The following is a 54,196-nucleotide window of genomic DNA, read 5'->3' as shown; positions in this document are numbered from 1 at the left end:
CTTGGCGACCATAGCGATTTGGACCCACCTGATTCCATGCCGAACTCAGAAGTGAAACGAATTAGCGCCGATGGTAGTGTGGGGCTTCCCCATGTGAGAGTAGGACATCGCCAGGCTTTGAACATTATCTGTTTAAAGCACTCTAGAGATAAGACTTTAAATAGACCACTGCGGAGTGGTAGTTCAGTTGGTTAGAATACCGGCCTGTCACGCCGGGGGTCGCGGGTTCGAGTCCCGTCCACTCCGCCACATATTTGAAACCTCAGCAGAAATGCTGAGGTTTTTTCGTTTATACGCGAGAATATTTTGGTCTTCGACCAATGAGCCCCGGTTGTCCGCAACCCCGGCCACTCCGCCACTTATATTAAGCCCAAGTCGAAAGACTTGGGCTTTTTTGCGTTTAAGAGGCGAGATCGCGCTGCTGCGAGAGGCGAGAATCGAGGGAGCGGGGACGTTGCACTTCGGGGACGCTAACGCTTCGAGGAACGAGTGGTTCCTCGCTCGTTGTGCTACATGTGATTTCCTCTCGTGACTAGCCTAGTGGAGCGTCTAATGTCGAGTCAATTGGCTATCCTATCCTTGTTTACCTTTCTTCTCTGACGTCATGTTCTTCAACGTGATGCTCTTCAACATGACTGTGGCATTGAGTTATTAAGATACCTGATAAGAGCCGCTGATGGTGATGCTGAGTCAGAGCCAAGAATGCTTACCTTCATAATTTACAGCGCCTACTGTTCGACAAAGTTGCTGCAAGAGCTCTAGATTAGAGATTCGCGGGTCTTCATATCAACTTAAAACTTCCGGTCATTTACCTTTTCGATATCACCGTATGTTCTTCTGTCTGTGTCCTTAAATCAGGTTAAGTAAATGATTAGCAAGACCGACACAGAGCGAAACTGATAATCTAACCACAGATAATCTGCTTATTTGTCGGTACTCAATTTATATTTACAGAGTGTTGGCTGTGATTATTTAGGTTGGTGTAAACATTATATGCTAGATATAGAAAGCGTTTAGTTGCAGAGATAGTGATAGGAAGAGGAGAGTCGCTAAGGGGAAGGAGGGAGTTAAGATATGGAGAAGAGGGAGTTAGCAGCGCCTGACAGGCGCTGCGGGTAAGAGAGGCTAGGCTTGCTTCTCTCCGGGTAAGTAGATATAGCGATAACTGAGCCAGGCGCTGAGGTAGGCAAAGTATCCTGCCCAGGCGACATCGCTAAAGTGGTGCCCGCCTGCAACAATGCGTGCGACGCTGGTAGCTAGATACCATGCAACGATCCCGATGGCTAGGCGTTTAGCGAGCTTTAGTTTGCCCCGCTTGTGTGCAGCAAACGCCAGAACCAAGAAGGCAAGTGGTACGGCTGCGTGGCCGGATGGGAAGGACTTACCATAGTTACCCCAATTGTATTCAAGCACAGCACGATGTGGGTGTTTGCCACCAAACTCCTCGCTTTGAACTGGGCGTGGTCGTCCCCAGTTATCTTTGAATACTGAGTTAACGATAAGCCCTGGGCCAACTACCAAGGCGATAAATAGAGCCAAGACCAAGCGGTTATGCTGACGTCCTTTCTTGAACAGCAGGCTCGCAATAGCAAAGCCAATGAAAAACAAGATGCTAGCAGTGACAGCCCAAGGGATGCTGTTATAAAACAGTTGTTCAAGCAGTGCACCACGCAAGAAGAACCCTTCTTCGACTGAATAGAACCATCCACTTACCATCAGATCAAGATTAAGAAGGCGAGTAGCCACAGTGATTAAGGCAATCAACCCTGTTGCTATTAGAGGGCCTTTTAGCGTAGTTGAGTAATCCTCAAAGGTCATATCCATTAAATCCTTCTACATAATAAACTTGGTAATGTGATTGACGATCCGAGGCACTTTGTCGAGTGATTTCCCCTAACAGTTCAACGGAATCAAAATGTTGTTCTAGGCGCTCTTGAGGCATACGTGTGAGGAACAGCATAGGCTGTCGGTGCTCTTCAGTCAGAGGACGAGTTAACTCAAAGTGACTCTTGATCACCGGACCTGGCGCCCAAGCTCGGATTTTGTCACTAGGCTCGCCAAAGCCGTAAAACATGGCTTCGGTTATTTCACTGCGGCCATTGGTGACAAAGTCGGCCTCTGGATAGGCTTTAATATAGGTCTGAAGCTGCTCTCCCCAGTCTTGCCAGCCGCGAACACGACGGAAAGGGTCTTGCTTAGCGTTGAGCTCAGCATTGGTCGCTTGTAGGATCGGGTCGACCAGTTGCACTAGCAGGCCGAGAGCAAGGTTACTGATCAACATCGCCAGCAGCCATTTGCGTTTATTTTGCAAGAAATGAGCAATACCAATGATAAACGCCACATAGGCAGGTGCGGCCCAGTTCGCATTGTATTTACCCTGCAGGGCAACCAGAGAGATGATCGCTAGCATAGGGAGACCAAAGTTAATCAGAAGATTGCGCGGTTGCTGGCCTTTAACTATCCACCACCAAAATACGACATAACCGACTGGCCCCAAGATACCGGCTTGCTCGAGCAAAAAGCTAAACATTTTACCCGGGTAAAGCCCTTGCTTGTCGACATACTCAGCGGTGTGGGAGAAGGTCGGGAAATCATGGTGGTAGTTCCAAACCATATTTGGTGCCAAAATCAGCAGGGCAATGGCAGCCATGATCCACAGGCGTGGATTTTTAAGTGTCTTAATATGGCCAAAGAACAACATATAGCCAAGTGCGGAGAGGGCAAAGATGGCCATGTTGTATTTAGTCAGCAGGCCGAGCCCGCACACCACTGCACATAGCAGCCAGTCTCGCCATTGGTTAGTCTCAATACTACGGATGAAAAACAACATAGCGCTGCTCCAGAAAAGGAACAGCAGTACGTCCGTTGAGGTGATGGTCGAAGACAGAGCGATACCTGGTAGGGTGATAAACAAGACCCCAGACCAAAACCCTACGCTCTCAGAGACAAGTTTGCGGCCAAGAAGGTATATCACATAGCTTGAGAGTGGGTAGACTAAGATAGCCCCAAGCTTGATGGTGTAGACCGAGCTACCAAATATCGATGTCACGGCATAGATAAGCGCCGCAACCCCTGGCGGTTTGGAGTAGTAGCCCCAATCGAGCTCTTGTGACCACCACCAATACTGGATCTCATCGACATACAAATCGAGTGAGCTTAACGACAGTAATCCAGCACGAATAATGGAGATCACTATCAGTATCGCCCAAAGGGGCTTGATAAGATCACCCGGCTTGGCATCCGGAAAGAATAGATCCTGTTTCATTATTAATTACCCATGGGAAGGCTTTGCAGGCACGGAATACGCAACCAGTGCACCAAAGACCGAGTTGAAAAGAATAAATAAATGAGCGTTAACGGCAGCAGCCACCATATCACTGGTACTTGCTCCATCCATATATGGCATAAGGCCAACCGAGACTGCTGCTTCATAGTTACCAAAGCCTGCTGGTAAGCCTGGTAGCATTCCTGATACCTCACCAATTAAAGAGGCTAACAGGGTTTGATCGATGGATAAGAAGGTCATGCTGGCAAGAATACCGGCAAACAGCACCACCTTAACCGCCCAGTTAGCCCAAGACAGCAGATTCATTTGCACGAGTGTCATCGGTGACTGAGGGATGTTTCTCAATAACTTCCAACCCAAACGCGCGTACTTATGACTGCGGTAGCGGTATAAAATTCCCACCATAAATCGATAGAGCTTTATCGAGATAAAAGGCAGTATAAACGCCACCGGTAGCCAGAGCATGACCAGCCATGGAGACCATAGCCACAGCGCAAGGCTCGCCGCAATAGAGCCAAGTACATACGCATCAAACAACCGTAGCACAATCAGCGCAGGTACTGAGTCGGTATAAGCGACAGAAAACTTTCTTTTCATTAATAGTGGGAAAGACACTTCTCCGGTTTTTGCCGGTAGCAGGTTAGCCCAGAAGGTCTGTTTCACCACAAGGGAACATAGACCACTTAGAGAGAGAGTTAGGTTTGATTTCGCGAAGTAGATGCGGATGCGATAGGCTCGAAGAAGGTAGGTAAACCAGTAGAGGGAGATAAAAGCAGCAAGGTGACCAATTGGTATGGCTTGCCACGACGATAACAAAGTATCCCATCCCCAAACCAGCTGTACCACGATAGCAACCGAAACAAAGGTCGCTACTGATAGTAAAGTCGATCGTTTTATCATAGGTATGCTCACACGCCTATTTGGGTTATAGTAGCCAAAACTTTTCGGATGATACCAGATTTTCGTATTGAGAGCAGACTATTATGCACGAGACTAATTCGCTGACCCAGAGCCGTTATAAGGTGAGTGTGGTTGTACCTATCTACAATGAAGAAGAGAGTGTTGGCCCACTGGTTGAAGCAATGAATGAGGCACTGGCTGAGGTTCCGTTCGACTGGGAGTTACTCTTAGTCAATGACGGCAGTTCAGACCGCACTCTGCAAGTTGCGATCGAAGAGCAGAAAAACAACCCAGATCACTTGCGTATTATCGCGCTTCAGCGCAACTTTGGTCAGACGGCTGCAATGCAAGCGGGTATTGAGCAATCAACGGGCGATTACATTGTGACCCTTGACGGTGACCTGCAAAACGACCCTGCGGATATTCCACGCATGGTTGAGCGTTTGATTGAGCGAGATCTCGACCTTTTGGTCGGCTGGCGTAAGGATCGCAAAGATAAGCTATTGATGCGTAAGTTCCCATCAAAAGTAGCGAACTGGCTGATTGGTAAAGTAACTGGCGTTAAGCTGAACGACTATGGTTGTAGCCTAAAGGTTTATCGTGGCAGCGTGATCCGTCAGGTGAAATTGTATGGTGAGATGCACCGATTCATTCCTGCTTGGGTTGCGTGTCACGTGCCTGTTGACCGTATCGAAGAGGTGGAAGTTAACCACCATGAGCGTCAATTTGGTGAGTCGAAGTACACTATCTCGCGCGTTTACCGCGTGATCCTAGATTTGTTGTCAGTGGTTTTCTTTATGCGCTTTCGCGCGCGCCCGGCGCACTTCTTTGGTCCTATCGGTTTGGGCTTCGGTACCATTGGTAGCCTGATGATGATGGTGCTGGCGTGGGATAAGTTTATCCTAGGTGAAGCGATCGGCGACCGTCCAATGCTGACTGTCGCAGTACTACTGATTATGATGGCGATTCAATTTGTGACCACCGGTGTGCTTGCTGAGATCTTGAGCCGCACCTACTACGAGTCTTCAGATAAATCGACGTATGAGTTTACTGAGATTCAAGTTGAGCGAGAGAAGCCAACGCAAGAATAGTTGCCTCTGTTGTGGCGTTATTGTTTGAACCTGTAGACTCTACGCTAACGCGAAACAGAATAAGTAAAGAAGCCGATATCTGAAACGATATCGGCTTTTTTCTTAATATGGGACTGAGTTTGTTATGCTTTGACCAAAGTTAGAGCCTTACGAGAGACATCACGCGCCGCTTGATTGAGATCCTGCTGTTCGAGTGCCTCAGCGAGAAACGCGTAGTCTGAGACACTTGAACGCTTGGCAAGTGCCAACTCGAAGTGTTTCTGTGCTTCAGGCCACTGTTGGTCATGCAGGTAGAGTTGGCCAAGGGCACTGTGAGCGTCGGCATTTTCTGGCTGCTTTTTGACAATGCCACTTAGGAATTGGCGAGCCGGGTGGCGATCGCTCAGGTTCATATCAGCAATAAGCTGGTACAGCTCTGGGCTCGATTGCTTTTTCAGCGTGTCTTTAACCAGTCCAAACGCTTCATAGTCGGCCTTGCGCTCAATGAGTTGCTTGACCATTGCGACAACCAATTCAACCTCGGTTTTGGTCTTCTTCGTCAGCCCTTGCCAGTGCGCCAATAAGCCTTCACTGCCCTGCTGCTGAGCTACATCCTCAATCAGGCCTGATTGCGCCATGATGGTGTAATGGTGAGCATCTTGGCTAGAGATGGAGTTGACCTTGATTAGGCTTGGGATGATGTCGATCAGTGGCTGCCATAACTTCAGCTCCACGTAGACCGACTTGAGTAGATCCAACACCATGGCATTGTTACGATACTGCGCTTTTAGCGAACTCAGGGTATCGAAGGCCTGCTCAAAGTGTTTGCTGCGAATATTCTGCTTGGCACGGGTGAGACCGACCGCTAAATCAGACTCTTCTTGCTCAGCGGCTTTGGCTAGGTACTGCTGGCTTTTTTCAGTCAGACCTTGATTGAACGCGGCCTCTGCCGCGACGAGGTAGCAGAGCATCGGCATATCGTGGTGATTGGCCCAGCGCAGGACCTTCTTCTCGGCGAGTTTAAAATCCCCTTCAAGCAGCTTGATGATGCCCTCATTGGTGTAGCGACGTGAGCGCTTGAGTTTACGCAAGCTAAACCAGTTCCAGGTATTTGATGTCGCGCGCAAGGCACGTTTTAATACATACTCGGTAAAAAACAGCGCCGCAAGCGCAATCACCATAAACACCACTAGGGTGGTGACGCTCATCTCGATGGTTTTATTCGCAAATGAGATCAATACGTAGCCTTGATGCCCCGCGTACTGAGTACCCACAAATAGGCCGGCGCCAAGGACAAGAAATAGAAATACCATTCTAAACATTACTTCTCCTCCTCAGCGATACCGCTGACCTCACGACGCAGGCGATCGCGGATGATGTCTTCCAAAGGCTGCTGTGAGGCAAGCTTGCTGGGGTAGTCGACACTCACCTCTTGCTCTGCTAGCTCTGCCAGGGACTGACGGAACTGCTTGACCTGGTGGTTTTCTTGGTCGAAGAAGGTCGCGCTCCACTCGCGGGCGTTCTCAAGTGAGATCTGATAGACCTCGCCTTGCTCTAGGTACACGGCACGAATCGCGGTTTCGAGCTTGCCTTTGATGTTCTCACTTAGGTAAAAGTGCTGCTGTGGTGAGAGCAGTGGGATCACGCTACCATCTCGACTGCGGAAGGTGATAAAGTTTTCGCTGAATGATTTAAGCGAGTTTTTCAGGTTCTCTTGCCAGTCATTGATATCGGTTGAAACAGTGAGAGGCTCCTCAACGGGCTCTTCTGGCAAGATGGCATTGGCGAGTGGCAATCCGTCGACTTGTTGCTGCAGTGCAGTAAGGCGCAAGACGAGACCATCTCGGTCGATCAGTGGGATCCCCTTGAGCTCAGTGATATCCGTCGCAAGCTGCTGGCGAAGAGGGACCAGGCTTGGATCGTTAAGTGCGGCAATGCGTTGATCGGCGGTTTCCATCAAGCGAGTGGCGGTGTTGACGTCTTTTTCTAGAAACAGCTTACGTCCAGCTAGCTTGACTAGGTGGTCAGCCTCGGCGAGCAGCCAGTCATTGGGCCGACGGCCTTTGACATCGGCAAGCGCTACTTGAAGGCTCTCAATGCTATTTTGTTGCTGCTCAATGGCTACGTCGGCACGGTTACTCAGCTCAGCGGCTTGCTCAAGTGTGCTGGCTTTGGTTGCCTCCAAGGTACGAGACAGCTCGCCTTGTTTGGCGTCCAGCTGCGCTCGTAATGCGGCGATCTCAGCCTGGTAGTTTTCACCTTGCTGCTGCAATTTATAGAAACCAGCGGCGCCCACACCCAAGGCAATAATGATCGCAAGGACCGCTAGAGTATTGCCAGATTTCTTCGGTTTGTCCGATGGTGGTGTTGATGGTTGTGCTTGCTCTGCGCTTGCTTCAGGCTCGGGTTGTGGGGTTGCCTTGCTTGAGCTGTCGCTGCTCTGTGCCACACTGTCTTGCGTGGTTTCAGTGTCTCTTGGGGAGTCAGTCGAAGCGGAGTCTAATGAGGATGACTTCTTTCCTGCTTCTGATGGCTCATTGTTTTTCTTGGTCATTGTAATTTTCCTTAATCTGAGCTTGAAGAGCACGGCTGATGACACTATTAGATGCACCATGGGTACAGGTTACCGAGCGAAAGCCCAGCTGTGATGCCTGCGTTGCAATGCGCTCACTGGGTACATAAAGGTGACGCTGCTGCAACCAAGCTTTGTGTCCCTTGCACATAGATAATAGATGGTTTAGCTGTTCGGTGCTTGTGATAACTACATGTTGTATTTGATTATCTTTCCACTCTGTGATGGTTAATTCTGCATCAAAATCGAGAAGTTTACGCTGATAAACTTCTCGATATTCTACAACAGCCCCTCGACTTGCTAGCTGTTGAAATAATAGTTCTCGTCCGCCGTTGCCACGTAAAATAACAATATTCTTACCGCTGACTTGTGTTTGAGACAGATTTGGTAGCGCTAGTAAGTGCTCGCTGTCATGAATGTCTGGAGTGGTCACAGAGCAGTGACAAACACGAGTAAGTTGCTTCGCCGTGCTTTTTCCTACAGCAAGATAGTCACAGCTTGTTGGCCATTGCTGGATGTGGGGCTTACTAAATAGAACGGCGTACTGGCTAACGGCAATAATGATGTCTGCACGATGAAGCACAGGCTCAAGAGGCTCAGTGAGGTCTCGGGCTTGAATTGCGATCAGAGGGAAGTGTTGGGCACAAATGCCCAACTGATTGAGGTGTGCTGTTAATGCTCGCCCAGGTTCATCGGGGCGGGTAATGAGCACAGATTCCATTAACTCTCCTGATACAACCGCTCTAAGATTGCTTTCGCGCCATCATCCAGCAATTGTTTGGCGAGGGTCGTGCCCAGTTGGGTAGCCTCATCGCGATGACCGCGAATCTCGCCACGCACAATCTTAGAGCCATCCGGCTCACCGACTAGGGCCCTAAGCCACAACTGATCGCCTTCCAACAGGGCATAACTGCCAATTGGGACTTGGCAGCCACCCTCGAGCGTGAGATTCATCGCGCGCTCAGCAGCCACTCGTGTGTGCGTATCGACATGGTTGAGTGGTTCCAGTAGGCGCAGAAGGCGCTCATCATCTAGGCGGCACTCGATGCCAACAGCGCCTTGCCCCACGGCTGGAAGCGATTGCTCCGGCTCGATGTAGGTGCGAATTCTCGATTCAAGCTCGAGTCTTTTGAGGCCTGCAGCGGCAAGAATGATCGCATCATAGTCACCGGCGTCCAGTTTGCCTAAACGAGTGCCGACATTGCCGCGCAGTTCCTTGATGATTAAATCAGGACGCGCTTCTTGGAGCTGACATTGACGACGTAGGCTACAGGTGCCAACAGTGGCACCGGCAGGCAGTTGTTCTATGGATTCATAGTGGTTGGAGACAAAGGCATCACGTGGGTCTTCACGTTCACAGATCGTCACCAAGCCCAGGCCAGGTGGGAAATCAACCGGGACGTCTTTCATTGAGTGAACGGCGAGGTCGGCACGACCTTCAAGCATTGCGACCTCGAGCTCTTTGACAAATAGGCCTTTGCCACCCACTTTGGCCAATGGGGTATCGAGAATCACGTCACCTTTGGTCACCATAGTGACCAGCTCCACTACCAGACCTGGGTGTGCAGCCTCTAACGCCTCTTTCACATAATGCGCTTGCCATAGCGCGAGCGGACTCTTACGCGTTGCAATTCGAATCGGGGTGTTGGTATTCATCTGTGTTCTCATTAGCTTAGATGTGGTTTATCCTATCATTAATCGCTACAATGTGACCGCCTTGAATGTCATCAAAAAAGATGAAATGTTGCCCATAGGTTGGATCAATTAAATTACGTGACCAAGATCACGTGCTGGAAACGAAAAATAATTGGCAACAGAGGCGTGAGATGCCAGAGTGGGCGACGGCTTAATTTCATATGAAACGCTGCATTAGGTAGCGATATTCTTTACCTAAACGGAAAAAAGTGTTAGATTGATCACGTTTTGAAGGTTCTTTTGTTCAAAAGTCCGACAAAGTGAGAAATCAAATTACTAACCAAGGACAGTCCCTTGCAGGCATACACCACCAAGCTGATTAACAGACTGGATCTCCTCAACCAGCAACGCATCGAGCGTGCGCTGTCGTTAATGAATGTGCCTTGTCAGCAAGTTTTCAACCTCATTCCGACTCTCCTGCATTTCAACCACCCTATTCTCCCAGGCTTCTATTCAGACCACACACCATCCGGTATTTTCGGGCTTACTCTCGATGAGAATCAACAGAAGTACGTAGAGCGTACTGAGCTTGAACTGGGTCATTCGTTGGCCAACTCAACTGAGCCCGCGATTGAGGCTTTGTACACGATGGGCAGTACCTCATCGATTGGTCAAAGTACCTCGAGTGATCTTGATATATGGGTGTGTATTTCGTCTTTGATGTCGGCAACAGAGCGTGAGTCTCTGACCAACAAGTGTTTGCTGATCACTGAGTGGGCAAAGGGCCAAGGGGTTGAGGCGAACTTCTTCTTGATGGACGAAGAGCGCTTTCTTCACAATCATTCTGAGGAGATGACTGGGGACAACTGTGGTTCGTCGCAACATATGCTGTTGCTTGATGAGTTTTATCGCTCGGCAGTTAGGCTCGCGGGTAAACGTCTGTTGTGGCAAATCGTGCCTCCGGAGATGGAAGACTGTTATGACGAGTATGTCAAACAGCTCTGCGTTCAAAAGTACATCGATTGCCGAGAGTGGATTGATTTTGGCCAGCTTAATGGCATTCCTGCCGAAGAGTACTTTGGCGCCAATCTGTGGCAGCTGTATAAAAGTATTGATTCCCCATACAAATCGGTTCTTAAGTCGATCTTGCTTGAGGCGTACTCATGGGAGTACCCACATACTCAGCTTTTGAGTTTGGACAGCAAGCGTCGTTTCTTTGCCCAAGATCCCGATCTCTATGGGATGGATTCGTATTATCTGATGCTCGAGAAGGTAACGCGCTATCTTGAGCGGATTGGCGATCACGATCGCTTGGATCTCGTGCGTCGTTGTTTCTACCTAAAAACCCACGAAAAGCTCTCTCGTGAGCCTGGCGTTGGTGCGGTATCGGTGCCATGGCGTCGTGAGGCGCTGGCCGAGATGGTCAACGCTTGGGAATGGCCTCAGGATAAAATCCAAGAGCTGGACGATCGCCGTAACTGGAAGGTTGAGCAGGTTAAGGTCGTGCACCACTCACTGCTTGATGCCTTGATGCAAAGCTACCGCAATCTTATCCAGTTTGCCCGCCGTAACAACATCACGTCGGCAATCAGTCCACAAGACATCAGTATCTTGGCGCGTAAGCTTTACGCCGCATTTGAGGTATTGCCGGGTAAGGTCACCCTGTTGAACCCACAGATCTCTCCGGACTTGCACGAGTCTGATCTCACTTTTATTGAGGTCTGTCCGGGGCAGAGTAATCCTGAGGGCTGGTATCTGTACAAACAGCCACTGGTGGCGCACCGCTTGATAGGTCAGCCGAAGCTTGAGCACAACCAATACCTCAGTAAGCTGGTGGCTTGGTCGTTCTTTAACGGCTTGATCACCGAGTCTACTCGCCTCAATGCCGTGGTGCGCGAAGCCGACATTGATATCGATAAGTTTTATCAAATGGTGGGCGATCTGCGTAACACCTTCTCACTCAATGCCACCAGACCATCGATGGATGCGCTGGCGAGCCCGTGTGAGATCAATCAGCTCGCGATGTTCATTAACTTTGAACAAGACCCTACGGCGACGTTAGGTAACCGCACCTTCCGTAATGACTTCAAGAACATGAATGTGTTCAGCTTTGGTCAGCAGCATGAGTGCTTGGTCGGCAGTGTGGATTTGGTGTACCGCAACTCTTGGCACGAGGTTCGTACCTTGCATTTCAAGGGTAAGATGGCGATGCTCGAAGCCCTTAAGACCATGCTCGGCAAGATGCACCATGATGCCATTCGACCTAAGTCAATTGATGTGTTCTGTTACAGCAAGCATCTGCGTGGCGTGATCCGTAATTCTGTGTATCAATTGTTGGCAGAGTGTATCGATATGCGCCTCAAGCCAACCGAGCAGCAAAAGCGTCGCAGCTTCAAAGGTTTGCGCATTGCTGATCAGATGTACGGCCTGTTTTTTGAACGGCGTGGTGTGTCGGTAGAGAAGCTCGAAAACTCGATCGATTTTTACCGTACTATCTCGAGCAACAAGCTCAAGGGCTCGCCTCTGCTCAAGCTGGATAAAGAACGTGATTATCAGATGCCTAACATCATCGACAGTTACGCGAGTGAAGGCTTGGTGCAGTTCTTCTTTGAGGATACTGCGTCTAGTGGCTTTAATATCTATGTCTTAGATGAGTCGAATCAGGTCGAGGTTTATCAAAAACTGGTCGGTGAAAAAGATGAATTGATCGCCAGTGTGAACAGCTTCTACACCTCGGTCAAAGATGAGCGTTCGATCTCTTCTAAGCTGATCAACTTCAATCTGCCACAGTACTATGAAGTGGTGCACCCAAGCGAGGGTGAAAGCTACGTCGTGCCTTATCGTAACAGCGATTCTAAGCGCTCGCGCAAAGTGGCCAGCGCTTAGAAGCTTGTATGGGTTTAATCCCAGTCGATATCTTCGCCAGCGTGTTTTTCGCACTCGGCTTTGACCATCGCAATCAACTCTTGGCCTGTCTTCGAACATATCCAAGCCTCACCTGACCACTGGAAGTGAAACCCTCCAGACTTTGAGGCCAACCAGATCTCGCGCATCGGCTCTTGGCGATTAATAATGATCTGGCTGCGGTCTTCAAACTCCAATGTCATCACATTACCTGACGTCTCGTAGTCGATGTCAGCACCAGAGTCGTCAATCATCTCTTCAATGGTTTCCATTTGAATATCGGCGAGTTGATGAAATTCAGTCTCGTTCATCGGTCCATCCTATTGCTTTTCTTAATTGTGGTGCGATTATAGGGGGCATCGAAAAAATAATCACGACAAGCATTATGAAAAACTTCTTGGCAGTTATTTTTATGCTCTCGTCTTTGGCCCTTGTTGGGTGCGGCCAATCTGGTGCACTAACATTGCCACAAGACGATATGCAAAACGAACAAGCGCAATAATCACTAGATAATTGCACAACACGCACTCAGATGCTCTGGATGTGAAAACACCAGGATAAAACCATCGGTCAGATTAAGGGAAACAAACTTGGATTACTTCAACTATCAGGGAGATGGCCAGCTTTGGGCTGAAGATGTCGCATTGACTTCTCTCGCAGAGCAACACGGAACCCCTCTATACGTTTACTCACGCGCCACTCTAGAACGCCATTGGAATGCGTTTGATAAATCGGTGGGCGATCACCCACACCTGGTTTGTTATGCGGTTAAAGCCAACTCTAACTTAGGTGTTTTGAACGTGCTAGCACGCCTTGGCTCAGGCTTTGACATCGTCTCTGGTGGTGAGCTAGAGCGTGTAGTCGCAGCAGGCGGTGATCCGAAAAAGGTCGTGTTCTCCGGTGTCGGTAAGACGGAAGCTGAGATGAAGCGTGCGCTAGAGCTTGGGATCAAGTGTTTCAATGTTGAATCTGAGCCAGAGCTTGAGCGCCTGAACAAGGTGGCGGGTGAGCTGTCTCTGATTGCGCCGATCTCGCTGCGGATCAACCCTGATGTCGATGCCAATACTCACCCCTATATCTCAACGGGTCTGCGCGAAAACAAATTTGGTATTGCTTTTGACCGCGCGCCCGCGGTGTACAAGTTTGCCCAAGGACTAGAAAACCTTGCCATTCACGGTATCGACTGCCACATTGGCTCACAGCTCACTGATATCGAGCCATTTATTGATGCGACTGACCGTTTGCTTGCCCTGATTGATGAGCTTAAGCAGCAAGGGATCACCATCAAGCACCTCGATGTTGGTGGTGGCCTTGGTGTGGTTTATCGTGACGAAATGCCTCCTCAGCCATCGGACTATGCGCGTGCCCTAATGGAGCGCCTTGTGAACCACGCCGACCTTGAGCTTATCTTTGAGCCGGGTCGTGCCATCGCGGCTAACGCTGGGGTACTGGTGACTAAGGTTGAGTTCCTCAAGCACACCGAGCATAAGAATTTCGCGATTGTTGATGCAGCAATGAACGATCTGATGCGCCCAGCGCTGTATCAGGCGTGGCAAGACATCGTGCCGGTTGTCCCGCGCCAAGGCGAGAAAACTTCCTATGACCTCGTTGGGCCAATCTGTGAAACGGGTGACTTTATCGGTAAAGACCGTGACTTATCCCTTGAGCAGGGCGATCTGCTGGCGGTGCGCTCGGCAGGGGCTTATGGCTTTGTTATGTCATCCAACTACAACACACGTGCACGCGTTGCCGAGGTGATGGTTGATGGCAATCAGGCACACCTAGTGCGCAAACGCGAAGAGCTTTCGAGTCTGTGGGCGCTAGAGCAAGTATTACCGGAGTAATGAGTCACTAATGCACTTTCACTTTTCTAAAATGCATGGCCTGGGTAATGACTTTATGGTCGTTGACTGCATTACCCAAAATATCTTCTTCTCACCTGAACTGATCCGCCGTTTGGCGGATCGTCACACCGGTGTCGGCTTCGACCAGCTTTTGGTGGTTGAGGCGCCTTATGATCCAGAAACTGACTTCCACTACCGGATTTTTAATGCCGATGGGAGTGAGGTTGAGCAGTGTGGTAATGGTGCGCGATGCTTCGCGCGTTTTGTGCGTATGAAGGGGCTGACCAATAAGTTCAGCATCAGTGTCAGTACCAAAAAAGGCAAGATGATCCTCAATATTGAAGAGGATGACCAGGTCACTGTGAATATGGGTGTGCCGGAGTTTGAACCGAATAAGATCCCTTTTAAGGCCAAACAGCAAGAGAAGACCTATATCTTGCGAGCTGACGACAAAACCCTGTTTTGTGGCGCGGTTAGCATGGGTAATCCGCATGTTGTGACTGTGGTCGATGATGTTGATACTGCCGATGTTGAGCGTTTAGGACCATTACTTGAATCCCATGAGCGTTTCCCTGAGCGCGTGAACGCGGGCTTTATGCAGGTCATTAACCGCAATACGGTGAAACTGCGTGTGTATGAGCGTGGCGCTGGAGAAACCCAGGCGTGTGGCAGTGGTGCTTGTGGCGCGGTTGCTGTGGGTATTTTGCAAGGCCTGCTCGATGACAGCGTGCGTGTGATCTTACCTGGCGGTGAGCTGCGGATTCAATGGCAGGGTGGTAATAAGCCGTTGTATATGACAGGTCCTGCAACGCATGTCTTCGATGGGCAGCTTTCTTGCTAAATTGCTCTTTCTAAATCAATTGCTAAAGTGTCTTAGGCACCATAGTGCGCTACAATAGCCTCAGTTTCATATTTAGTGCAGGGATTGATTTTGTCTCAAGTGGAAGCCAATGCTTTAACCGCTGAGGTGGTCGCCGAATATCTTCGTGATCACCCAGATTTCTTTTTATCACGTCCAGATTTGGTTGAGCGCCTTGCGCTTCCTCATCAAGACCAAGGTGCGGTTTCCTTAGTGCACGTTCAGTTGCAGCGTCAGCGTCAACGAATTGAAGAGCTTGAGGAAGAGATCACGGCACTGATGTCACTGGCTCGCCAGAACGATCAAACCTTTCATGACTTTATGAGCCTGCAAGAGCAGGTACTTAAAAGTCGCTCTATCGATGAGGCGATTAAGGCCATCGAGAGCTTAGCTCGCGATCTTGGGTTAAAGGCCTACATCAAGCTGGTGGAAGGCGAGAATCCTTCGGTGCAATTGGCCGCGGATGTTTTCCAACGTTTTGTGACCAACCATATCAATGGCAAGCCCGCCTATCTAGGTCGATTACGCCAGAGTGACCGCCACGCGCTGTTTAGTCAGGATGAGTGTGCCCCCGAGCTAGGCTCTTACGTGGTGCTGCCTCTTGGGTTTGGCAAGCCATACGGGCTACTGGCTTTTTCAAGTGACGATGGTGGCCATTTTCAGCCACAGATGGATACCTTATTCCTGCGTCATTTGGCATTGGTGTTTACCCACGTGATCAATACCCAACCTTGGCAAGCGGTGGTTTCGGATGAGCGAATCTGTCACACCACCGCCTAGCGAACTGCCCGCAGAGCTGCCAAGAGCCCTTGAGAAGTCGTTGCTGCGTTTCTATGAGTATTTACGCAGTGAAAAATCCCTCAGCCTTCATACTCAGCGCAATTACAAACAGCAGCTAGAAACAATGGCGCATCATCTCGTGCAGATGGGACTCAAAGATTGGTCCCAAGTCGATGCGGGGTGGGTGCGTCAACTGGCCAGTAAAGGGATGCGTGAGGGGATGAAACCAAGCAGTCTTGCGACCCGGCTTTCATCATTACGCAGCTTTTTTGATTTCTTAGTTTTGCGTGGCGAGCTTACTGCTAACCCTGCGAAGGGCGTCTCTGCCCCACGTAAACAGCGTCCCCTGCCAAAGAACCTTGATGTTGATGAGGTGGGCCAGCTTCTTGAGGTGGATGAGGATGATCCCTTGTCAATCCGCGACCGAGCCATGATGGAGTTGATGTACGGCGCTGGCTTGCGCTTGGCAGAGCTCGTCAGCATTGATGTGCGCGATATCTCCATGCGCGCCGGTGAGATCCGAGTGGTGGGTAAAGGAGATAAGGAGCGCAAAGTTCCTTTCTCTGGGCAAGCTCAAGAGTGGGTAGCACGCTGGCTTAAGGTGCGCTCTAGCCTACTGAAGGGCAATGAAAAGGCGCTGTTTATCTCAAAGCTTGGCCAGCGGATCTCCCATCGTAATGTGCAAAAGCGCATGGCGGAGTGGGGGCAAAAGCAGGCTGTCGCTAGCCATATTAGCCCGCACAAACTGCGCCATTCGTTTGCCACTCACGTACTAGAGTCGAGCAACAACCTGCGCGCGGTGCAAGAGCTTTTGGGACACGAGAATATCTCAACCACCCAAATCTACACCCACTTGGACTTCCAACACCTCGCTCAAGCGTACGACCAGGCTCATCCTCGAGCCAAGAAAAAGGATACCGATTGATGCTGTTTTACCGCTCTTTTGCCCCTATCAAGGCAATGACGTTTGACCTAGATGATACCTTGTATGACAACCGCCCAATCATCATGCGGGTGGAGCAGCAGGCAACGGCTTGGTTATTGCAGCAGCATCCGATTGCTCAGAGCCGTCCACTGGCGTGGTGGCAACAGCGCAAACGTCAGGTACTCAAACAAGCCCCGGAGCTTATCCACGATGTTACTCGCTGGCGTCATCGCCAGATTGAATCAGGCTTGTCTGAGCTTGGTTATGACGCGGAGCAAGCAAGGCTAGCGGCGGATGCCGCTATTGCCGAGGTATTGCGTTTGCGCAGTGACTTTACTGTGCCTGAGCAAAGCCATCGTGTGATGCGTGAGCTTGCTCGTCGCTACCCGTTGATTGCTATCACCAATGGCAACGTTGACGTTGAGCGGATTGGATTAGGGGAGTACTTTCAGCAGGTTTATCAAGCTGGGCCTGACGGTTTGAGCAAGCCCTATCCAGAGATGTTTAACAAAGCGATCGCGCACCTAGGCCTACCGGCTGGTGAGGTGTTGCACGTGGGTGATCATCTGCGTTCTGATGTGCTTGGTGCTCAGCATGCGGGCATGAGAACGTGCTGGATTAACGACCAAGGCGCGAACCTGCGCTCAGCCAAGTACGCTCGTGTGCTGCCCGATGTTGAGATCCACCACCTCGAGTCGCTACTCAGCCTTTAGCGCGTGACCGCTCTTGTCGGCTTGGTAGCTCGCCATATAAAAACCAAGAAACGGCGCAATCTGTTTGGCGCTGTCTCCATCACCTTCCACGCTTAACAGCTCAGCGACCACCTCCAAAGTACACAGATTGCCAGCGGATTGGTTGCGTCTTAATCGGTAGCCAGAGGCTTGATTGGTCGCGAGTTCCACCTTGGGTAGTGCTTGTAGCCAAGCGCTCTTATTGAGCATCTTTTTGGCTTCTTGCCAGGTGGCATCGATAACAATATACAGCGGCGGTACAGCCTTTAGAGTATTTAGATCATGATGATCCTTTTGCTCTAAAAGCTGACTATTCTCATCCGGAAAGACCACCAAGGGCCGATAATCACCACTCTTTATTTGTTCGATTAGCCGCTCGGGCGGGACCTTACGTTGCCAAACGTGAACCTCGCAGTGTGGCAGCATTTTGTGCGCCCAGCGCCCGGTATTGGTCTCTCGACTCAGCTCATTCTCATGCGTAAGCAGCGCAATATGAACATGGTTATCGAGCTTGGGCACCCTAGGACAGATACATTGGTGGATCAAGCCGCAGTTGCTGCACCTACTCACTACAGAAGTCATTGTTGAGGACTCGAGGTCGTTTGCTCAACGGCTTTGAACAGGGTCAGGCCCCCGTTGGCTATCGGATAGACTATATCGCTGACTTGCTCCTTATCCGCCTTAAGCATTTCACCCTCACGGGTAAAGATACGCTGTGAGACTAAGTGCTGTCGCTGGTGGCGCGTCATGGTCACCATCACTTGTTGATCGTTGAGCTGTTGCCAATAGCCCTGCTCGATGGTTGAGGGCTGGCCATCGAGGTACTCATAGGTGGTGCGAGCACTGTGATCGGCATTGAGCTCAAGGTGGATATTGAACTGTGGATTGTCGGTGGCAGCGGCTTGATATGCGCCGACCCACTCCAAGCTGTGATCTTGATTCGACAAGGTGGCACAGCCTTGGTAGTCCCTGTCCGCTAGAGACAGACTAGACTGCCAGCCATAGAGTGAATCACTCATACCATCACTACAAGCTTTTTGGGTTAGAGTTAGAGACTGACCCTTATCAAGGGTATACGAGCGCTGCTGTTGCGAGCTTTGCTGTGCTTTGATTGTGATTACGCTTGGCTCTTGTCCTATTTGGGCGAAGCTTAGCCCCTGAGGCTCAAAGCTTGCCGACCAAAAAGGTTCAGTGCCGAATGCGCGTGTGGGTCTAAGGTCTTGATTGCAGCGATTCGGATTCTCCGCACTAAGAATATTGACGGCGGTGACATTAAGCACGGCATCATAATCTGAATCAAAACCGTGATGACTTGGGGGAGTTAGGTAGCCAATAAGCTCGCCATATAAAGGCTGATATGGGCGAGCAGTCAGAGAGATGGCTTGCTCTCGCTGCTCAACTGGCAGATTGACCCAGTACTGCTGCTGACTGCCACAGGGCTTGATGGCGCGAGTTTCATGGCCAAGAACAACCTCACCACGAATGATAAAGGGCTGCGGTGCGATGGTTTCAGGGGCATCGAGACTGGCCATGATAGGAGCGACGCTGACCTCTTGGGTGTCGCTTGATGGCGCAGTGGAGCAGGCCTGAATAAGGACTAGAGTTGACAATGCCAGTGGGCTTCTTAGCGCCTTCATGATATATCTTCCCGACGAAATAATTAGATGGATAAGATTATGGCATATTGGTTATTCAAAACCGAACCAGATAGTTTCTCTATTGACAGCCTAAAGCAGCAAAAGGTTTCATGCTGGGAGGGCGTACGTAACTACCAAGCGCGTAATATGCTGCGCGATGAGGTAAAGCTCGGCGATGAGGTGCTTATCTATCACTCGTCCTGCAAACAGGTGGGGGTTGCTGGGATTGCCCAAGTCGTAAAGGAGTCTTATCCGGATCATTTTGCTTTTGATCCAACCAGTGAGGTTTATGACCCTAAGTCTCATCCAGACAATCCACGCTGGATGATGGTGGATATTGAATTTGTGCGCAAAACCCAGCGCTTGATCCCTCTTTCTGAGCTTAAGGCTCTCCCGGAACTGATCGAGTTACCTCTGGTTCGACGTGGTAATCGCCTGTCTGTGATGCCCGTTACCGAGCATGAATGGCAAGCTATCTTGGCGCAAGAGCATGGTTAGTTTCTAGCAAAAGAAAAGGCGATCGATGATCGCCTTTGGCGCAGAGCAGGCTAAGCGCATCATAGCTTGGGGGGGACTTAGCTCAGGAGCTGCTCTTGCAAGTACACGGCAACTGCATCATCCGCATTACTGCCGATCACGGTATTATTTGGCAGGGCGGTTTTGACCTTGTGGTGAGCATCGCCCATCACCAGTCCTTTACCTGCCATAGTCAACATCTCAACGTCGTTCATGCCATCACCAAAGGCAAGACAGTTCTCTAATTTTTTACCCAGTGAGGTTGCGATGACGTCTAGCGCCTCACCTTTCGATACATCCGCTGCCATGACCTCAAGACACCACGGGGTTGAGAAGGCGATATTAATTTGATTGCCAAAGTTGGCGATCAACTTATCTTCCAGTTTTACCAAGTAGTCATGGTCTTTATCAGGATGAGTGAAAAAGATCTTAGCAATGCCCTCATCTGGGGCTTGGTTGGCATCAAATAGCTGGTAGGTAAAGCCAGTCTCCTCGTGGAAGTTCTTTAGCAAACTATCCTCTTTATTCAGCATCCACTCCTCATTTTGATAAAGGTGGATGTAAAGGTTGGGGTCATCCTTAGCTAAATCCACCACGGACTGAACCAGAGACTGAGGGACATTCTTGCTGTACATCAATGTGTCGTTTTGGTCGTGAACACGGGCGCCGTTAGCGGTGATCATATACGCAGGTATACCGGCAATAGCGCGAATTCCGGCGACATCGACATGGTGACGACCGGTAGCAAAGATAAAGGTATAACCTTTTTGTGCCAGTTGCTTAAGTGTCTGTTTGGTAAAGTCACTCAGTTGGTGGTCAGGGGCAAGTAGGGTGCCATCTAAGTCTGAGGCAACAATCGAAAAAGGTGCGTTTGTCTTCATGGTTCTCTCATCATCACAGTGGATGAGTTGCCCCATCCAGATAGACGGGTAAGCCTTCACTTACCCGAGCCGTTGATGATTATCATAAGGGATAATTCACCTCAGAAAGAGGGTAAATATTTATTCAATCAGTTCCTCTTTTCCTGTACCACGAGCACTGGAAAAAAAAGCCAGTATGCTATTTAAAGTTGGCTGACGATACTGGTCCTGCTCGAACAGCAGTTCGTGACGCGCCCCGTTAATAACTTCAAATGCACAGTCTTTACGGGTTGTGGCGAGCTTGTGCATAAACTCATCTTGCGCTGTATTGGCGACGATTTGCTCCTCACCGGCCTGGAGCACAAGCAGTGGAACAGCAATCTTGTCGGTTTGCGCATGAATGGCTTTGATGGCCTTGAGGCTTTGCCAAACCCAGTGTGTGCTCGGTCCCCCTAGTCTGAGCTGGGGCATGGTGTCATACAGCTGACGAAACCAGTGATAGCGCACTTTACTTTGGGTCAAGCGATTGTCAGCAAAGGGCTTGGGGTAGTAAGGTTTGTGCCCAGGTGCATAGTGCGGGGTCTTAACCAGCCAGCTCATCAAACGCGTCAGCGGCAGTGCGATGGGAGCGAGATACTTGGGCATTTCTATTCCCATCATTGGCGCAGTTAAGGCGGCTGCGCAGAACGAGGAGGTTGGATGGGTTTGCAGATAGCGGGTGACAATCGCGCCGCCCATCGAATGACCGAGCAGGTAGCGATACTGGTAGCCTTTAAGGTCAAACAGCTCAATCAGTGCTGCTAGGTCATCAATATAGTCATCAAACTTCTCAACAAAGCCGATATCAAAATTTTGGGTCAGGCGTTGTGAGCTACCCTGACCGCGATGATCGTAAGAGTAAACGTCATAGCCTTGGTTCACGAGATCATAAATCAGCTCCTGATACTTCCAAAAGCTCTCTACGCGACCATTAACCAGCACGATCGCTTTATCGTGCTCAGGGCGAGTCATACTGCACCAAGCTAACTTCACACCATCTTTGGTGATGAACTGTCCCTGATTGCGCTGTTGCCACAGCTCGTTGATGGCGCCCTCAATATTGGTGTCAAAATGAGATTCTTGGCTGAGGGGCAGGGGATGGGATACGCACATATACTTGAGTTTATTCGCTTTGATTCTACAGACTGTAGTATATCGCTTGAGGCCTTGGCATGTTCAAGTCAATTTTTGTGCCGAAGAACGACAAACAGAAGAGATTGATATTCTGCTGAGCAGTTTGATGAAAGTTTTATGACGAAATCGACAATGGTCTTGTACAAGCCAAATAAAAGTGCTTATATATGCCCATCCGTATATGTGAATTTGAATTATGCTACCACATCAGTTTTTCAAACTACTCTCAGATGAAACCCGCGTGCGCTGCTTACTGCTGATTGCGCGCGAGGAAAACGGCATCTGTGTTGGTGAACTCACTGAAGCAATTCAAGAGAGCCAGCCGAAAGTGTCACGACACCTAGCGCAGCTACGCGCTCAGGGACTGGTTCGTGATGAGCGCCGTGGTCAATGGGTGTATTACCACTTGGCAGAGAATCTGCCGGGTTGGGCGAAAAAAGTAATTAACGATATTGCGGCTTCAAACTGCTTGAAGGCGGAGTATCAACAAGATTTAACTCGCTTGCAGGGCATGAATCGTGCCTCTTGCTGTGATTGATTTTTAACTCGAAAGAGAGAATGAGTGATGACAATTAAAGTCGGAATTAATGGTTTTGGTCGTATCGGTCGTCTGGCACTGCGTGCTGCTTTTGATTGGGAAGAGCTTGAGTTTGTTCTGATCAATGATGTTGCAGGTGACACCAATACACTGGCGCACTTACTGGAGTTCGATTCAGTACAGGGCCGCTGGCACCATGAAGTGACCACTGACGGTGATGAGATGATCATCGATGGTCAGCGCGTGAAAACCACTCGTGAGCGTGACATCGATGCAATTGACTGGTCTGGCTGTGATGTTGTGATTGAGTCAACGGGCGTTCATCGCAAAACAGAATTCTTGAATAAATACCTAGAGCAGGGCGTGAAGCGTGTTGTGGTATCGGCACCAGTAAAAGAAGACGGTATTGCTAATATCGTTGTCGGTGTTAACGATGACATCTTTGACCCAGCAGTACACAAAATTGTCACCGCTGCGTCTTGTACAACCAACTGCATCGCACCCGTTGTGAAGGTTATCCATGAGAAATTGGGTATCGAGCAGTCGTCTTTCACCACAATTCACGATCTGACTAACACGCAAACCATCCTAGATGCACCGCATAAGGATCTACGTCGTGCTCGTGCTTGTGGTATGAGCCTGATCCCGACTACGACTGGTTCAGCGAAAGCGATTGTTGAGATCTTCCCTGAGCTTGAAGGCAAGATCAATGGTCACGCGGTGCGTGTACCGCTAGCCAATGCATCGCTAACGGACATCATCTTTGATGTGAGCCGTGATACGACAGCAGAAGAGGTTAACGCACTGCTTAAAGAGGCTTCTGAGGGTGAGCTTAAAGGCATTCTTGGCTTTGAAGAGCGTCCGCTGGTTTCTATCGATTACAAGGGTGACCAACGCTCAACGATCGTTGATGCACTTTCAACCATGGTCGTTGGCGGCCGCATGGTGAAAGTCTACGCTTGGTACGACAACGAAATGGGTTACGCGACACGTACAGCAGAGCTGGTACGTAAAGTTGGTCTTGCATAAGGAATACAATAATGACACATCCAACATGGCAACTTGACCTCGACAAGGGCGCACTAATCCTAACGCCTTGTCCAGGTACTAAAGACGCAGATCTAGATACCTCACTAGCACAGCTGAAAGAGCAAGGTGTTGAGGCGATTGTGACTGCTCTTGATGATGCCGAGCTGGCAAGCAAAGATGTTGCCGCTCTTGGTGAAAAAGCACAAGCGCTAGGCATGCAGTGGTTCCAAATCGAGATTGAAGATGACTGCGCGCCAGGCGCGGACTTCGCTGCAAAATGGCAAGCGGCAAGCCCTGCTCTGCATGCGGTTGTAGATAACGGCGGCAAAGTAGCGATGCACTGCATGGGCGGCTCGGGCCGTACTGGGCTTCTGGCTGCGCACCTACTGCTAGAGAAAAACTGGCCACTAGACACTATCGTCGAACAGGTTAAGGCTCTGCGTCCAGGCGCATTTTCTAAGCCAGTTCAAGTTGACTACATTCAATCTGTAGCTAACTAAACTTACCTTTAAGAGCTTTTGGGTTGCTATGATCCAAAAGCTCTGTTCGCTCCTATTCGGTCGTTGATTATGATTGCTCAACTCGATAAAAGTATTCGCCAATACATCCTCGTTACCTTTAATTATTGGAACTTCACCCTTACCGACGGCGCGCTGCGTATGCTGGTGGTGTTGTACTTCCATGATCTTGGCTACAGCTCATTGGCGATTGCCTCGCTGTTCCTTTTCTACGAATTTTTTGGTGTCGTCACTAACCTGATTGGTGGTTGGCTAGGCGCGCGTCTGGGTCTGAATAAGACCATGAATATTGGTCTTGGCATGCAGATATTCGCCCTCGCAATGCTTGCCGTGCCGAGTGCGTGGTTGACTATTCCTTGGGTAATGGCGGCGCAAGCACTGTCTGGTATTGCCAAAGACCTCAACAAAATGAGCGCTAAGAGCTCGATTAAATCCCTGGTACCCGATGAGCAGCAAGGTTCATTGTATAAGTGGATTGCGATCTTAACGGGGTCAAAAAATGCACTTAAAGGTGCGGGTTTCTTCTTGGGCGGCGTGCTTTTGATGGCGTTTGGTTTCCAAACTGCTGTTGCAATAATGGCTGCGGTACTGGCTGCGGTACTGGTGTGTAGCTTGATCTTCCTCGAGAGTGACCTTGGAAAGGCAAAAAACAAGCCGAAGTTTAGCCAAATTTTTTCTAAGTCAGAGTCAATTAACATCCTGTCAGCGGCGCGTATGTTCTTGTTTGGCGCGCGTGATGTATGGTTTGTGGTCGCTCTGCCTATCTACCTTGGCAGTGTATTTGGCTGGGATCACCTCTGGGTCGGTGGCTTCTTAGCTTTGTGGGCCATCGCTTACGGGTTTGTCCAAGGGATTGCACCGCGCATCACTGGTAAGGCTGATGGCCGAGTGCCTAATGGTGGCGCAGCGCTGTTTTGGGCGGTGCTGCTTGCGGTGGTCACCGGTTTGATTGCGCTAGGGGTTCAATACGAGTGGCATCCTCAGTTTGTTATCGTTGTTGGCCTGTTGATCTTTGGTGCTATCTTCGCCGTCAACTCATCTCTGCACTCTTACTTGATCGTAAGTTATGCCAAGGGGGATGGTGTATCACTGGATGTCGGCTTCTATTACATGGCGAATGCCATGGGACGCTTGATTGGTACCGTACTGTCTGGATGGGTATTCCAGATGGCGGGTTTGGCGGCTTGTTTGTGGGTTTCTTTCGCCTTCTTAGTCTTAACCGCGTTGATCTCGATTAAGTTGCCACGAGTACGACCTGTCGCGACCGCATAGCCTCGATCTATTGACGATGAGTAAAGCTGACACAAGCCTGGCTTGGTCAGCTTTTTTTTTGTTGCTATAGTCGCTGCAGATTAATAATTCAAAGGCTTAGGTTTACCCATGCGACAACGAGTTCTGTGTTTTGATTTAATGCGCTGCGTCGCCGCTATTGCGGTGATTGCGATCCACGTTCTCGCCCCCTATCGCCACGAGTTGCACGCGATCCCTTTTGACCAATGGCTCACCGCGATTACCATTAATGGTCTAAGCCGCTGGGCTGTCCCCGTGTTTATCTTGATCTCCGGTGCGTTAATGCTCAGTGACACGCGCCCATTTGATCTGGGTTATTACGTCAAGCGGCGCCTCGGTAAGGTATTCATCCCTTTTGTCGTATGGTCGCTGTTTTATGCCATGCTGGCTGGGTGGAGTGCCCAGGGGTACGACTCACAAGTCACTGCTGAGGTGCTTGGTAGCAGTTTGACTCACGCTACTTATTATCATCTGGGTTTTTTCTACTACTTCATTCCACTCTACTTTGTGATCCCATTGTTTCAGTGGGGGCTGCGCCACTATGGTGAGTCCTTTCTAGTCTCCTATGTTGGCCTGTGGGGACTGACCAGTTTACTGTTTTTACTGCGTATAGATGGTCCATGGAGTAATCAGTTGTGGCTATTTAGTGGCTACCTGCCTCTGGGGTATCTGTTATTAAACCGATTTAATCTCAGTGCGAGAAATACCGCGGTGGTGGGGACTTTAGGCGTAGCGTCCTTGCTGTTGACCGTCACCATGGTCGTTTATCTGAGCCTGACACACGGTGAGTACACCTTTGAGCGATGGCTATCCTACAAAACCCTCAATGTGGTCTTGGCGGCAAGCATGGTGTTTGTTGTCTGTCGATATGCTGGTGAGAGTTTGTCCCCGAATCTCCAAAGAATGGTCAGCCTTATCAGTCGTTACAGCTTAGGTATCTATATTCTTCACCCTATCTTTCTTTGGCCAATGAATGAGTATGGCTGGTATCAAGGTCATCCACTGTGGGTGATACCGGTATGGGTGGTGCTCAGTAGCGCCGGGGCTCTGGGTGTCAGTTGGTGCATGGCGCGCTCTAGATGGACACGCTGGCTCCTGCCTTAGCGTGTCAGAGCGAAATGGACAAATTTATCACCCTGGTAGGTTAGGCTTCCTTTATCACCTGGATTGAGGGCATGGTAGTAGTGAACGCCAACTTGAAATTCGCGTTTAGGGCCTAAATGGCCCTTTTGTACGTAAATCCAATACTCTTGAGCCTCTTGCCCTACCTGCAGAGACTCAAGTGCCACATCGAATGCTTGCTTATCTAGGACAGTGACCTCGATAGTCTTTTTCTCGGCCTTGGTGCCTTGAAGGTGCTGATTGGTCAAGCGCCAGCACAGCCAAGCCGCAATGGTGGCGAGTAAACCCATGATCATAAATAGCGATATTGGCATAGCGTCCCTCTCCCTGTTGGCGTCTACCCAAGCAAATCACCGCAACGGAATTTTGAGGTTACTTGGATACAGAGAATATTACTCACCATGTTAATCAATAGAAGCACACAGGGGACATTTCGTGATATATATCTATCTGACAATAAAGAAATATTGCTGAAATGTTACCCATGGATACTGGGTGAAGCACACAGTTATCGACAAAAATACTCGAATTCTTCTTATAGCTGGTGAAAAATTAGGGAATGGACAACATGAGTGAGGGAGGTTGCTATGTCTGATATTGAGAATGTGGTTATCCGCACTCGACGATTGGAAAAACTGCTACGTGCGCAATATCACGCCGAGGGTCGAGGTTTGCATCAACTGATCACGAGTTGTGAGGAGCGCCTGCCACATGATGTGATTGGCAAGTTGCGTTTTATCGCGACGATTCGCAACAAGGTTGTTCATGAGGAGGATTTCGCCTTTGATGAGATTGATGACTTTTTCAAAACTTGCGACAGCTGCGAGCAAGAGTTGACCCCACGCAGTGAGCGCTTTATTTGGCGCGCTGCTTTTTGGTTGATGGCGCTCTTCACCTTGTTGGCGTTGGTGTTTAACTATCTGCACTGGGATGTGTTTGAGCGCTTGTTATAACTCAGTCCTCACCCAATCAATCTGCCAATTTGTCGCTGTTCACGGCATCCAAACTGCTCAATTATCCGTCAAGATTAAGTCAATTCGAACTACAAAGATCGAAGTTTTCAATACCACGGCTGGACTTAAGGTCTACGCTTTTTACACTGGCGGTCTGATTGAAGATTAGGTGGTGGCTATGTGGTTCTGGTTTACATTTGCGTTATCGGGTTTGGTTGGCAGTGATGCAGCGCTGGAACGCAAGGTCACCCGAGCGATTACCTTCAAGGTATTTGCTTATACTTGCCTAGTCTACGCTTTGTTGCAAGCCAGCGTTGGAGAGAGCTTTATTGGGCTGGTGGCGATGGTCGGTGTCTTAACCAGTCTGGTTGCTGATATATTGTTGTTTGTCCAGCAGCGTTTTCGCCTTAGTTTTGTCTTGATCGCCGGAGCCCTATTACTCTACGGCTGGGCGCTTTGGCTGCGAGTGGGGACGCCGACTTTTTCATGGCTACCTGCTTTGCTGTTTGCGCTGGCGATCGTATTGTTCTTACTCTTCCTACCTCGTTTGGGCCGAGCCTGGATACCTGCCGCCGCGATTACTCTGACATCGATACAGCTTGCATGGGCTGCTATTGAGTGGTGGATGATAAGCGCTCAAATTGCAACAGTGTTGGGGGTTATCGGGGGCTTTCTCATCCCTATTGTCGCGATTTTGCTTGGCTTAAAACATACGCAAAATAGCCTTTGGCGTGAGCCCCGTGTGAGCGCGGCAATCTATTTACTCGCCAATGGTTTGATTATCGCCTCTCTCTTGGTGTAACTGCATCACACATGAATTTCTGAGCGGTTACTCGCTTCACGGTAGGTTCATTATTACCTTTAGGGTAAGATGTGCGCGAAATTAGTGGAGGAAACTATGTCTCAACAAACCATGTCTCAAGAAACTATGCCGCAGGAAAACATGTCTAAAGAAATTCATGCTCATAAAATCCTAAATCAGTTACGCGAACAGCCGATGTCACGCGAGGCCCTGCAGCAGTGGGTTGAACACAGTTTTGGCACTCAAGTTCAATTCCGTACCTGTAAGCTCAATGGCTTTAGTTTGGATGAGCTATTAGCGTTTTTCGATCAGCGCAGCAAAGTGATTGAGATTGATGGGCAATTGCACATTAATGAAGCTAATGTGTGTCGCCACCATTAATCCCTTTTCTTTAATTTAGACCCGAGTACAACCATGGATCTTATCGCCGCCACCACCATGTTATTTTTAATCATCGACCCATTTGGCAATCTGCCAGTATGGACCTCGGTGCTTCGTCACCTGCCAAAATCAAGGCGGGTGGTCGTACTATGGCGAGAGCTTGTTATCGCCCTGATCATTATGATGACCTTCCTTTGGTCGGGCGAATCGATCCTGAACTTCTTAAGCCTGAGCCCACAAGCGGTGTCGATCAGTGGTGCACTTATCCTGCTGATTGTGAGTCTTAAGATGATTTTTCCTTCTCCGAGTTCACCGATCGTGGCCGCGGGTGAAGAGCCGTTTATTGTACCTCTTGCCACGCCTATGTTGGCAGGCTCAAGCCTACTGGCTACCTTGATCCTGCTCGCTCAACAAGACACGGAAAGAATGTTTGAGTGGTCACTGTCGGTATTTATCGCTTGGTTTATCTCCGCCCTGATCTTAGCTGGGGGAGAGTACATCGAAAAATTGGTCGGTGAGAAGTTCCTCAAGGCCATTGAGCGCTTGATGGGGATGCTACTGCTGATGATCGCAGTGCAGATGTTTATGAACGGGATTGAGATCTTCTTACAGAATATCTAACGGCTGCAGTTTTTACTACACGCAGCGGAGTTAAGTGAGCGAGCCTTCGGGGCTCGCTCATTGGTAAAGTCGCTACTTTGAGGCTGAGGGCATACTCAGCTCGGCGGCATATTTGTACTTAATGCCAAGAAGGCCAAACACGCCAAAGATAAAGATCGCTAACTTGTCGGCCAGAGTTAGGCTGACGCGCTTTGATAGCGCGGTGATGAAAATTGCCGATTGCATCGCATGCATCAACACCATAAACCCTAATATCACATACAGCATCAGCGCCAGTTTTTCTGGGTAGGGATAAACAAAGTTACTCAGTAAAACCCCCCATACGGCCAGAAACAGCCCCTTCGCTGCTAAGATTAACCATTTCATGACACGACTTCCCGCTGATAAAGTTTGAATGCCACTTGGCCTGCTTGCTTCTCTCGATGCAGTGACCATGAGGCTGGCGTATTGGCGACGTTGAGTGACTTCTCCGTCTCGAGGTAGATCATGGCATCGTTGCTCAGCCAGCCATTACTCTCGAGCAGGGATAAGCACTCATCAACCAGGCCTTGGTGGAACGGCGGGTCAATAAAAACCACATCGTGCGGCGTGCCAGGTCGCTTGAGGTATGCAAGTGCATCACCTTGGATAACTTCAATGTTATCAGCTTTTAGAGTCGCCACGTTGGTTTTGAGTTGCTGAAAGGCTTTGCTGTTCAGCTCGAGCATCGTCACGCGCTCAGCCTGCCTTGATGCTGCCTCGAACCCAAGCCCGCCTGAGCCAGCAAAAACATCGAGACATTTTGCGTGTGGGATATCTTGTGCCAGCCAGTTAAATACGGTCTCTTTGACTCGGTCTGTGGTGGGACGTAATCCCTCGGCATCATGCACCGGAAGCTTTCGCCCGCGCCACAGGCCGCTGATAATGCGAATAGAGCCCAAAGAAGCTTGTTTTTGTGATGAATTTTGCTGGCGTCGTCTTACCATAGATTTTTTGACCGCTAATTAAGTGTTACTATAACCAGTCGCTCAAGCTTTGTTCATCTTGAGCGCTAAAGTGGTGTTATCGGGTAAAGTGTACCTGTAAATCCTAGTAAAGAGTATGACTGAGCAAGGATTTCCGGCAGGGTCACTGGCTATTAAAGGCCCGTAGGCACTCAACATTCAAACAGATTTAACCGTGATGGTCTAAAATCGCAGGCAAGTTGCGTTAGACCGCATCACGAGAGACAGACCACGAGTAGCAAACCATCGTGTGACGAACCACGTGTGACGAACCATTAATTACACAACATTTAGAGATAGATCTAGGATATTCCCCAAAATGGCAGAGAAGAAAAAGCGCGGATTACTTTCTTGGTTAGGCTTTGGCGATGAAGAGCAGACAAAGCCTGAGTCAGCAGTTGAAGAGACCACTACGCAGAGTGATGAGCCCGTAGAAGAGAGTGTTGCTGAATCAAGCCAAGACCTAGACACTGAAGAAGCAGAAGCAGAAGCAGAAGCAGAAGCAGAAGCAGAAGCAGAAGCAGAAGCAGAAATCGAACCTCAACCGGTTGCGATCCAAGAAGAGGTGCAAGAGAAGCCGACCGAGAGCTTTTTTGCCCGTCTAAAACGCAGCCTAGCGCGCACGAAAGCCAATATTGGTGCGGGCTTCTTCGGCCTATTCAAAGGCAAAGAGATCGATGATGACCTGTTCGAAGAGCTAGAAGAGCAGCTACTGATGGCTGACGTGGGGATGGATACCACCCTTAAGATCATCGATAGCCTGACGGAAAAGGCATCTCGCCAAGACTTAAAAGATGGTGAAGCGCTGTATGGCCTGCTTAAGCAGGAGATGGCCGATATCTTAACCACAGTTGAACAGCCGCTTGAAGTGGATACTAGCAAGAGTCCATACGTGATTTTGATGGTCGGTGTGAATGGCGTGGGCAAAACTACCACCATCGGTAAGCTAGCTAAGCAGTTCCAAGCGCAAGGCAAAAAAGTCATGCTAGCGGCGGGTGATACCTTCCGCGCGGCGGCCGTTGAGCAGCTTCAGGTTTGGGGACAACGAAATGATGTCCCTGTGATTGCCCAGCACACGGGAGCAGATAGTGCCTCTGTGATTTACGATGCAATTGAAGCGGCGAAAGCGCGAGGCGTTGATGTCGTGATTGCCGATACTGCCGGTCGCCTACAAAACAAGAGCAATCTGATGGAAGAGCTGCGTAAGATTGTGCGCGTGATGCAGAAAGTCGATGGCAGCGCGCCACATGAGATCATGTTGACGCTGGATGCGGGCACCGGACAAAACGCGATTAGCCAAGCTAAGCTGTTTTCGGACGTTGCGCCATTGACAGGCATTACGCTAACCAAGCTAGATGGAACGGCCAAGGGTGGGGTTATCTTTGCGCTGGCTGACCAGTTCCAGATCCCGATTCGTTATATCGGTGTGGGTGAGGGTATCGATGACCTGCGCCCATTTGAGACGCAAGAGTTTATTGATGCTCTGTTTAGTCGCGACGAGTAGCAGCCGTTTTCGTGCGATAACGGCTTTGCGCAATAAATAAGGATAGCCAGTGATTAAATTCCAGCAGGTCAGCAAGGCATATCGTGGCGGGCGTCAGGCGCTGCAAAAGGTCGACTTTCACCTGCAGCCAGGTGAAATGGCCTTTCTTGGTGGACACTCAGGAGCAGGTAAAAGCACACTGCTCAAGCTCATTTGTGCGCTTGAGCGTCCATCGGATGGCAAGGTGTGGTTTAACGGCCACGATATCTCGCGAATTTCCAATCGCGATATACCATTTTTGCGCCGCCATATAGGTATTGTTTTTCAAGACCATCGCTTGTTGATGGATCGCAGTGTTTATGACAATGTCGCGCTGCCGATGCGTATCGAATCCTATAATGAGGAAGAGATCAAACGTAGAGTGAGTGCTGCGCTAGATAAAGTGGGTTTGCTGGATAAAGCCCGCTGCTTACCGACACAGCTCTCTGGTGGCGAGCAGCAGCGAGTGGGAATTGCCCGTGCTGTGGTAAACAGACCAACCGTCTTACTGGCGGATGAGCCTACAGGTAACCTTGACTCTGAGTTATCACAGCGCATTCTTGCTCTATTTGAGGAGTTTAACCGTGCGGGGGTGACTATCTTGGTTGCCACGCATGACGTAAACATTGTCAGCTCTCGACCGCAGTATCGGCGCTTAGAGTTAAACCAAGGCTTTTTGAGTGAGGTACATGATCATGGCGGCTAATCTGCGCAATAAGAGCTCGGTCAACAGTCGCTCAAAGCGTACCCCAAGTGCACGTACTCAGACGGATGGCTTTTTTAAAACCCACTACAAGCAGGCAAAGCAGGCGTGGCTGGATCTCTGGCGCCGACCGCTTGGAAACCTGCTCACCTTAGCCGTGATCTCTTTGGCTTTAGCGCTACCAGCGTGCCTCTATCTACTCGGCAAGAACATTGCGCTGGCATCCAATCAGGTTGTGACCAGCTCGCAAGTCAGTGCGTTTTTGCAAGAACAATTGCCTGACGCTCGCGCGATGGTAATTAAAGATGAGATCGAAAGTTGGTCGATGGTTGAGGGGGTCGAGTACATCTCCTCTCAGCAAGGGCTGGCTGACTTGAGTAATTATAGTGGCTTTGACCATGCGATTGAGCTGCTTGATGGCTTTTCTCTACCTGGGGTGTTTGTTGTTTCGCCTACGCTAGAGGATAGCGTCACCGTCGATGCCATTGTCGCGCGACTTCGTCAGCAGCAAGAAATTGCTGAAATCCGGGTCGATGAAGATTGGTTAAGTCGGCTTGAGGCGATTCGTCACCTTGCGAATGGCGTGATCACGGTGCTATCGGTATTGATGCTCAGTTCAGTCTTCTTGATTATTGGTAACACCTTGCGTTTTAACGTGCTGGCGAACAAAGAAGAGATCCAGACCATGAAACTGATTGGTGCGACTGACAGCTTTATTTTGCGTCCCTACCTATATTCAGGTCTGTGGTATGGTTTTTTGGGGGCGATGGCAGCATGGCTGGTTACTTTAATCATCAGCTTATCACTGGATACTGCGGTTGAGAGTCTTGCGAGTCTGTATGACAGCCAATATCGCATTTTGGGGCTGAGTTGGGATGAATCTTTGCTGCTCTTGATGTTAGGTACGTTTATTGGTTGTATCGCGGCAAAATTATCTGCTCAGCGTCATCTAAAAGACATTGAACCTGTGTAATCTTTTTCGGTCTTAGTTAACAGATCATTTTGCTCGGCTTGTTTTCGCCGATATATTGTGCATAATGATCAATCGCTCCTCAATCGCACTGGTCGAAACGTGTGCAAGTCAGGAGTTATTCATAGTCAACCTTGGTGAGGAAGTGAATGGCAACAACAGCATATCCAATGGCGGCAGTAACGCAAGATAGCCTAGACAGCTATATCCAGTCAGTGAACAGCTATCCAATGCTGACCGCAGACGAGGAGCGTGAGCTCGCTGAGCGATTGCACTACAAGGGCGAAATCGACGCGGCAAAAGGTTTGATCCTGTCGCATCTGCGATTCGTCGTTCACGTAGCTCGTGGTTATTCTGGCTATGGCCTGCCAATGGCAGACTTAGTTCAAGAGGGCAACATCGGTCTGATGAAGGCGGTGAAACGCTTTAACCCAGAAGTGGGTGTAAGACTGGTGTCATTTGCAGTGCACTGGATCAAAGCAGAGATCCATGAGTATGTGTTGCGCAACTGGCGCATCGTCAAGATCGCGACCACCAAGGCGCAACGTAAGCTGTTCTTCAACTTGCGCAAGTCTAAAAAGCGCTTGGGGTGGTTTAATAATGGCGAGGTTGAGACGGTTGCTAAAGAGCTTGGTGTAGAGCCTTCTGAAGTCCGTGAAATGGAATCTCGTCTTGCTGCGCAAGATGCTGCCTTTGAGCTCACTGTGGATGATGATGACTCGTCATCGGTTTCTACTGCACCGGTACTTTATCTTGAGGATAAGTCCTCTGATCTGGCCGATAACGTGGAAGCTGAGAACTGGGAATCGCACACCAACAATCGCCTTTCTATGGCACTGGCGAGCCTAGATGAGCGCAGTCAGCACATTGTTCGCTCACGTTGGTTAGATGATCAGAAAGCGACTCTTCAGGATCTCGCCGATGCCTACGGTGTTTCGGCTGAGCGTATTCGACAGCTGGAGAAGAATGCGATGAAGAAGCTGAAGTTGGCTGTTGGTGAGTTCTAGTCCCAGCCCAAATCAAATTTGAGAAGAGCGGCAAGGTTGAAAGACCTTGCCGTTTTTTTATGCCCGCCTTGTTCTACAGCACGTCGCTACCGGGTTCTAAATCCTGCCAACACACCGAAATCCTTGCCTACTGCGGGACTTCTTTAGCTTGCACTCCATGAGCGTGTTTTCTCGCCGTTATGATCACACGATAAGAGATGATCGAAAAGTTGTTGTGGTGAGTATATTTAGCTGTGAATAACTTTGTGAGTTAATTATTTGATCATTGTAAAAAACTCGGTCATATCTAGCCTCAAAGGGGATTTTTGCACTGGGGATAAATTCCAGCTTAAGCACAGTTTTGTCATGATCATCACTACATATTGTGGATCATTTTTATTGATCATACCTTATCAACGCAATCCACAGCTTTATCCACAAGAGGTGGATTTTTCATCACTGGTGGATAAGATTAGTTGCGCAAACGCTGTCCTTGCCTTTGGATAGTGTTAAACTGATGAGCGTTAACTGTTTGACGTGAAAGAGTACAAATGGACCAATTTTTACATATTGATGTCGCCTCGGCGCAGCGTTTGATAGAAGAGCGAAAGGCGTTTCTTGTGGATATCCGTGACCCACAATCATTTTCTGTATCACATCCGGTAAATGCGTTTCATCTTACCAATGACAGCATGACCACGTTTATGGATCAGGTAGAGTTTGATACCCCAATTTTGGTCATGTGTTACCACGGTATCAGTAGTCAGGGCGCCTCACAGTACTTGGTTAACCAAGGATTCGATGAGGTTTATAGCATTGATGGTGGGTTTGAGGCTTGGCATCGAGCTAACCTGCCGACAGAGAGTATGTGTTGATATGCGCCGATTGATTGTTCTGTCCAACCCGAGGCAAGCCCAAGCCTTCATCGACTACATGGCAACGCGCAAGGTAGAAGTTAACATGATGCCAGAGGGCGAGGGCATGTTCGCTCTATGGCTTAGTGATGAATCTCAATTAATGTGGGTGGAAGAAGAGCTGCAGCAGTTTATGTCAGATCCCTATCATCAGCGCTACCAGGCGGCTTCGTGGGAGGTTGCGGAAACTCGCCGCTCGTCATTTCGCTACGCCACTCCGAGCATGATGAACATGCTCAAGGCCAAAGCAGGGCCAGTCACTCTAATCATTATGCTGATCTGTGGGGTGGTGTTTTTCGCCCAGCAGATGGGGCTTGGTCGCACTGTTTTTGGCTTGCTTCATTTTCCGGCGTTTGAGGGGCAACAGCTTCAGCTATGGCGCTGGTTTACTCACGCTTTGTTGCATTTCTCAGTCATGCATGTGGCGTTTAATGCCCTGTGGTGGTGGCAGTTAGGCGGGGACGTCGAGTTGCAACTTGGCTCTCGGCCGCTACTCAAGCTCTTTTTCGTTAGTGCCGCGGTATCCGGAGCGGCTCAGTATTGGGCTGAGGGCGCCAATTTTGGCGGTCTGTCTGGGGTGGTCTATGCCCTGGTTGGCTATGTGTGGGTGCTGTCGAACAAGGCGCCTCAACTTGGCGTCCATATGCCAAAACCCGTGTTTGTCTTTATGATTGTCTGGTTGGTGCTCGGCTTTATTCAGCCTTATATGGCGATTGCCAATGCGGCGCATCTAGCAGGCTTAATCTGCGGATTAGCGATGGGGTTTGTCGAGAAAAGTCGCTATCAAAAAGGGGCCTAGCGGCGCTTTTGAGCAGGGGGGAAGCGAGAACAATGCCTCTCAGTGCGTGCACAAGCTGCCGTGCACGCGCTCACTCCACCCCCGTTGATTGATCCAGCTAACTCACAATGAACCAATCAAGTTGGTGCTGGCGTTATTGATAGAGGTATTTAGTAAACAATAAATCAGCCACGATAGGGCGGCCCACCTCAGGCAATAAGGTGTCGTTGATTTGGGTAGTGAGTGTCTGACGTAACTCTTCCCGACCAGGTAAAGACTTTATTGTGGCGTCGGTCTGTCTGCCGAGTGTTTCGAGAACGGTATCGCGGATCAAGGGTTGGTGCGTCTCGACAATTTTAAGATCCGATTGATTAGCCACCATCACATCAATCCGAATTTGCACATACCCAAGTTGGCGCCCAGAAGTGTGGAAGTTGGTAGTGACATCTGGTGTGAGGGTGAAATAAGCAAAGTCGGTTTGATTTGCTGCCGCCGTCATTGGTGCGCTGAAGAGCAGTGCAGCCAGGCTTGTCAGTATTGGGGTCACGTAACGTTTATACATAATTATCTCGGTTATTTCTGATAGGCCGGGTGACCTCGCAAGGCTAAGCTTGTTACAATGCGTTGTCTATTCGCAACATACGAACCGTGGGCCACAGCTTCAAAGCGGCTGATTGGCAAAGATTTATTGTACGATGTTCGTAGCCTTTGTTAAATATAAGTATGGAACGATCTGTAACCGAATACCTTGCTGCACTTCGAGAGGCTGACTGGCAGTCACCTGAGGTGTTTACTTTTCCAACGCCACTATCGCGTGCTTGGTTGACAGAGCAGGGCTCGCTTTCGGCACGCCTTGAGCGCCATTGTCGAGAACTGAGTCTGGAATTACTCCAAAACGAGCTAACAAGCCTTGAGCAATTGCTACCAAGCGAACAAGAATACTTACCGAGTGAAGATTATTGGTTGCGTAAGGTGATTTTAAAAGGTGATGGTCAGCCGTGGGTGCTGGGACGAACTCTGATCCCCCAATCTTCGCAGAGCAGTGGTTCCTATGACTTGGCTAACCAAGGCAGCACGCCGCTTGGATTTACTGTCTTTCGTCACGATACTGTGCGTCGAGATAAGCTCCAATTGGCTCAAGTCGACCTTGCTGATCAGCGATTGTTTGCTCGTCGCTCCCGATTATGGGTTGCAGATAAACCCATTTTAGTCGCAGAACTGTTTTTGCCATCGGCACCCATTTATGCACAAGGAAGTCGCTATGACACAGGCGAAATTTGAGGATTACTGGCAACTGATGCGCATGGATCGCCCAATTGGTTCATTGCTGCTGCTGTGGCCAACGCTTTGGGCGCTGTTGTTGGCTGCCGACGGTTTTCCGGATTTAAAGGTATTGGTGGTATTTGTACTTGGCGTTATCGTGATGCGCTCAGCCGGATGCGTGATCAATGACTTTGCTGATCGTAAGGTCGATGGGCATGTCAAACGCACCGAGATGCGTCCGATCCCTTCGGGCCGTGTCTCTGCTAAGCAGGCGCTAACATTGTTTGTTGTTCTCAGCGCTATCGCCCTGGCGTTGGTTCTGACCATGAACACGCTAACGATTAAATTGTCATTTGTCGGTATTGCTTTAGCGTTTATTTACCCTTTTATGAAGCGCTATACGCACCTTCCTCAGCTTTTCTTGGCGCTGGCTTTTAGCTGGTCAATCCCAATGGCTTGGGCTGCTCAAGCTGATTCTTTGCCGAGTATGGTTTGGCTGGTATTTGTGATTAATGGATTATGGACCATCGCCTACGATACTCAATATGCCATGGTTGATCGTGATGATGACCTAAAGGTTGGGATTAAATCTACGGCTATCTTGTTCGGCCGTCGCGATAAAATGATCGTTGGTTTGCTTCAGCTCATCACCCTTTTGCTGCTGATGTTGCTTGGTAACGTGAACAAGTTGGGCAGTGGCTACTTCTGGTGCCTGCTGGTGGTTGGTGCGCTATTTGTGTATCAACAATGGCTGATCCGTGGACGCGATAGAGACGCGTGCTTCCAAGCGTTCCTTAATAACAACTATGTAGGAATGGCGGTAACGACGGGACTGCTTTTTGCCCTGATTTAGTCGCTCAAGAGTCGTCATGGCTCTTAGGAATATCTGAATAAAAAGCCTCCCTTGCTCGGGAGGCTTTTTTGTTATTCCGCTTCTTGGTCTGAGCGAGCAATGCTTTCTTCAATGGTGAGCTTCACCTCAGGGTGAACCAAGTCATTAAGTCTCAACATCAGTTGCTCGGTCTTCTCAATATCACAATCCCCATCACTGTTGAGGTACTGCTCTTGCTTAAGAGTGGTGAACAGTGAACTGAAGACGCCTTTATCAAAGAACTCTGGTGCGTTAATACCATTGAGTCGACCCAGACGTTGGGCGATATCTTGGCTGCGCTTTTCAAGATCTGATTTACCGAGCTCAGGGTCATTAACCAGAAGGTTCATTGCAATCGCATAACGTTGCAGTGTTTCTGAGATAGTCGCGCTAAGCAGTAGCAAGATTTGTGTATTAGCTTGATTGATGGTGATATGCTGACCATCAATATTAATCACTTCTTGGCGAGCCAGCTCATCTAGATATTGAGTCACTAGCTCAGGTATTGCGTCAATCTCAGCACTCAAGAACAGCTCTTGCTTAAGGAACGGGTAGATGGCACTGACGGTCTCAATAATCTGTTGCTTGCTGCGAGTTTTGTGACGGATCAGTGTCTGAGCAATCAGCGATGGCAGGGCAAACAGGTGAATGATGTTGTTGCGATAGTAAGTCATCAATATCGACTGCTCACGGTCAAGTGACACGATGCTGCCCATAGAATCTTCTTCAACGACAAACTTATCTAGCGACTCTGCATGTGCAACAAGCTCTTCAGCGCTGTCGGCAGGAACCGTGTAGGTTGAAGAGTAACTCACATTGCGCAGCAATTGCAGGTAGCAGTCGATTTGACGTACGAGGTTATCACGTGACAATGCACGCTGGCGCGATGCAAGTAGCGCCGTTGCACATAGGGTTAAGGCGTTCGTCGCTGCGGCGTCATTGATGTTGGTCATCATCTTATTGGCCAGCTTATTCACCACAGGGGTCATCCATTGTGGCTTGGACGCACCCATAGGGTCGATGTCTTGATGCCACTCTGGCGCATGCTCGTTCAAAAAGCCATTGAGCGGGATAGGCTCACCAAAGTTTACGTAGCCTTTACCAAAGTTACGTAGCTTGCGAATGGTTTTCAACACAAGACCTGCGTTCTCTTTTTCCTTGCGTTTGCCACGCAGCTCTTTGGCGTAAGTACCTACTTCCATAACGTGTTCATAGCCAATGTATACCGGCACCAGAGTGACGGGGCGATTCAGACCTCTGAGCATGGCCTGCACGGTCATGGCGAGCATACCGGTTTTCGCTTGAAGCAGGCGACCGGTGCGTGAGCGCCCACCTTCACTGAAGTACTCTACCGAGTAGCCCTTGGCAAAAAGTTCAGCAAGGTATTCACGGAAGATGGTCGAGTAGAGTTTATTGCCTTTAAAGCTGCGGCGGATAAAGAAAGCTCCGCCACGGCGGAAGATCTGTCCAGCTGGGAAGAAGTTGAGGTTAATCCCTGCCGCGATATGTGGCGGTACCATACCCTCATGAAAGAGAACGTACGACAGCAACAGATAGTCCATATGGCTACGGTGGCAAGGTACATAAACAATCTCGTGACCATCTTGCGCAAGGCGACGAACAGTCGAGGCGTTGTTGATGTTAAGCCCTTGGTAGAGACGGTTCCACAGCCAGCCAAGAACGCGATCACCGTTGCGGATCAGACCATAAGAAAAGTCAGCAGCGATCTCATCAATGATGTTCTCTGCTTCTTTTTGCGCTTTCTCTTTGGTGATCCCTTTGCTGCTCATCTCCTCTTCAATCGCCTTTTGGATAGTTGGAGACTGGACTAGACGATCGACCAGTACTTGACGACTTGGCAGTTTCGGGCCAGAGGCTGCAAGTTTTTGACGCGAGAAGTGGATGCGAGCGACACGAGAGAGTTTTTGCGCAATCGCAGGCTCAGTGCCGTGTTTATCAGCCATATAACGCAGCGATACAACAGGGCTGACACGTACCATGCAATCGCGACCCGATGTCAGTACCGCGAGCGCTTTTTGTGGTCCATTGAGCGCCTCAAGGTGTGGTTTTACTTTCTCTTCTTTGCCCGGCTTACGGCCCCACATCACCGAGACTGGGATCAGTTGAATATCGAGCTCGCTATCGGCCTCATGCAGGTTAAGCAACTGTGAGAAAAGTTGAATCGACTCAGCGGGCGCGTCATAGTCATTTTTCATCACCGTCGGTCGGGTTGAGGTGAAGACATAGCGTGGGAACTGTTGGCCATTGATCTCAAGTGGTGAGAATGGGTCGGGTAGTCCCCATTGAAGTGCTTGGCTGCGAATTGTCAGAAGGTCGACATCAGAGCGAAATGGCAATGCGAACATGACCGGCTTAGACAGGTCAATGTCGAGATCTTCAATGGGATTGGATGGAATAGTGGTTCCTTTGACCAAAACCGAGAGTGGCAGTTTCAGTGCTGCCTGGAATAAGGATTGTCCTGAAGACATATCGTGCAATCGCCTCAAATTAGTGTAATCGACGTACTTCATCGCGATCTCAGTCGCGGCAGTTCTCTCAACCTTGTCTTATCTGCAAGGTACTTGTCACTTGGCATTGGCCACAAGTTCGTCGAGGAGAGAGTCACCTAGGGACACTTTGGACTGACTGCCACTAAGTATGGACAAGTTTTTGAAATACGTTAGCCAGATTAATGGTCAGCAAGAATATCAGAAACTGGTCAAACCTTTTAATGGTAAACGGCCATGTTGACGGTAAATTAACCAAATTGTTGCAATTTGTTGGCAATATTTTGAGGCGAAGCCAATTTATCTGCTGAACAATTTGTAAACACACCTTTCCATTTTATTTTTTACTGGATATACTGACAGTTAACTGTATAAAAAGACAGGTAGCTATCATGAAGCCTTTGACGCCACGCCAACAACAAGTATTCGATCTTATTAAAAGTAAGATCGATGAGACAGGGATGCCACCAACTCGTGCAGAGATTGCTCGTGAGTTAGGCTTCCGCTCTGCCAATGCGGCAGAGGAGCACCTTAAAGCCCTTGCTCGCAAAGAAGCGATTGAGATTATTCCCGGCGCCTCGCGCGGAATTCGTATTCTGCTAGAAACAGAAGAAGAGGGGTTGCCTCTTATTGGTCAAGTCGCCGCCGGTGAGCCTATTTTGGCTCAAGAGCATGTTGAGACTCACTACCAAGTGGACCCAGGTATGTTTAAGCCACAAGCGGACTTCTTGCTGCGAGTGCAAGGTGAAAGTATGAAAGACATTGGCATTATGGACGGTGACCTGCTTGCTGTGCATAAGACTCAAGACGTACGCAATGGTCAGATCGTTGTCGCTCGTGTCGATGAAGACGTGACGGTGAAGCGCTTAGAGCACCAAGGTGATCGCGTTCTTTTACACGCAGAGAACCAAGAGTTTGAGCCCATCGTCGTTGACCCTACCTATCAAAGTCTAGAGATTGAAGGCCTTGCTGTTGGGATTATCCGCAACACGGACTGGATGTAATCCTTGCCTCATTAAACAGTTGGTTTTCTAGACTGACTGGTTACACTCAGTGTTTTCTTTGCTGGGTGTAACCGTGACTCTCTCCTCTTTCTTTTCTGCCCCTCTTCACTCTCGTGTGCTCGCTCTTGCCCTGCCGATGGTGATCTCTAACATCACCGTGCCTCTGCTGGGTCTGATCGATGCTGCCGTCATAGGCCACCTTGAGCATGCTTGGTATCTTGGTGGGGTTGCACTTGGCAGTACCATGATCAGCGTGACATTCTGGTTGCTGGGCTTTTTGCGTATGTCGACAACCGGGCTGACCGCTCAAGCGGCTGGTGCCGGAGACAAAAGGGCATTGGCGCTGACCTTTGTCCAAGGGATTGCGACGGCAATGCTATTTGCGACGCTTTTTCTCATTGTTCATGGCTGGGTCGCTGAGTGGATATTTGCTGTTACAGATGCCAGCGATGCGATTAAGCATTATGGAGCCCAGTACTTTACCATCCGAGCCTGGAGTGCTCCGGCGGCCATGGTCAACTATGTCCTGTTAGGTTGGCTGCTCGGTAGTCAAGATGCCCGCTCACCAATGTGGATGGTGATCATTACGAACCTAGTCAATATTGCATTGGATGTTCTGTTCGTCCTAGGTCTTGGCTGGAAAGTCGAGGGGGCAGCGCTGGCCTCGGTGATGGCAGACTATTCGGGTATGGCTTTTGGTTTATGGTGCGTGACTCGACGCTGGCGAGGACAAGGACTGCCTAGTCCAGTGATGTTGCTGTCGGAAGTGACGAGTAACCTAGGGCGCTTTGTGCGTCTGAATCGTGATATTTTTCTGCGCTCTTTGTGCTTGCAGGTCACGTTGAGCTTTATGACCTTTCAAGCCTCCAGTTATGGCGACAATATCGTGGCAGCCAACGCGGTTTTGATGAGCTTTGTCATGTTGATCTCTTATGGTATGGATGGTTTAGCCTATGCAATGGAAGCCATGGTCGGTAAAGCGGTAGGCGCGCGTGATCGAGCCGATTTAAAGCAAACGATAGGTGTAACCTTCTTCTGGGGCGTGGTGATCTGCTCGCTGCTCAGTCTTGTGTTTGCCTTGTTTGGTACTGAACTGATTGCGTTAATTACCGATATTGAAGCAGTACAGCGACAAGCAGCTCAGTACTTACCGTGGCTTGTGGCTATGCCACTAGTTTCTTTGTGGGCATACCTGTTCGATGGGCTATTTATTGGTGCAACTAAGGGGCGTGAGATGCGTAACGGCATGTTTCTCGCCACGTTGAGCTTCTTTACGGTTTTTGCTGCGCTAAGCCATTTAGAAAACCATGCCCTTTGGCTATCGATGATGGTCTTTATGGCCGTGCGAGGACTGGGGCTAGCCGGGCTATTCGTCTACCAATGGCGTAGAAAGGTCTTTTTAGCTTAGTTTTGCAACAGGGAGGCTAGTTCCTCCCTGTCATTTACCGATAACAACCAGCCTAGAATAACCTTGTTAGAACAAGCGATTTAAGCCGTTGAGCGCAGCGACACGATAAGCTTCTGCCATCGTAGGATAGTTGAAGGTCGTGTTAACAAAGTACTCGATCGTATTGGCTTCGCCTTTTTGCTCCATGATCGCTTGGCCGATATGAATGATCTCTGCCGCACGCTCACCAAAGCAGTGGATCCCCAAGATCTCCTTGGTTTCGCGATGAAATAGGATCTTAAGGCTACCAATGTCCTTTCCGGCAATCTGTGCCCGAGCGAGGTGCTTGAATGAGGAACGACCCACTTCATACGGGACTTTAGCCGCTGTTAGCTCTTGCTCGGTTTTACCGACCGAACTGATCTCAGGGATGGTATAGATGCCGGTTGGGATATCTTCGATCAGATTGCCCTCGGCCTGTCCCTTGGTGATCGCCTGAGCCACAAAGCGCCCTTGATCATAAGCTGCACTGGCAAGACTGGGGTAACCAATCACGTCACCGACGGCGTAAACATGGCCGATTTCGGTTTGGTAATTGCCATTTACCGCCAGTTGTCCTCGAGAGTCTGGAGTCAATCCTACCAAATCAAGGTTAAGCTTATCCGTATTACCCGTTCGACCATTGGCGTAGAGAATACAGTCGGCCTTCATTTTTTTACCCGATTTTAGGTGAACAATGACACCGTCCTCTGTTCCCTCGATTTTATCAAACGTCTCATCATTGCGGATCACCACGCCGCTATTCCAGAAGTGGTAGGAGAGCGCATCAGAGGTTTCATTATCTAAAAATGCTAGCAGCCGGTCGCGGGTATTAATGAGATCCGTTTTTACGCCCAGTCCGCGGAAAATCGAAGCGTACTCACAGCCGATAACGCCGGCCCCATAGATGATGATATGTCGCGGGTCATGCTCTAGGCGTAAGATCGAGTCGCTGTCGTAAATACGTGGGTGGTTAAAGTCAACGCTGTTTGGTTGGTAGGGGCGTGAGCCTGTCGCAATCACGAATCGGTCTGCACTGTACTCCTCAACGCTGCCATCTTGCTTGAGGACTTCAACAGTATGACTGCTATTAAAGCGTGCGCTACCAAAGATCAGCGTGCACTGGTTGCGGTCATAAAAACCTTGGCGCAGGCGGGTCTGTTTGTCGACCACGGTTTTGGCATGATTGAGGATGTTGGAAAAGGTACTGTGCAGGCTAGTATTGTTGTGACAAAACAGAGGGTTGCTGTTGAACTCAATAATTCGGCTAACCGCATGGCGTAGCGCCTTGGAGGGAATCGTGCCCCAGTGAGTGCACCCCCCACCGACACTGCTTTCTTTCTCAATCACCCCAACCTTGAGCCCCGCCTTGGTCAGGCCCATTGCTGCCCCCTCTCCCCCGGGGCCACTACCGATCACAATTACATCAAAATGGTTGCTGTGTGCCATACTCTATCCTTGTTTGTACGGTTAACGTTCTGATAGCGCAATATTAACTCAGATTGCAGTTCGCTGCAGGTATTGGCTTGGACAGGTTGGATAGGATCACGCATAAAGTCCAAGTCGGGTACTTAAGCTCAGCTTGAGATCCATGTATAGTGTTGACGAGAGTGAAAACAAGGTATGTAGAGATATGAAACCTAACGGGATCCGTGCCCAGCAGAAAGAGAAAACCCGCCGCTCATTGATTGATGCTGCGTTCCGCCAGTTGAGTACTGATCGAAGTTTTTCCAACTTGAGCCTACGTGAGGTAGCTCGGGAAGCCAGTATCGCCCCTACCTCGTTTTATCGCCACTTCAAGGATATGGATGAACTGGGTTTGACTATGGTTGATGAGGGAGGCTTACTTCTTCGTCAATTAATGCGCCAAGCACGCCAACGAATCGTAAAAGAGGGCAGTGTGATCCGCACCTCGGTTGAGACCTTTATGGAGTTTATCGAGTCGAGCCCGAACGTTTTTCGCCTGCTTTTGCGCGAGCGCTCCGGCACCTCTTGTGAATTTCGTGCGGCGGTCGCGCGCGAGATCCAGCATTTTGTGGCAGAGTTAACCGAATACTTAATAGGTTCAGGGATGACCCGTGAAGAGGCATTTGCCCAAGCGGAAGCATCGGTGATCCTAGTCTTCAGCTCTGGTGCCGAGGCACTGGACAAGACCAAAGATGAGCGCGATGAGCTAGCAGAGCGCCTGATCATTCAGCTCAGAATGGTCGCTAAGGGTGCACACTGGTACCGCAAAGAGCGTGAACGAAGCAAAAACAGAGGTGATTATAAATAATGGATACTACAACACCATCCCCACAGCCTTGTGAAAAGAAACCACTGATCCTGGCCCTCATTGCAGGTTTGTGTGGTGATGCAATTTTGTCTTGGATGACGATAAGCGCGGTCTCATTCTCAATCTTTCCATGGATTGCGATGGTACTGGCCGTGCAAGCACTGTATCAAGACTATTTAGACAAGCCGATTTCCGAGGATTTACCACTCGTCGGACTGGCGTGTTTCTTGGTGGGGGGCTTTGGTCACTCTGCGTTTATCAAGGCTCAGTACCCAGAGGCTGGCTCAAACTTCTTTTCCATCATTATCCTAATGGCTCTGCTGTTCTGGCTCGGGCGTAAGCTTGGCTATATTGGTACGACAAAGGGTGGTGACGAAGACACTGCCTAGTATCAGCTTATTGGAGCAATACCCAAGCCCTTGAACTCATCAAGGGCTTTTTTTATCTCATTAAGCCAACCTTGATCTTCCTGCTCAATAGCAGCGCGCCTTTGGTGCCTTGAAAGTGAATTAGTTTTGAGCGAGTAAACGATTGCATTTGACTGTTTTGGTCATTAAGTCACCGGTTGGGTTCGGTTCATCAACTTTTACATTTGTTTAACCTAACTTGTCTAATGTAACAAATGACTTTCTGAAAGTTACATAATGAATTTAAAGTAATGTAAAGATCTAGTACAGAAAAGGTGTGCTCAAGGAGGATGAACATCACAACTTGTATTTGAAATGTTTCTGGCTTGAGATTGTCTTGTTTTTGTCATGTTTATAAACAAAAAGCGTCATTGAGCAGAAATATTTATGTCATGTAGCCTCATCAGTATGCGCCGAGAATTACTTAAGAGGTGAATATGTACTCGCGCAATACGAAACTGAAAAAAGTGGCGGCAATGGTAACCCTAGCGTTACTCGCTGGCTGTAACTCTTCTGAAGATAAACCATCATCAGAACTTCCAGAAACTCCGGTTCAGCCTCTTCCAGGCCGATGGATGACCGGCGATCTTCATGTCCACACATCAGTTTCAGCAGATGCGCGTGATTATATGTTGGATGTTTTCTACCATGCTTTTGATGAGTTTGAATTAGATTTTGTTTTTCTTTCAAACCACCTGCGCGATGATAGCCAAGATTGGGCTGATAATAACATTGGCGGTATTCTGTATAGCGAAGCGATGAAACGCTACGAATGGCCAGAAATTAATTACCTAACAAATAACTTGTATGACGACAAAATTGTGTTCACAACCTATGAATGGGATATGCCTGCTCATGAACACTTTAATATCGCTATTTTTAGCCGTGATGGTGCTCAGTCACATGAGGTCTACGAGGCAGCGAAGCTGTTTGAGTACAAGTTCAGTCACAAGAACAACACGGACAAGTTTGACCCTCAGGATCTTGCTAAGTGGGAGCGTATGGGAATTGAGCGCTACAACGGTGAGTCTCATGACGATCGGGAAGGTAAACACCAGGACGCGATTAAAGCGTTTGAGTGGATGCAAGAACATTATGCCGAGCTAAGCTACGGTATGCTCAACCATCCTCTGCGCTACAAGAAGAGTTACACACTGGATGAAATCCGTGATCTTCATAATGCTGCACCCGATGTGTTCTTCCTAGTTGAAGGCATGGTCGGCGGACAATTTAATAATAATCGTGGTGATTACAATATCGGCCATGCCCCTGATCACCCAGATGCAACTGCGGGTCTATACGGCGGTGTCGATCCTGTTGTTGCAGAAGTTGGCGGCTGGTGGGATGCCATGCTCAGTGAGGGGCGTAAAATCTGGAACGTAGCCAACTCAGACCATCACTTCAAGATTCGTGAGCCTTACACGTCGAGTTACTACCCTGGTGAGTACTCGAAAACCTACACTTATGTGCAAGGTGATAATGATTTAGCAGTACTTGAAGGGTTGCGCTCAGGTCAAGTATGGGCAACCTACGGTGACTTGATTAATGAATTAGACTTCACAGTGACCACCAATGGGCAGACTGCACATATGGGGCAAGAAGCGTTTGTATCAGCCGGCGATAAAGTTACGATTTCAATTCGCTTCAAGAGTCCTGAGTTTAATAACTTGGAAACAAGAGCGGGTAACAGCATGTTTGGTACCAACCCTAATCCAGGAGTGCACCATGTGGATATCATCTCTGGTGGTATTACAGGTATGATTATGCCTGATGACGAAGGGTATGATTCGGCTGATAACTCGGATGCTAAAGTTGTTGCTACCTTTACCGCTGATGATTGGCATGTAGATAAAGATGGCTACTACGCAATGACTTATTCATTTGAGGCTGAGCGTGACGAGTATTATCGTTTGCGTGGGACAGCACAAGATTATGACGTCCCTGGTTTCGTTGAAAACGGAGAACCTTTGCGTTGGGAAGGTATTGATAGAATTGAAGGTGAGTCCGCTGAAGCGTACCGCGATCGCTTTAATCACGCTATATACAGCGATATTTGGTTCTACTCTAATCCAGTCTATATCACACTAAAGAGCCCACGTGATTAATCACTAACTCTAGTGCGATAAAGAAATATTCCTCAGAGACATGGCTATGGTCGTAGCCATGTTTAGGTAGTGACTTCAGGAGACCTTATGTTACGTCTACTCGCTGTACTTGTTTGCACTATTTCCCTTCAAGCGGTTGCCTGTTTAGATGAACGTTTTCATCAGGGTTTTGGTGGCCCCAAAGGCATGCCTGGGGGCACGAGCCTACAGTCCCCAGATTTTGTTCAATCCGATAATGGGTTAGCGGAGTTCACCATTGATGTTCTAACCGATCAACAGATTGAAGATTTGGCGATTAAGCTAATGCCAAACCCGCGAGTTAAGCTTGCAGGTAAGGGAGAGATGTTAATTGAGGGCTCTCTGTCTCACACAGTTTTGGCTCAAGTAGAAAATGGTGCCCGAGGGGCAATTCGCTTGATGGTCACAGGTACCATTGATGGTGAGGAGTTTCTTGAGAATCGCTTTGTCATGGTGATGTAGACTTACAGTACTTAGATATAAAAAAACCGCCTATTGGCGGTTTTTTTATTTTATCACGTATTACTTGCGCTCTAGCATCACACCCGCTTCCATGTGGTGGGTATATGGGAACTGGTCAAATAGCGCAAAGCGAGTGATCTTATGGGTCTCACCTAAGATCTCAAGGTTCTGTTTCAGGGTTTCTGGGTTACAAGAGATATATAGGATGCGCTCATAACCCTGTACCATCTTACAGGTGTCTTCATCCATACCGGCGCGTGGCGGATCAACAAAGATTGTGTTGCAGTTGTAGCTCTTGAGATCAACACCGGCGTCTTTGAGACGACGGAATTCGCGTTGGCCTTCCATTGCTTGAGTAAACTCTTCTGCCGACATACGGATGATTTGTACGTTGTCGATGTTATTCGCCGCAATGTTGTATTGCGCTGAGTCAACCGATGGCTTTGCCAGCTCGGTCGCCAATACACGCTCAAAGTTTTGCGCCAGCGCCAGTGAGAAGTTGCCGTTGCCGCAGTAAAGCTCAAGCAGATCGCCTTGGCTATTGCGGGTGCAATCAACGGCCCACTCAAGCATTTTTTCAGCGACCTTACCATTTGGCTGGGTAAAGCTGTTTTCAACTTGCTGGTAGATGTAGCTATCACCGTGGACATTGAGCTTTTCAACCACAAAGTCTTGGTCTAAGACAATCTTCATCTTACGTGCGCGACCAATTAGATTGAGGTTAAAGCCTTCATCATTCAAACGCTGTTTTAGCGTCTTAGCTTGCTCAATCCATGCCTCATCTAGCTGACGGTGGTATAGAAGCGATACCAAGATCTCGCCACTCAGGGTTGAGAGGAAGTCTACTTGGAACAGCTTACGACGAAGGGTGTCGTTGTCTTTCATTGCATCCATCAGCATTGGCATCAAATCATTGATCAGTCGGCTCGCGGCAGGGAACTGATCGACACGGTATTTCTCACGCGTTTGCTGATTGAACATGATGTAGTAAAGGTCTTCACCCTCATGCCAAACTCGAAACTCTGCACGCATACGGTAATGCTGTTCAGGAGACTCAAACACTTCCAGCTCTGGAGCGCCAAATTCAGTAAACATCTCGGTGAGACGAGTTACTTTTTCACTTAGCTGCTGCTGGTAGGTTTGTGGGTTTACTTCAAGAGAGGCCATGGTGTTACCTTATAGGGTGCGTTTTTCAAACAGAGCGCAGATTTTATTCAATCAAATGATGATGTCCAGCTTCGATGCAAAATAATCGTATGTTTTCACGCCAGGAGTGAACGTTGCCTACCTGCGATTAAATAACGCTCAAGTTCTGGACATTCCACAGGTTGCACAATACTATGCTCCCCGAGCTGGTGGCTTGTATCTAGTATAGAAGCCTTAAAAGGGAATCTGGTGAGAATCCAGAACTGACGCGCAGCGGTAAGAGAGAACGAACTCCCATCAAGACACTGCACTTTAGGATAAGTGTGGGAAGTCGGGAAAGTAGGCTTTAGCTCTTAAGTCCGAATACCTGCCAGTAGCTAGGCGTCACGATATGCCTAGTAGGATTTACGCGTTTTAGGAAAAATAAATGAACCATACAATTTTAGCGATTACAGTAGTATCGCTCTTTTCGCACGCCTCGCTTTTATCTGCCCAAGAAGTTGATGAAACAATGGTAATTACAGCTAACCGTGTAGAGCAAGGCCTCGAACAAGTAATTGCCCCAATATCTGTTGTAACAAGACAAGAAATAGAAGCTTATCAAGCCAAGTCTCTAACGGATGTGCTGCGTCGCCTACCTGGCGTCGAGGTGACGTCTAATGGTGGTTTTGGCCAGACATCCTCAGTTTTCATTCGTGGAGCATCATCTAATCAAACATTGGTTCTTGTTGATGGTATTCGTTTCAACAACTCTATCACAGCGGGTATCAACTTTAATCGCATACCTCTTGCTCAAGTTGAACGAATTGAGGTTGTCCGTGGTGGTGCGTCTGCAGCATATGGCTCTGATGCGATAGGTGGAGTTATCAACATTATCACTCAAGCGCGGGCTGGCGAAGAAGGGACGCAACTCAATATTGGTGCTGGTAGTCGAGGGTATAAAGAGGGAAATGCAGTCGTTAATACTGCCGTTGGAGATAACGGTCAGCTTAAACTGGCTGTTGGGTTTCAGCAGGATGATGGGTATAACGTTAACCCTGTTGCTGGCGAAAACGATGGTGACAAGCATGGCTTTGATAATCAGCAGTTTATGGTTAATTATGAGCACAGCTTTAATCAACGGTGGTCAGCATTAGGATCGCTTCGTTGGTTTGATAGCACAGCCCAATACAATAATTGTGATTTTGATTATACAACTTTCCTTTGCAATTATTATGTTGCAGACGGCCGTTCAGAAACTACAAGTTATAGCGCAAAGGTTCAGTATAAAGGGGACCAATTGCGTTCGTACCTAACCCTTAATTATCAAACTGAACAGTTAGAGGACACAATTCAAGGGAATCGAGTCATCTCGAAACTGGATATTGAGCAAACGAATGTTCAATGGGTAAATGACTTAGCTTTAACAGAGGAAGTATCAACCGTCGCAGGTATTGACTGGCGAAAAGAAAGGCTAGGGGATGATGCAATTTCATGGGGGGGGCCTGATAGTGCGGCAGGTGAAGAGCGGAATAGCTTCGGTGCTTATATTAGCCCAACCTATACAAAGGGTGACTTCGTAGTTCAGGCTGCAGGCCGGTATGATCGCCATGATACTTATGACGACTATACAACATGGATGGTCGGTTCAGCTTATCGAATAAATGAGATCTATCGTGTATCTGCTCGGTACAATACGTCATTTAAGGCCCCTTCATTTAAAGATCTAGCATCGAATCCAGACCTGAAGCCTGAAGAAGCGCGTAGTGCAGAGATAGGGTTAGAGGCTGTTTATGACCTTGCATATATCAACTTGACCGCTTACCAAAGTGAGATTGACAACCTGCAGCTCTGGTATGTCGACAATACACACCCATCAGGAGGTTATTTGGCTAATGTCGATGCCGATATCAAAGGGATAGAGCTGGAGTTGGGCTTTGCAACGGGCCTTGTCAACCACTCTGTAATAGCAGAACTAAAAGATCATAAAGACACTCAAGGTGAACACTTAGCTCGACGAGCTAGAGAAAATTACAAGTGGATCAGTGACATTGAGTTGGGGCAGTGGCAACTATCCTCCTCATATATCTTTACAGGGTCTCGCCCTGACCTACCTGTAAATTCAGCTACTACACCTGAGGTCACTTTACCAAGTTATAGCCTTTGGGACCTGGCGGTAACTTACTGGGTAACCAACGAGTTAAAAGTAAGTGGGCGAGTAGATAATGTACTTGATAAACAATACGAAACCTCTGGTGGCTATCCTGCCCCAGAACGAGCGTATTATTTCAATGCATCTTACCAATTCTGAGTCCTTCAAGCCGCCTTCGGGCGGTTTTTTATGCTAATTGGAAACCAGTATGAAAAAAAACGCCATAATAAGTTGGTCAAGCGGTAAAGATGCTGCCCTAGTATTAGAGCGTCTAATCGAAAGTACCGAATATGAAGTTGTAGGACTGTTCACCACTCATGTAAAGGACACGGTTCCTTTTCAAGCTACACCAATAGAAGTTGTCCAAGCACAAGCGGATTCAATCGGTTTACCACTCATATCGATCGGACTGGAGCAAGCCTTCCCTCCCAACGAGCAATATCAGGCCAGCATTATAAAGGCGCTAAGAGCGAGCGGCTTGCCAATCGATGCCGTCGCTTTTGGCGATATGTTCTGCAATGGCATTGCCGAGTATCGTAGAAGCTACATTGAACCTGCAGGTTGGGAATGTGTCCTTCCTCTGTTGGAGCAGCCAAGTAGTTTATTGGCAGAGGAGATAATCGCTCGAGGAATAGAGACAGAGATCATCACCGTAGACAGCCAACAACTCTCACCAGAATATTGTGGCAAGAACTATGACCACAATTTGCTTGCGAGCTTACCCAGTGGCGTTGACCCCTGTGGTGAAGATGGCGAGTTTCACACCCTAGTGACAAATGCGCCAAGCTTTAGAAATAAGCTACGCATTGAACGACAATCCATAGTCAACGATGGTCGCTTCTATTCGCTGTGCTACAAGTATATTGCTTAATTTTTGTTAGCCAGTATCATCAGCGTGTTTTTTAGTTAGGGTAATTGGCAGTGACAGAGTATACGCAACCATCAGTAATGATCTTCGACTCAGGTGTCGGTGGTCTCTCTGTGTTTGATGAGATCCAGCAGCAATTACCTCAACTAAATTACTACTATCTATTCGACAATGAGGCTTATCCCTATGGCGAGCTAGAGCATGACACTCTATTGCGTCGAGTCTCGTCATTAATCACTCAGTTTGTTGCCAAGCATCAGATTGATTTGGTCGTCATTGCGTGTAATACCGCAAGCACAGTTGTACTGCCGACCTTAAGAGAAAAGTTATCAGTACCAGTTGTTGGAGTCGTGCCGGCAATTAAACCCGCTTCAGCGTTGGCTAATAAAGCGGTGGGCTTGATCGCAACTCCTGCTACGGTCGAGCGTTCCTATACCCAAGACCTTATCCGTAACTACTCACCAGATACGCCAGTAAAGCTACTTGGTTCCACTCGCCTCGTAGAAATGGCAGAGCGTAAGTTACGTAATCAGTTGGTAGAGACCAGTGAATTAGCCCATATCCTCAAGTCTCTTATCGGTGAAGTGGATGTGGCGGTGCTAGGTTGTACTCACTTTCCACTACTAAAAGATGAAATACAGCAGGTGCTGGGCAAGGAAGTGGTGCTGGTGGATTCTGGGGCTGCGATAGCGCGTAGAGTAAAGCAGCTATTAAATGCTCAGCGAATAGATGATTACCGAGGAGAGCGTCAGATATTCTCTAGTGCACCTCCGATGATGCAAGAGGCACTAGAGAATACGCTAACAAGATGGGGCTTCAAAACTATTCAGAATTCTCAGATTGTGATTTAGGCTCATTCGCGACTCTGACCTTGAGAGTGCGATCCATGTAGACATACTCGTTTAGCTTGCTAATCATATGCTCCGCATCAGCGGTTTCAACGACAACAAAACCAAACCCTCTGCGCTTACGTGTGCGCTTGTCCTTCATTAAACGAACGTTCTCTACATACCCATACTCTGCAAACAAGTCGCGGACATTTCCTTCGTTGGCTTTATAGGGCAGGTTGCCAACATAGAGAGTAGTGGTGTTGATATCCTCTTCTTCATCTTCCCCATCTTTAGAAGACAAAAAGAAGTTAGCCAACAGGGCAGTGACGAAAACACCAAGTAAAAATGCAATGCTGGGGGTAACAGAGATCCAACTACACAACACTCCACCGACCACAGCGATACCGATTAGAGAAAAATAAAACTTATTTGAATTCATAATTGATTAACTTCGGTCAATAAAACAAACAAATAAAACATAAATTAAACATTTCGATATTACGTTCTCATTGTTCTATTTTCCAATCGATTGATGTGACTTGACTCAAATGTTGAAATTTTATCCAAAAAAGTGCAATTTGACGCATTTTTGAACGCTCAGGCGATTAATTCAAAAAAACTTCAAAAAAGGGGTTGCCAAGCCTCGAGTGATCTCTATAATGCCGCCTCACCGACACGGAGTGAGACGAGAGTCACACAGCGATGAAGGGGCTGAGAAAAAGCTTTGAAAAAAGTTCTTGACTCAGGAAAAACAAAGCGTATTATACGCATCCCCGACAGCGAGACGCTAAGCGTAACGTGAGTCGGAAAGCTCTTTAAAAATATAAACCTATCAATCTGTGTGGGCACTCGTTGATGATAATCCACTTTTGGTTTTCACTTTTTTATAAAAAGTAAAATCAAAAACTGATTCCTCGGAATCAACCGACTATCAATGAACTGAGTGACCAATTCGAATCGTAAGATTCGGCACAGTCAATTCAAACATTACTATGTAATGTTCAGTATTCATTGAGTCACAAAACTTTAAATTGAAGAGTTTGATCATGGCTCAGATTGAACGCTGGCGGCAGGCCTAACA

Annotated in this window: 55 protein-coding genes, 1 tRNA gene, 1 rRNA gene and 1 riboswitch; of the genes, 37 read left to right on the top strand and 20 right to left on the bottom strand. The window is 48.7% G+C overall.

The features are described from left to right. Positions 1 to 116: ribosomal RNA gene (gene rrf, locus ACSTTG_RS22715) — 5S ribosomal RNA — on the top strand. A gap of 56 nt (positions 117 to 172) precedes the next feature. Next, positions 173 to 249 (top strand) — tRNA-Asp (locus ACSTTG_RS22710). Positions 250 to 1,125: 876 nt separating this feature from the next. On the opposite strand, the gene ACSTTG_RS22705 is transcribed toward ACSTTG_RS22710, so the two are convergent. Genes ACSTTG_RS22705 through ACSTTG_RS22695 form a run of 3 tightly spaced genes read right to left on the bottom strand, consistent with a single transcriptional unit; the run spans position 1,126 to position 4,186 of the window. Further along, positions 1,126 to 1,824, bottom strand: coding sequence for a phosphatase PAP2 family protein (locus tag ACSTTG_RS22705; RefSeq protein WP_438461177.1), 699 nt, complete (start codon positions 1,822 to 1,824; stop codon positions 1,126 to 1,128). After that, positions 1,808 to 3,265 carry an ArnT family glycosyltransferase gene (locus ACSTTG_RS22700; protein ID WP_438476451.1) on the bottom strand — a complete coding sequence of 486 codons (1,458 nt, stop codon included), beginning with the start codon at positions 3,263 to 3,265 and terminating at the stop codon, positions 1,808 to 1,810. Before ACSTTG_RS22700 ends, ACSTTG_RS22705 begins: the two co-directional genes overlap by 17 nt. Positions 3,266 to 3,271: 6 nt before the next feature. Beyond that, the gene (locus ACSTTG_RS22695) at positions 3,272 to 4,186 is read right to left on the bottom strand and encodes a lysylphosphatidylglycerol synthase transmembrane domain-containing protein (RefSeq protein WP_438476450.1); all 915 of its coding nucleotides are present in this window, start codon (positions 4,184 to 4,186) and stop codon (positions 3,272 to 3,274) included. An 83-nt stretch (positions 4,187 to 4,269) separates the two neighbouring features. Between ACSTTG_RS22695 and ACSTTG_RS22690 the strand changes: the two genes are divergently transcribed. Beyond that, entirely contained in the window at positions 4,270 to 5,277 is a 1,008-nt protein-coding gene (locus ACSTTG_RS22690; protein WP_438461174.1) for a glycosyltransferase family 2 protein, read from the top strand. A 122-nt stretch (positions 5,278 to 5,399) separates the two neighbouring features. Here ACSTTG_RS22690 and ACSTTG_RS22685 read toward each other — a convergent pair whose 3' ends face one another. The 4 genes from ACSTTG_RS22685 to hemC are packed head-to-tail and all read right to left on the bottom strand — an operon-like array spanning position 5,400 to position 9,484. Continuing rightward, entirely contained in the window at positions 5,400 to 6,578 is a 1,179-nt protein-coding gene (locus ACSTTG_RS22685) for a heme biosynthesis protein HemY (protein WP_438476448.1), read from the bottom strand. Beyond that, entirely contained in the window at positions 6,578 to 7,810 is a 1,233-nt protein-coding gene (locus ACSTTG_RS22680; protein WP_438476447.1) for a uroporphyrinogen-III C-methyltransferase, read from the bottom strand. The genes ACSTTG_RS22685 and ACSTTG_RS22680 overlap by 1 nt, the downstream gene beginning before the upstream one ends. Beyond that, complete coding sequence (locus ACSTTG_RS22675) at positions 7,791 to 8,549, bottom strand: uroporphyrinogen-III synthase (RefSeq protein WP_438461171.1); 759 nt, start codon at positions 8,547 to 8,549, stop codon at positions 7,791 to 7,793. Before ACSTTG_RS22675 ends, ACSTTG_RS22680 begins: the two co-directional genes overlap by 20 nt. Continuing rightward, entirely contained in the window at positions 8,549 to 9,484 is a 936-nt protein-coding gene (gene hemC, locus ACSTTG_RS22670) for a hydroxymethylbilane synthase (protein ID WP_438461170.1), read from the bottom strand. Before hemC ends, ACSTTG_RS22675 begins: the two co-directional genes overlap by 1 nt. 333 nt (positions 9,485 to 9,817) lie before the next feature. On the opposite strand from hemC, the gene ACSTTG_RS22665 reads away from it, so the two are divergent. Further along, on the top strand, positions 9,818 to 12,349 hold the full coding sequence (locus tag ACSTTG_RS22665; RefSeq protein ID WP_438476445.1) for a class I adenylate cyclase: 2,532 nt from the start codon (positions 9,818 to 9,820) through the stop codon (positions 12,347 to 12,349). A 14-nt stretch (positions 12,350 to 12,363) separates the two neighbouring features. Here ACSTTG_RS22665 and cyaY read toward each other — a convergent pair whose 3' ends face one another. Further along, entirely contained in the window at positions 12,364 to 12,678 is a 315-nt protein-coding gene (cyaY, locus tag ACSTTG_RS22660; RefSeq protein WP_438476443.1) for an iron donor protein CyaY, read from the bottom strand. On the opposite strand from cyaY, the gene lptM reads away from it, so the two are divergent. From lptM to yigB, 6 genes are all read left to right on the top strand, one after another. Beyond that, complete coding sequence (gene lptM, locus ACSTTG_RS22655) at positions 12,564 to 12,869, top strand: LPS translocon maturation chaperone LptM (protein WP_438476441.1); 306 nt, start codon at positions 12,564 to 12,566, stop codon at positions 12,867 to 12,869. The genes cyaY and lptM overlap by 115 nt on opposite strands. 88 nt (positions 12,870 to 12,957) lie before the next feature. Beyond that, positions 12,958 to 14,211, top strand: coding sequence for a diaminopimelate decarboxylase (lysA, locus tag ACSTTG_RS22650; protein WP_438476439.1), 1,254 nt, complete (start codon positions 12,958 to 12,960; stop codon positions 14,209 to 14,211). A 10-nt stretch (positions 14,212 to 14,221) separates the two neighbouring features. Next, positions 14,222 to 15,052 (top strand): diaminopimelate epimerase, encoded by an 831-nt coding sequence (gene dapF, locus ACSTTG_RS22645; RefSeq protein WP_438476438.1) that lies wholly within the window; start codon positions 14,222 to 14,224, stop codon positions 15,050 to 15,052. A 90-nt stretch (positions 15,053 to 15,142) separates the two neighbouring features. Further along, positions 15,143 to 15,850 carry a DUF484 family protein gene (locus ACSTTG_RS22640; protein WP_438461164.1) on the top strand — a complete coding sequence of 236 codons (708 nt, stop codon included), beginning with the start codon at positions 15,143 to 15,145 and terminating at the stop codon, positions 15,848 to 15,850. Then, complete coding sequence (gene xerC, locus ACSTTG_RS22635; RefSeq protein WP_438461163.1) at positions 15,822 to 16,775, top strand: tyrosine recombinase XerC; 954 nt, start codon at positions 15,822 to 15,824, stop codon at positions 16,773 to 16,775. Before ACSTTG_RS22640 ends, xerC begins: the two co-directional genes overlap by 29 nt. Continuing rightward, positions 16,775 to 17,488, top strand: a complete 714-nt coding sequence (yigB, locus tag ACSTTG_RS22630) for a 5-amino-6-(5-phospho-D-ribitylamino)uracil phosphatase YigB (RefSeq protein WP_438476436.1) — start codon at positions 16,775 to 16,777, stop codon at positions 17,486 to 17,488. The genes xerC and yigB overlap by 1 nt, the downstream gene beginning before the upstream one ends. Here the strand turns inward: yigB and ACSTTG_RS22625 are convergent. Continuing rightward, a complete protein-coding gene (locus ACSTTG_RS22625; RefSeq protein ID WP_438476434.1) occupies positions 17,474 to 18,076 on the bottom strand; it encodes a tRNA-uridine aminocarboxypropyltransferase in 603 nt (200 codons plus the stop codon). The genes yigB and ACSTTG_RS22625 overlap by 15 nt on opposite strands. An 8-nt stretch (positions 18,077 to 18,084) precedes the next feature. Then, a complete protein-coding gene (locus ACSTTG_RS22620) occupies positions 18,085 to 19,143 on the bottom strand; it encodes a COG3650 family protein (RefSeq protein ID WP_438476433.1) in 1,059 nt (352 codons plus the stop codon). A gap of 39 nt (positions 19,144 to 19,182) precedes the next feature. On the opposite strand from ACSTTG_RS22620, the gene ACSTTG_RS22615 reads away from it, so the two are divergent. Next, positions 19,183 to 19,641, top strand: coding sequence for an EVE domain-containing protein (locus tag ACSTTG_RS22615; protein WP_438476432.1), 459 nt, complete (start codon positions 19,183 to 19,185; stop codon positions 19,639 to 19,641). A gap of 77 nt (positions 19,642 to 19,718) precedes the next feature. Here the strand turns inward: ACSTTG_RS22615 and ACSTTG_RS22610 are convergent, their stop codons facing one another. Together ACSTTG_RS22610 and ACSTTG_RS22605 are read right to left on the bottom strand one after the other, a co-directional pair. Then, entirely contained in the window at positions 19,719 to 20,540 is an 822-nt protein-coding gene (locus ACSTTG_RS22610) for a Cof-type HAD-IIB family hydrolase (RefSeq protein ID WP_438461158.1), read from the bottom strand. A 120-nt stretch (positions 20,541 to 20,660) separates the two neighbouring features. Next, a complete protein-coding gene (locus tag ACSTTG_RS22605; RefSeq protein WP_438476430.1) occupies positions 20,661 to 21,671 on the bottom strand; it encodes an alpha/beta fold hydrolase in 1,011 nt (336 codons plus the stop codon). Between the two features lie 217 nt (positions 21,672 to 21,888). On the opposite strand from ACSTTG_RS22605, the gene ACSTTG_RS22600 reads away from it, so the two are divergent. From ACSTTG_RS22600 to ACSTTG_RS22580, 5 genes are all read left to right on the top strand, one after another. Further along, positions 21,889 to 22,230, top strand: a complete 342-nt coding sequence (locus tag ACSTTG_RS22600) for a metalloregulator ArsR/SmtB family transcription factor (protein ID WP_438461156.1) — start codon at positions 21,889 to 21,891, stop codon at positions 22,228 to 22,230. Between the two features lie 27 nt (positions 22,231 to 22,257). Continuing rightward, complete coding sequence (locus tag ACSTTG_RS22595) at positions 22,258 to 23,259, top strand: ArsJ-associated glyceraldehyde-3-phosphate dehydrogenase (protein ID WP_438476428.1); 1,002 nt, start codon at positions 22,258 to 22,260, stop codon at positions 23,257 to 23,259. A gap of 11 nt (positions 23,260 to 23,270) precedes the next feature. Further along, positions 23,271 to 23,759: a cyclin-dependent kinase inhibitor 3 family protein gene (locus ACSTTG_RS22590; protein WP_438476427.1), complete on the top strand. Its 489-nt coding sequence runs from the start codon at positions 23,271 to 23,273 to the stop codon at positions 23,757 to 23,759. Positions 23,760 to 23,828: 69 nt separating this feature from the next. Then, on the top strand, positions 23,829 to 25,049 hold the full coding sequence (gene arsJ, locus ACSTTG_RS22585) for an organoarsenical effux MFS transporter ArsJ (RefSeq protein WP_438476426.1): 1,221 nt from the start codon (positions 23,829 to 23,831) through the stop codon (positions 25,047 to 25,049). A gap of 108 nt (positions 25,050 to 25,157) precedes the next feature. Next, complete coding sequence (locus ACSTTG_RS22580; protein ID WP_438476425.1) at positions 25,158 to 26,171, top strand: acyltransferase; 1,014 nt, start codon at positions 25,158 to 25,160, stop codon at positions 26,169 to 26,171. On the opposite strand, the gene ACSTTG_RS22575 is transcribed toward ACSTTG_RS22580, so the two are convergent. Next, positions 26,168 to 26,503: a DUF2500 domain-containing protein gene (locus ACSTTG_RS22575; protein WP_438476424.1), complete on the bottom strand. Its 336-nt coding sequence runs from the start codon at positions 26,501 to 26,503 to the stop codon at positions 26,168 to 26,170. The genes ACSTTG_RS22580 and ACSTTG_RS22575 overlap by 4 nt on opposite strands. A 273-nt stretch (positions 26,504 to 26,776) precedes the next feature. On the opposite strand from ACSTTG_RS22575, the gene ACSTTG_RS22570 reads away from it, so the two are divergent. From ACSTTG_RS22570 to ACSTTG_RS22555, 4 genes are all read left to right on the top strand, one after another. Further along, entirely contained in the window at positions 26,777 to 27,142 is a 366-nt protein-coding gene (locus tag ACSTTG_RS22570) for a DUF4145 domain-containing protein (protein ID WP_438461150.1), read from the top strand. Between the two features lie 178 nt (positions 27,143 to 27,320). Next, positions 27,321 to 27,944 carry a lysoplasmalogenase family protein gene (locus ACSTTG_RS22565; protein ID WP_438461149.1) on the top strand — a complete coding sequence of 208 codons (624 nt, stop codon included), beginning with the start codon at positions 27,321 to 27,323 and terminating at the stop codon, positions 27,942 to 27,944. A 96-nt stretch (positions 27,945 to 28,040) separates the two neighbouring features. Continuing rightward, positions 28,041 to 28,325 carry a YecH family metal-binding protein gene (locus tag ACSTTG_RS22560; RefSeq protein ID WP_438476422.1) on the top strand — a complete coding sequence of 95 codons (285 nt, stop codon included), beginning with the start codon at positions 28,041 to 28,043 and terminating at the stop codon, positions 28,323 to 28,325. A 33-nt stretch (positions 28,326 to 28,358) separates the two neighbouring features. After that, positions 28,359 to 28,946 (top strand): MarC family protein, encoded by a 588-nt coding sequence (locus tag ACSTTG_RS22555; RefSeq protein ID WP_438461147.1) that lies wholly within the window; start codon positions 28,359 to 28,361, stop codon positions 28,944 to 28,946. A gap of 72 nt (positions 28,947 to 29,018) precedes the next feature. Here the strand turns inward: ACSTTG_RS22555 and ACSTTG_RS22550 are convergent, their stop codons facing one another. After that, positions 29,019 to 29,312 carry a DUF1145 domain-containing protein gene (locus ACSTTG_RS22550; protein WP_438461146.1) on the bottom strand — a complete coding sequence of 98 codons (294 nt, stop codon included), beginning with the start codon at positions 29,310 to 29,312 and terminating at the stop codon, positions 29,019 to 29,021. Continuing rightward, complete coding sequence (gene rsmD / locus ACSTTG_RS22545) at positions 29,309 to 29,911, bottom strand: 16S rRNA (guanine(966)-N(2))-methyltransferase RsmD (RefSeq protein WP_438476421.1); 603 nt, start codon at positions 29,909 to 29,911, stop codon at positions 29,309 to 29,311. Before rsmD ends, ACSTTG_RS22550 begins: the two co-directional genes overlap by 4 nt. 337 nt (positions 29,912 to 30,248) lie before the next feature. Here rsmD and ftsY point away from each other — a divergent pair, with 337 nt between their 5' ends. The 6 genes from ftsY to glpG all read left to right on the top strand — a co-directional run bounded on the left by ftsY (position 30,249) and on the right by glpG (position 35,823). Beyond that, complete coding sequence (gene ftsY, locus ACSTTG_RS22540) at positions 30,249 to 31,433, top strand: signal recognition particle-docking protein FtsY (protein WP_438476420.1); 1,185 nt, start codon at positions 30,249 to 30,251, stop codon at positions 31,431 to 31,433. Between the two features lie 49 nt (positions 31,434 to 31,482). After that, positions 31,483 to 32,157, top strand: a complete 675-nt coding sequence (ftsE, locus tag ACSTTG_RS22535; RefSeq protein ID WP_438461143.1) for a cell division ATP-binding protein FtsE — start codon at positions 31,483 to 31,485, stop codon at positions 32,155 to 32,157. Beyond that, positions 32,147 to 33,127 (top strand): permease-like cell division protein FtsX, encoded by a 981-nt coding sequence (gene ftsX, locus ACSTTG_RS22530; RefSeq protein WP_438461142.1) that lies wholly within the window; start codon positions 32,147 to 32,149, stop codon positions 33,125 to 33,127. Before ftsE ends, ftsX begins: the two co-directional genes overlap by 11 nt. A 146-nt stretch (positions 33,128 to 33,273) precedes the next feature. Beyond that, positions 33,274 to 34,131: an RNA polymerase sigma factor RpoH gene (gene rpoH / locus ACSTTG_RS22525; RefSeq protein WP_438461141.1), complete on the top strand. Its 858-nt coding sequence runs from the start codon at positions 33,274 to 33,276 to the stop codon at positions 34,129 to 34,131. Between the two features lie 530 nt (positions 34,132 to 34,661). Then, positions 34,662 to 34,985 (top strand): thiosulfate sulfurtransferase GlpE, encoded by a 324-nt coding sequence (gene glpE, locus ACSTTG_RS22520; RefSeq protein WP_438461140.1) that lies wholly within the window; start codon positions 34,662 to 34,664, stop codon positions 34,983 to 34,985. A gap of 1 nt (position 34,986) precedes the next feature. Further along, the gene (glpG, locus tag ACSTTG_RS22515; protein ID WP_438476419.1) at positions 34,987 to 35,823 is read left to right on the top strand and encodes a rhomboid family intramembrane serine protease GlpG; all 837 of its coding nucleotides are present in this window, start codon (positions 34,987 to 34,989) and stop codon (positions 35,821 to 35,823) included. A 133-nt stretch (positions 35,824 to 35,956) separates the two neighbouring features. Here glpG and ACSTTG_RS22510 read toward each other — a convergent pair whose 3' ends face one another. Beyond that, positions 35,957 to 36,364: a flagellar basal body-associated protein FliL gene (locus ACSTTG_RS22510; protein WP_438476418.1), complete on the bottom strand. Its 408-nt coding sequence runs from the start codon at positions 36,362 to 36,364 to the stop codon at positions 35,957 to 35,959. 161 nt (positions 36,365 to 36,525) lie between these two features. Here ACSTTG_RS22510 and ACSTTG_RS22505 point away from each other — a divergent pair, with 161 nt between their 5' ends. Together ACSTTG_RS22505 and ubiA are read left to right on the top strand one after the other, a co-directional pair. Beyond that, entirely contained in the window at positions 36,526 to 37,083 is a 558-nt protein-coding gene (locus ACSTTG_RS22505) for a chorismate lyase (RefSeq protein WP_438461137.1), read from the top strand. Then, complete coding sequence (gene ubiA, locus ACSTTG_RS22500) at positions 37,064 to 37,918, top strand: 4-hydroxybenzoate octaprenyltransferase (protein ID WP_438476416.1); 855 nt, start codon at positions 37,064 to 37,066, stop codon at positions 37,916 to 37,918. Before ACSTTG_RS22505 ends, ubiA begins: the two co-directional genes overlap by 20 nt. A gap of 71 nt (positions 37,919 to 37,989) precedes the next feature. On the opposite strand, the gene plsB is transcribed toward ubiA, so the two are convergent. Beyond that, positions 37,990 to 40,425: a glycerol-3-phosphate 1-O-acyltransferase PlsB gene (gene plsB / locus ACSTTG_RS22495; RefSeq protein ID WP_438461135.1), complete on the bottom strand. Its 2,436-nt coding sequence runs from the start codon at positions 40,423 to 40,425 to the stop codon at positions 37,990 to 37,992. Positions 40,426 to 40,835: 410 nt separating this feature from the next. Between plsB and lexA the strand changes: the two genes are divergently transcribed. Together lexA and dinF are read left to right on the top strand one after the other, a co-directional pair. Further along, positions 40,836 to 41,447, top strand: coding sequence for a transcriptional repressor LexA (lexA, locus tag ACSTTG_RS22490; RefSeq protein WP_438461134.1), 612 nt, complete (start codon positions 40,836 to 40,838; stop codon positions 41,445 to 41,447). Positions 41,448 to 41,508: 61 nt separating this feature from the next. Continuing rightward, positions 41,509 to 42,855, top strand: a complete 1,347-nt coding sequence (gene dinF, locus ACSTTG_RS22485) for an MATE family efflux transporter DinF (RefSeq protein WP_438476454.1) — start codon at positions 41,509 to 41,511, stop codon at positions 42,853 to 42,855. 66 nt (positions 42,856 to 42,921) lie between these two features. On the opposite strand, the gene sthA is transcribed toward dinF, so the two are convergent. Continuing rightward, positions 42,922 to 44,322, bottom strand: coding sequence for a Si-specific NAD(P)(+) transhydrogenase (gene sthA / locus ACSTTG_RS22480; protein ID WP_438476414.1), 1,401 nt, complete (start codon positions 44,320 to 44,322; stop codon positions 42,922 to 42,924). A 184-nt stretch (positions 44,323 to 44,506) separates the two neighbouring features. Here sthA and fabR point away from each other — a divergent pair, with 184 nt between their 5' ends. The 4 genes from fabR (at position 44,507) to ACSTTG_RS22460 (ending at position 48,140) form a co-directional block, all read left to right on the top strand. Continuing rightward, on the top strand, positions 44,507 to 45,148 hold the full coding sequence (fabR, locus tag ACSTTG_RS22475; protein ID WP_438461131.1) for an HTH-type transcriptional repressor FabR: 642 nt from the start codon (positions 44,507 to 44,509) through the stop codon (positions 45,146 to 45,148). Further along, on the top strand, positions 45,148 to 45,537 hold the full coding sequence (locus tag ACSTTG_RS22470; RefSeq protein WP_438461130.1) for a YijD family membrane protein: 390 nt from the start codon (positions 45,148 to 45,150) through the stop codon (positions 45,535 to 45,537). The genes fabR and ACSTTG_RS22470 overlap by 1 nt, the downstream gene beginning before the upstream one ends. Before the next feature lie 455 nt (positions 45,538 to 45,992). After that, positions 45,993 to 47,660 (top strand): CehA/McbA family metallohydrolase domain-containing protein, encoded by a 1,668-nt coding sequence (locus ACSTTG_RS22465; RefSeq protein WP_438461129.1) that lies wholly within the window; start codon positions 45,993 to 45,995, stop codon positions 47,658 to 47,660. An 87-nt stretch (positions 47,661 to 47,747) separates the two neighbouring features. Further along, positions 47,748 to 48,140 (top strand): hypothetical protein, encoded by a 393-nt coding sequence (locus ACSTTG_RS22460; RefSeq protein WP_438476413.1) that lies wholly within the window; start codon positions 47,748 to 47,750, stop codon positions 48,138 to 48,140. Between the two features lie 60 nt (positions 48,141 to 48,200). Here ACSTTG_RS22460 and trmA read toward each other — a convergent pair whose 3' ends face one another. Next, positions 48,201 to 49,307, bottom strand: a complete 1,107-nt coding sequence (trmA, locus tag ACSTTG_RS22455; protein WP_438461127.1) for a tRNA (uridine(54)-C5)-methyltransferase TrmA — start codon at positions 49,305 to 49,307, stop codon at positions 48,201 to 48,203. Positions 49,308 to 49,476: 169 nt separating this feature from the next. Then, positions 49,477 to 49,675, top strand: a riboswitch (cobalamin riboswitch). A 38-nt stretch (positions 49,676 to 49,713) separates the two neighbouring features. Between trmA and ACSTTG_RS22450 the strand changes: the two genes are divergently transcribed. The 3 genes from ACSTTG_RS22450 to murI all read left to right on the top strand — a co-directional run bounded on the left by ACSTTG_RS22450 (position 49,714) and on the right by murI (position 53,136). Continuing rightward, positions 49,714 to 51,576, top strand: coding sequence for a TonB-dependent receptor domain-containing protein (locus ACSTTG_RS22450; RefSeq protein ID WP_438461126.1), 1,863 nt, complete (start codon positions 49,714 to 49,716; stop codon positions 51,574 to 51,576). Between the two features lie 49 nt (positions 51,577 to 51,625). Continuing rightward, positions 51,626 to 52,288, top strand: coding sequence for a Dph6-related ATP pyrophosphatase (locus ACSTTG_RS22445; RefSeq protein WP_438476412.1), 663 nt, complete (start codon positions 51,626 to 51,628; stop codon positions 52,286 to 52,288). A gap of 77 nt (positions 52,289 to 52,365) precedes the next feature. Then, positions 52,366 to 53,136, top strand: coding sequence for a glutamate racemase (gene murI, locus ACSTTG_RS22440; protein WP_438476453.1), 771 nt, complete (start codon positions 52,366 to 52,368; stop codon positions 53,134 to 53,136). Here the strand turns inward: murI and ACSTTG_RS22435 are convergent. Further along, complete coding sequence (locus ACSTTG_RS22435; protein ID WP_438461123.1) at positions 53,108 to 53,554, bottom strand: RNA recognition motif domain-containing protein; 447 nt, start codon at positions 53,552 to 53,554, stop codon at positions 53,108 to 53,110. The genes murI and ACSTTG_RS22435 overlap by 29 nt on opposite strands. Positions 53,555 to 54,196: the final 642 nt, after the last annotated feature.

Source organism: Vibrio glycogenivorans (genome assembly GCF_051660965.1).
Lineage (GTDB): Bacteria > Pseudomonadota > Gammaproteobacteria > Enterobacterales > Vibrionaceae > Vibrio.
The sequence above is the reverse complement of the archived record's forward strand: the minus strand, read 5'-3'. Positions and strand labels throughout refer to the sequence as shown.

Excerpts from the sequence above, each read along its gene's own strand:
- lptM (WP_438476441.1), top strand. The coding sequence starts at position 12,564 with ATGTCATCACATTACCTGACGTCTCGTAGTCGATGTCAGCACCAGAGT.
- rpoH (WP_438461141.1), top strand. The coding sequence starts at position 33,274 with ATGGCAACAACAGCATATCCAATGGCGGCAGTAACGCAAGATAGCCTA.
- ACSTTG_RS22555 (WP_438461147.1), top strand. The coding sequence starts at position 28,359 with ATGGATCTTATCGCCGCCACCACCATGTTATTTTTAATCATCGACCCA.
- ACSTTG_RS22610 (WP_438461158.1), bottom strand. The coding sequence starts at position 20,540 with ATGAAGACAAACGCACCTTTTTCGATTGTTGCCTCAGACTTAGATGGC.
- ACSTTG_RS22695 (WP_438476450.1), bottom strand. The coding sequence starts at position 4,186 with ATGATAAAACGATCGACTTTACTATCAGTAGCGACCTTTGTTTCGGTT.
- ACSTTG_RS22445 (WP_438476412.1), top strand. The coding sequence starts at position 51,626 with ATGAAAAAAAACGCCATAATAAGTTGGTCAAGCGGTAAAGATGCTGCC.
- ACSTTG_RS22435 (WP_438461123.1), bottom strand. The coding sequence starts at position 53,554 with ATGAATTCAAATAAGTTTTATTTTTCTCTAATCGGTATCGCTGTGGTC.
- ftsX (WP_438461142.1), top strand. The coding sequence starts at position 32,147 with ATGGCGGCTAATCTGCGCAATAAGAGCTCGGTCAACAGTCGCTCAAAG.
- ACSTTG_RS22460 (WP_438476413.1), top strand. The coding sequence starts at position 47,748 with ATGTTACGTCTACTCGCTGTACTTGTTTGCACTATTTCCCTTCAAGCG.
- ACSTTG_RS22560 (WP_438476422.1), top strand. The coding sequence starts at position 28,041 with ATGTCTCAACAAACCATGTCTCAAGAAACTATGCCGCAGGAAAACATG.
- ACSTTG_RS22615 (WP_438476432.1), top strand. The coding sequence starts at position 19,183 with ATGGCATATTGGTTATTCAAAACCGAACCAGATAGTTTCTCTATTGAC.
- cyaY (WP_438476443.1), bottom strand. The coding sequence starts at position 12,678 with ATGAACGAGACTGAATTTCATCAACTCGCCGATATTCAAATGGAAACC.
- fabR (WP_438461131.1), top strand. The coding sequence starts at position 44,507 with ATGAAACCTAACGGGATCCGTGCCCAGCAGAAAGAGAAAACCCGCCGC.
- sthA (WP_438476414.1), bottom strand. The coding sequence starts at position 44,322 with ATGGCACACAGCAACCATTTTGATGTAATTGTGATCGGTAGTGGCCCC.
- ftsY (WP_438476420.1), top strand. The coding sequence starts at position 30,249 with ATGGCAGAGAAGAAAAAGCGCGGATTACTTTCTTGGTTAGGCTTTGGC.
- lexA (WP_438461134.1), top strand. The coding sequence starts at position 40,836 with ATGAAGCCTTTGACGCCACGCCAACAACAAGTATTCGATCTTATTAAA.
- ACSTTG_RS22465 (WP_438461129.1), top strand. The coding sequence starts at position 45,993 with ATGTACTCGCGCAATACGAAACTGAAAAAAGTGGCGGCAATGGTAACC.
- ACSTTG_RS22600 (WP_438461156.1), top strand. The coding sequence starts at position 21,889 with ATGCTACCACATCAGTTTTTCAAACTACTCTCAGATGAAACCCGCGTG.
- murI (WP_438476453.1), top strand. The coding sequence starts at position 52,366 with ATGATCTTCGACTCAGGTGTCGGTGGTCTCTCTGTGTTTGATGAGATC.
- ubiA (WP_438476416.1), top strand. The coding sequence starts at position 37,064 with ATGACACAGGCGAAATTTGAGGATTACTGGCAACTGATGCGCATGGAT.
- ACSTTG_RS22450 (WP_438461126.1), top strand. The coding sequence starts at position 49,714 with ATGAACCATACAATTTTAGCGATTACAGTAGTATCGCTCTTTTCGCAC.
- ACSTTG_RS22505 (WP_438461137.1), top strand. The coding sequence starts at position 36,526 with ATGGAACGATCTGTAACCGAATACCTTGCTGCACTTCGAGAGGCTGAC.
- ACSTTG_RS22620 (WP_438476433.1), bottom strand. The coding sequence starts at position 19,143 with ATGAAGGCGCTAAGAAGCCCACTGGCATTGTCAACTCTAGTCCTTATT.
- yigB (WP_438476436.1), top strand. The coding sequence starts at position 16,775 with ATGCTGTTTTACCGCTCTTTTGCCCCTATCAAGGCAATGACGTTTGAC.
- ACSTTG_RS22605 (WP_438476430.1), bottom strand. The coding sequence starts at position 21,671 with ATGTGCGTATCCCATCCCCTGCCCCTCAGCCAAGAATCTCATTTTGAC.
- ACSTTG_RS22470 (WP_438461130.1), top strand. The coding sequence starts at position 45,148 with ATGGATACTACAACACCATCCCCACAGCCTTGTGAAAAGAAACCACTG.
- ACSTTG_RS22580 (WP_438476425.1), top strand. The coding sequence starts at position 25,158 with ATGCGACAACGAGTTCTGTGTTTTGATTTAATGCGCTGCGTCGCCGCT.
- ACSTTG_RS22690 (WP_438461174.1), top strand. The coding sequence starts at position 4,270 with ATGCACGAGACTAATTCGCTGACCCAGAGCCGTTATAAGGTGAGTGTG.
- ACSTTG_RS22510 (WP_438476418.1), bottom strand. The coding sequence starts at position 36,364 with ATGTATAAACGTTACGTGACCCCAATACTGACAAGCCTGGCTGCACTG.
- glpE (WP_438461140.1), top strand. The coding sequence starts at position 34,662 with ATGGACCAATTTTTACATATTGATGTCGCCTCGGCGCAGCGTTTGATA.
- ACSTTG_RS22595 (WP_438476428.1), top strand. The coding sequence starts at position 22,258 with ATGACAATTAAAGTCGGAATTAATGGTTTTGGTCGTATCGGTCGTCTG.
- ACSTTG_RS22550 (WP_438461146.1), bottom strand. The coding sequence starts at position 29,312 with ATGAAATGGTTAATCTTAGCAGCGAAGGGGCTGTTTCTGGCCGTATGG.
- ACSTTG_RS22685 (WP_438476448.1), bottom strand. The coding sequence starts at position 6,578 with ATGTTTAGAATGGTATTTCTATTTCTTGTCCTTGGCGCCGGCCTATTT.
- trmA (WP_438461127.1), bottom strand. The coding sequence starts at position 49,307 with ATGGCCTCTCTTGAAGTAAACCCACAAACCTACCAGCAGCAGCTAAGT.
- ACSTTG_RS22565 (WP_438461149.1), top strand. The coding sequence starts at position 27,321 with ATGTGGTTCTGGTTTACATTTGCGTTATCGGGTTTGGTTGGCAGTGAT.
- ACSTTG_RS22590 (WP_438476427.1), top strand. The coding sequence starts at position 23,271 with ATGACACATCCAACATGGCAACTTGACCTCGACAAGGGCGCACTAATC.
- dapF (WP_438476438.1), top strand. The coding sequence starts at position 14,222 with ATGCACTTTCACTTTTCTAAAATGCATGGCCTGGGTAATGACTTTATG.
- ACSTTG_RS22570 (WP_438461150.1), top strand. The coding sequence starts at position 26,777 with ATGTCTGATATTGAGAATGTGGTTATCCGCACTCGACGATTGGAAAAA.
- plsB (WP_438461135.1), bottom strand. The coding sequence starts at position 40,425 with ATGTCTTCAGGACAATCCTTATTCCAGGCAGCACTGAAACTGCCACTC.
- arsJ (WP_438476426.1), top strand. The coding sequence starts at position 23,829 with ATGATTGCTCAACTCGATAAAAGTATTCGCCAATACATCCTCGTTACC.
- ACSTTG_RS22680 (WP_438476447.1), bottom strand. The coding sequence starts at position 7,810 with ATGACCAAGAAAAACAATGAGCCATCAGAAGCAGGAAAGAAGTCATCC.
- ACSTTG_RS22705 (WP_438461177.1), bottom strand. The coding sequence starts at position 1,824 with ATGGATATGACCTTTGAGGATTACTCAACTACGCTAAAAGGCCCTCTA.
- ACSTTG_RS22575 (WP_438476424.1), bottom strand. The coding sequence starts at position 26,503 with ATGCCAATATCGCTATTTATGATCATGGGTTTACTCGCCACCATTGCG.
- xerC (WP_438461163.1), top strand. The coding sequence starts at position 15,822 with ATGAGCGAATCTGTCACACCACCGCCTAGCGAACTGCCCGCAGAGCTG.
- rsmD (WP_438476421.1), bottom strand. The coding sequence starts at position 29,911 with ATGGTAAGACGACGCCAGCAAAATTCATCACAAAAACAAGCTTCTTTG.
- ACSTTG_RS22675 (WP_438461171.1), bottom strand. The coding sequence starts at position 8,549 with ATGGAATCTGTGCTCATTACCCGCCCCGATGAACCTGGGCGAGCATTA.
- ACSTTG_RS22700 (WP_438476451.1), bottom strand. The coding sequence starts at position 3,265 with ATGAAACAGGATCTATTCTTTCCGGATGCCAAGCCGGGTGATCTTATC.
- hemC (WP_438461170.1), bottom strand. The coding sequence starts at position 9,484 with ATGAATACCAACACCCCGATTCGAATTGCAACGCGTAAGAGTCCGCTC.
- glpG (WP_438476419.1), top strand. The coding sequence starts at position 34,987 with ATGCGCCGATTGATTGTTCTGTCCAACCCGAGGCAAGCCCAAGCCTTC.